Annotated in this window: 48 protein-coding genes (2 of these 48 running past the window's edge); 15 read left to right on the plus strand and 33 right to left on the minus strand. The window is 67.2% G+C overall.

Annotated elements, in window-relative coordinates; translation table 11 throughout:
- From AC1MDG_RS16995 to AC1MDG_RS17015, 5 genes are all read right to left on the minus strand, one after another.
- Positions 1–133, minus strand: the 5' portion of a protein-coding gene (locus AC1MDG_RS16995; protein WP_479805390.1) for an acetylxylan esterase. The gene continues 878 nt to the left of window position 1, outside the view; only the first 133 of its 1,011 coding nucleotides appear in the window; it begins with the start codon at positions 131–133; its stop codon lies off the left edge, out of view.
- Between the two features lie 82 nt (positions 134–215).
- A complete protein-coding gene (locus AC1MDG_RS17000; protein ID WP_479805392.1) occupies positions 216–1,715 on the minus strand; it encodes a rhamnulokinase in 1,500 nt (499 codons plus the stop codon).
- A complete protein-coding gene (locus AC1MDG_RS17005) occupies positions 1,712–3,763 on the minus strand; it encodes a bifunctional aldolase/short-chain dehydrogenase (protein WP_479805394.1) in 2,052 nt (683 codons plus the stop codon). Before AC1MDG_RS17005 ends, AC1MDG_RS17000 begins: the two co-directional genes overlap by 4 nt.
- A gap of 2 nt (positions 3,764–3,765) precedes the next feature.
- The gene (gene rhaI / locus AC1MDG_RS17010; RefSeq protein WP_479805395.1) at positions 3,766–4,932 is read right to left on the minus strand and encodes an L-rhamnose isomerase; all 1,167 of its coding nucleotides are present in this window, start codon (positions 4,930–4,932) and stop codon (positions 3,766–3,768) included.
- A gap of 85 nt (positions 4,933–5,017) precedes the next feature.
- On the minus strand, positions 5,018–5,404 hold the full coding sequence (locus tag AC1MDG_RS17015; protein ID WP_479805397.1) for an L-rhamnose mutarotase: 387 nt from the start codon (positions 5,402–5,404) through the stop codon (positions 5,018–5,020).
- Positions 5,405–5,628: 224 nt separating this feature from the next.
- Here AC1MDG_RS17015 and AC1MDG_RS17020 point away from each other — a divergent pair, with 224 nt between their 5' ends.
- A complete protein-coding gene (locus AC1MDG_RS17020) occupies positions 5,629–6,702 on the plus strand; it encodes a LacI family DNA-binding transcriptional regulator (RefSeq protein WP_479805399.1) in 1,074 nt (357 codons plus the stop codon).
- 4 nt (positions 6,703–6,706) lie between these two features.
- On the opposite strand, the gene AC1MDG_RS17025 is transcribed toward AC1MDG_RS17020, so the two are convergent.
- The 6 genes from AC1MDG_RS17025 to AC1MDG_RS17050 form a co-directional block, all read right to left on the minus strand.
- The gene (locus tag AC1MDG_RS17025) at positions 6,707–7,393 is read right to left on the minus strand and encodes a DUF1961 family protein (protein WP_479805400.1); all 687 of its coding nucleotides are present in this window, start codon (positions 7,391–7,393) and stop codon (positions 6,707–6,709) included.
- Positions 7,394–8,107: a rhamnogalacturonan acetylesterase gene (locus AC1MDG_RS17030; protein WP_479805402.1), complete on the minus strand. Its 714-nt coding sequence runs from the start codon at positions 8,105–8,107 to the stop codon at positions 7,394–7,396.
- Positions 8,108–8,154: 47 nt separating this feature from the next.
- Positions 8,155–9,027, minus strand: a complete 873-nt coding sequence (locus AC1MDG_RS17035) for a carbohydrate ABC transporter permease (protein WP_479805404.1) — start codon at positions 9,025–9,027, stop codon at positions 8,155–8,157.
- Positions 9,027–10,001 carry an ABC transporter permease gene (locus AC1MDG_RS17040; RefSeq protein ID WP_479805406.1) on the minus strand — a complete coding sequence of 325 codons (975 nt, stop codon included), beginning with the start codon at positions 9,999–10,001 and terminating at the stop codon, positions 9,027–9,029. Before AC1MDG_RS17040 ends, AC1MDG_RS17035 begins: the two co-directional genes overlap by 1 nt.
- On the minus strand, positions 9,998–11,527 hold the full coding sequence (locus tag AC1MDG_RS17045; RefSeq protein WP_479805408.1) for an extracellular solute-binding protein: 1,530 nt from the start codon (positions 11,525–11,527) through the stop codon (positions 9,998–10,000). Before AC1MDG_RS17045 ends, AC1MDG_RS17040 begins: the two co-directional genes overlap by 4 nt.
- A gap of 218 nt (positions 11,528–11,745) precedes the next feature.
- Positions 11,746–12,450, minus strand: coding sequence for a YesL family protein (locus AC1MDG_RS17050; protein ID WP_479805410.1), 705 nt, complete (start codon positions 12,448–12,450; stop codon positions 11,746–11,748).
- 308 nt (positions 12,451–12,758) lie between these two features.
- Between AC1MDG_RS17050 and AC1MDG_RS17055 the strand changes: the two genes are divergently transcribed.
- The 3 genes from AC1MDG_RS17055 (at position 12,759) to AC1MDG_RS17065 (ending at position 18,109) form a co-directional block, all read left to right on the plus strand.
- On the plus strand, positions 12,759–14,870 hold the full coding sequence (locus AC1MDG_RS17055; protein ID WP_479805412.1) for a DUF6807 family protein: 2,112 nt from the start codon (positions 12,759–12,761) through the stop codon (positions 14,868–14,870).
- Positions 14,867–16,093 (plus strand): glycoside hydrolase family 78 protein, encoded by a 1,227-nt coding sequence (locus AC1MDG_RS17060; RefSeq protein WP_479805414.1) that lies wholly within the window; start codon positions 14,867–14,869, stop codon positions 16,091–16,093. Before AC1MDG_RS17055 ends, AC1MDG_RS17060 begins: the two co-directional genes overlap by 4 nt.
- Positions 16,094–16,204: 111 nt before the next feature.
- Positions 16,205–18,109 (plus strand): family 78 glycoside hydrolase catalytic domain, encoded by a 1,905-nt coding sequence (locus tag AC1MDG_RS17065; protein ID WP_479805416.1) that lies wholly within the window; start codon positions 16,205–16,207, stop codon positions 18,107–18,109.
- 21 nt (positions 18,110–18,130) lie between these two features.
- Here AC1MDG_RS17065 and AC1MDG_RS17070 read toward each other — a convergent pair whose 3' ends face one another.
- From AC1MDG_RS17070 to AC1MDG_RS17100, 7 genes are all read right to left on the minus strand, one after another.
- Complete coding sequence (locus tag AC1MDG_RS17070; protein WP_479805418.1) at positions 18,131–18,358, minus strand: hypothetical protein; 228 nt, start codon at positions 18,356–18,358, stop codon at positions 18,131–18,133.
- A 49-nt stretch (positions 18,359–18,407) separates the two neighbouring features.
- Positions 18,408–18,929 (minus strand): ABC transporter substrate-binding protein, encoded by a 522-nt coding sequence (locus AC1MDG_RS17075; protein ID WP_479805420.1) that lies wholly within the window; start codon positions 18,927–18,929, stop codon positions 18,408–18,410.
- 128 nt (positions 18,930–19,057) lie between these two features.
- The gene (locus AC1MDG_RS17080) at positions 19,058–20,335 is read right to left on the minus strand and encodes an MFS transporter (RefSeq protein WP_479805422.1); all 1,278 of its coding nucleotides are present in this window, start codon (positions 20,333–20,335) and stop codon (positions 19,058–19,060) included.
- A gap of 60 nt (positions 20,336–20,395) precedes the next feature.
- Complete coding sequence (locus tag AC1MDG_RS17085) at positions 20,396–21,022, minus strand: Poxvirus protein I5 (protein WP_479805424.1); 627 nt, start codon at positions 21,020–21,022, stop codon at positions 20,396–20,398.
- Between the two features lie 19 nt (positions 21,023–21,041).
- Complete coding sequence (locus AC1MDG_RS17090; RefSeq protein WP_479805425.1) at positions 21,042–21,971, minus strand: carbohydrate ABC transporter permease; 930 nt, start codon at positions 21,969–21,971, stop codon at positions 21,042–21,044.
- Entirely contained in the window at positions 21,968–22,921 is a 954-nt protein-coding gene (locus tag AC1MDG_RS17095; protein WP_479805427.1) for a carbohydrate ABC transporter permease, read from the minus strand. Before AC1MDG_RS17095 ends, AC1MDG_RS17090 begins: the two co-directional genes overlap by 4 nt.
- Before the next feature lie 45 nt (positions 22,922–22,966).
- The gene (locus tag AC1MDG_RS17100; protein ID WP_479805429.1) at positions 22,967–24,250 is read right to left on the minus strand and encodes an ABC transporter substrate-binding protein; all 1,284 of its coding nucleotides are present in this window, start codon (positions 24,248–24,250) and stop codon (positions 22,967–22,969) included.
- A gap of 183 nt (positions 24,251–24,433) precedes the next feature.
- Between AC1MDG_RS17100 and AC1MDG_RS17105 the strand changes: the two genes are divergently transcribed.
- Positions 24,434–26,467: a beta-galactosidase gene (locus AC1MDG_RS17105; protein WP_479805431.1), complete on the plus strand. Its 2,034-nt coding sequence runs from the start codon at positions 24,434–24,436 to the stop codon at positions 26,465–26,467.
- A gap of 152 nt (positions 26,468–26,619) precedes the next feature.
- Here the strand turns inward: AC1MDG_RS17105 and AC1MDG_RS17110 are convergent, their stop codons facing one another.
- The 3 genes from AC1MDG_RS17110 to AC1MDG_RS17120 all read right to left on the minus strand — a co-directional run bounded on the left by AC1MDG_RS17110 (position 26,620) and on the right by AC1MDG_RS17120 (position 30,064).
- The gene (locus AC1MDG_RS17110; RefSeq protein ID WP_479805432.1) at positions 26,620–27,981 is read right to left on the minus strand and encodes an ABC transporter substrate-binding protein; all 1,362 of its coding nucleotides are present in this window, start codon (positions 27,979–27,981) and stop codon (positions 26,620–26,622) included.
- Between the two features lie 207 nt (positions 27,982–28,188).
- Complete coding sequence (locus tag AC1MDG_RS17115) at positions 28,189–29,130, minus strand: carbohydrate ABC transporter permease (RefSeq protein WP_479805434.1); 942 nt, start codon at positions 29,128–29,130, stop codon at positions 28,189–28,191.
- Positions 29,120–30,064, minus strand: coding sequence for a carbohydrate ABC transporter permease (locus tag AC1MDG_RS17120; RefSeq protein WP_479805436.1), 945 nt, complete (start codon positions 30,062–30,064; stop codon positions 29,120–29,122). The genes AC1MDG_RS17115 and AC1MDG_RS17120 overlap by 11 nt, the downstream gene beginning before the upstream one ends.
- A gap of 456 nt (positions 30,065–30,520) precedes the next feature.
- On the opposite strand from AC1MDG_RS17120, the gene AC1MDG_RS17125 reads away from it, so the two are divergent.
- The 4 genes from AC1MDG_RS17125 (at position 30,521) to AC1MDG_RS17140 (ending at position 37,641) form a co-directional block, all read left to right on the plus strand.
- Positions 30,521–31,696: an acetylxylan esterase gene (locus AC1MDG_RS17125; RefSeq protein ID WP_479805438.1), complete on the plus strand. Its 1,176-nt coding sequence runs from the start codon at positions 30,521–30,523 to the stop codon at positions 31,694–31,696.
- 10 nt (positions 31,697–31,706) lie between these two features.
- On the plus strand, positions 31,707–33,818 hold the full coding sequence (locus tag AC1MDG_RS17130; protein ID WP_479805439.1) for a DUF6807 family protein: 2,112 nt from the start codon (positions 31,707–31,709) through the stop codon (positions 33,816–33,818).
- Positions 33,815–34,930 (plus strand): M24 family metallopeptidase, encoded by a 1,116-nt coding sequence (locus tag AC1MDG_RS17135; RefSeq protein WP_479805441.1) that lies wholly within the window; start codon positions 33,815–33,817, stop codon positions 34,928–34,930. The genes AC1MDG_RS17130 and AC1MDG_RS17135 overlap by 4 nt, the downstream gene beginning before the upstream one ends.
- A 323-nt stretch (positions 34,931–35,253) precedes the next feature.
- On the plus strand, positions 35,254–37,641 hold the full coding sequence (locus AC1MDG_RS17140) for a SulP family inorganic anion transporter (protein WP_479805443.1): 2,388 nt from the start codon (positions 35,254–35,256) through the stop codon (positions 37,639–37,641).
- Between the two features lie 11 nt (positions 37,642–37,652).
- Here the strand turns inward: AC1MDG_RS17140 and AC1MDG_RS17145 are convergent, their stop codons facing one another.
- The 6 genes from AC1MDG_RS17145 to AC1MDG_RS17170 form a co-directional block, all read right to left on the minus strand.
- Positions 37,653–38,093, minus strand: a complete 441-nt coding sequence (locus tag AC1MDG_RS17145; protein WP_479805445.1) for a hypothetical protein — start codon at positions 38,091–38,093, stop codon at positions 37,653–37,655.
- Between the two features lie 114 nt (positions 38,094–38,207).
- Positions 38,208–39,677 carry an aldehyde dehydrogenase (NADP(+)) gene (locus AC1MDG_RS17150; RefSeq protein ID WP_479805447.1) on the minus strand — a complete coding sequence of 490 codons (1,470 nt, stop codon included), beginning with the start codon at positions 39,675–39,677 and terminating at the stop codon, positions 38,208–38,210.
- A complete protein-coding gene (locus tag AC1MDG_RS17155; RefSeq protein WP_479809128.1) occupies positions 39,674–40,771 on the minus strand; it encodes a mandelate racemase/muconate lactonizing enzyme family protein in 1,098 nt (365 codons plus the stop codon). The genes AC1MDG_RS17150 and AC1MDG_RS17155 overlap by 4 nt, the downstream gene beginning before the upstream one ends.
- 41 nt (positions 40,772–40,812) lie before the next feature.
- On the minus strand, positions 40,813–41,718 hold the full coding sequence (locus tag AC1MDG_RS17160; RefSeq protein ID WP_479805449.1) for a 5-dehydro-4-deoxyglucarate dehydratase: 906 nt from the start codon (positions 41,716–41,718) through the stop codon (positions 40,813–40,815).
- Positions 41,715–42,707: an NAD-dependent epimerase/dehydratase family protein gene (locus AC1MDG_RS17165; RefSeq protein ID WP_479805451.1), complete on the minus strand. Its 993-nt coding sequence runs from the start codon at positions 42,705–42,707 to the stop codon at positions 41,715–41,717. Before AC1MDG_RS17165 ends, AC1MDG_RS17160 begins: the two co-directional genes overlap by 4 nt.
- Before the next feature lie 30 nt (positions 42,708–42,737).
- A complete protein-coding gene (locus AC1MDG_RS17170; protein ID WP_479805453.1) occupies positions 42,738–44,246 on the minus strand; it encodes a Gfo/Idh/MocA family protein in 1,509 nt (502 codons plus the stop codon).
- Between the two features lie 202 nt (positions 44,247–44,448).
- Between AC1MDG_RS17170 and AC1MDG_RS17175 the strand changes: the two genes are divergently transcribed.
- A complete protein-coding gene (locus AC1MDG_RS17175) occupies positions 44,449–45,471 on the plus strand; it encodes a LacI family DNA-binding transcriptional regulator (protein WP_479805455.1) in 1,023 nt (340 codons plus the stop codon).
- A gap of 9 nt (positions 45,472–45,480) precedes the next feature.
- On the opposite strand, the gene AC1MDG_RS17180 is transcribed toward AC1MDG_RS17175, so the two are convergent.
- Positions 45,481–46,071 (minus strand): TetR/AcrR family transcriptional regulator, encoded by a 591-nt coding sequence (locus AC1MDG_RS17180; RefSeq protein ID WP_479805457.1) that lies wholly within the window; start codon positions 46,069–46,071, stop codon positions 45,481–45,483.
- A 225-nt stretch (positions 46,072–46,296) separates the two neighbouring features.
- On the opposite strand from AC1MDG_RS17180, the gene AC1MDG_RS17185 reads away from it, so the two are divergent.
- Complete coding sequence (locus AC1MDG_RS17185) at positions 46,297–48,795, plus strand: beta-glucosidase family protein (RefSeq protein ID WP_479805459.1); 2,499 nt, start codon at positions 46,297–46,299, stop codon at positions 48,793–48,795.
- A gap of 14 nt (positions 48,796–48,809) precedes the next feature.
- On the opposite strand, the gene AC1MDG_RS17190 is transcribed toward AC1MDG_RS17185, so the two are convergent.
- Positions 48,810–49,517, minus strand: a complete 708-nt coding sequence (locus AC1MDG_RS17190; protein WP_479805461.1) for a FadR/GntR family transcriptional regulator — start codon at positions 49,515–49,517, stop codon at positions 48,810–48,812.
- 132 nt (positions 49,518–49,649) lie between these two features.
- Here AC1MDG_RS17190 and AC1MDG_RS17195 point away from each other — a divergent pair, with 132 nt between their 5' ends.
- Positions 49,650–51,014 (plus strand): alpha-hydroxy acid oxidase, encoded by a 1,365-nt coding sequence (locus tag AC1MDG_RS17195; protein WP_479805463.1) that lies wholly within the window; start codon positions 49,650–49,652, stop codon positions 51,012–51,014.
- Between the two features lie 85 nt (positions 51,015–51,099).
- On the opposite strand, the gene AC1MDG_RS17200 is transcribed toward AC1MDG_RS17195, so the two are convergent.
- Positions 51,100–51,663 (minus strand): ArsR/SmtB family transcription factor, encoded by a 564-nt coding sequence (locus tag AC1MDG_RS17200; protein ID WP_479805465.1) that lies wholly within the window; start codon positions 51,661–51,663, stop codon positions 51,100–51,102.
- A gap of 29 nt (positions 51,664–51,692) precedes the next feature.
- Between AC1MDG_RS17200 and AC1MDG_RS17205 the strand changes: the two genes are divergently transcribed.
- A complete protein-coding gene (locus AC1MDG_RS17205) occupies positions 51,693–52,313 on the plus strand; it encodes a hypothetical protein (RefSeq protein ID WP_479805466.1) in 621 nt (206 codons plus the stop codon).
- A gap of 39 nt (positions 52,314–52,352) precedes the next feature.
- Here the strand turns inward: AC1MDG_RS17205 and AC1MDG_RS17210 are convergent, their stop codons facing one another.
- A complete protein-coding gene (locus tag AC1MDG_RS17210; protein WP_479805468.1) occupies positions 52,353–53,576 on the minus strand; it encodes an acetoin utilization protein AcuC in 1,224 nt (407 codons plus the stop codon).
- Positions 53,577–53,680: 104 nt separating this feature from the next.
- On the opposite strand from AC1MDG_RS17210, the gene AC1MDG_RS17215 reads away from it, so the two are divergent.
- Together AC1MDG_RS17215 and AC1MDG_RS17220 are read left to right on the plus strand one after the other, a co-directional pair.
- Positions 53,681–55,114 carry a TrkH family potassium uptake protein gene (locus AC1MDG_RS17215; protein WP_043483720.1) on the plus strand — a complete coding sequence of 478 codons (1,434 nt, stop codon included), beginning with the start codon at positions 53,681–53,683 and terminating at the stop codon, positions 55,112–55,114.
- 40 nt (positions 55,115–55,154) lie between these two features.
- Positions 55,155–55,793 carry a potassium channel family protein gene (locus AC1MDG_RS17220; protein ID WP_198011609.1) on the plus strand — a complete coding sequence of 213 codons (639 nt, stop codon included), beginning with the start codon at positions 55,155–55,157 and terminating at the stop codon, positions 55,791–55,793.
- Positions 55,794–55,828: 35 nt separating this feature from the next.
- Here AC1MDG_RS17220 and proC read toward each other — a convergent pair whose 3' ends face one another.
- Complete coding sequence (gene proC / locus AC1MDG_RS17225) at positions 55,829–56,662, minus strand: pyrroline-5-carboxylate reductase (RefSeq protein WP_479805470.1); 834 nt, start codon at positions 56,660–56,662, stop codon at positions 55,829–55,831.
- Between the two features lie 528 nt (positions 56,663–57,190).
- Positions 57,191–57,671, minus strand: the final stretch of a protein-coding gene (locus AC1MDG_RS17230) for an RNA polymerase sigma factor (protein WP_479805472.1). 836 nt of this gene lie beyond the right edge of the window; only the last 481 of its 1,317 coding nucleotides appear in the window; the start codon falls outside the window, past its right edge; the stop codon is at positions 57,191–57,193.

Raw genomic sequence — 57,671 nt, forward strand, 5'->3', positions numbered from 1 at the left:
CGAAGACTGCGTCCAGCGGGTGCTCCCGGGCTTCGCTGATGGTGCGGTCCCAGAAGGCGTCAAGATCCGCGGGAGCGGTGACGGCGGACGTGTAGTTTCGGAGCTGCTCAAGCGGGAGGTCGAAGAGGGGCATCGGGATTCCGGTTCTGTGAAGCGGGCTGATAGGTGCGTAGTGGTGATGGTGTCAGGCACGCGCGGCAGTTTCCAGCCGCCACTCAGACCAGCGCCGACTGGTAGCTTTCCAACGGCTGCGAGCCGCGAACCAGTGCCCTGAGTTCGCCGAGGCCTCCGGACACCGCGCCCGCCGCCCGGGCCTGGACCAGCACGTTGCCCAGGGCAGTTGCCTCGACGGGCCCGGCGATGACGCGTTTTCCGGTGGCGTCGGCGGTGAGCTGGCAGAGAAGCCGGTTTTGCGAGCCGCCGCCCACGATGTGCACCACATCGACGGGCACGTCTGCGAGGCGTTCGGCGTCGGCGATGGTCCGGGCATAGCCCGCGGCGAGGCTGTCCAGGATGCACCGGGTGATTGCAGCGGGGTTGTCGGTGAGGACGTCGCCGGTGTTGCGGACGGCGGCGCGGATACGTTCGGGCATGTTGTCCGGAGCGATGAAGTAGGGATCGTCGGCGTTGATCTGGGGTCCGCCGAACGGCAGCGCGGCGGCGTCGGCCAGCAGTTCGTCCAGTGCGGCCGTGTATCCCTGCTGCGCCCACGTCCGCTGGCATTCGCTGAGCAGCCAGAGTCCGCCGACGTTGCGGAGGTACCGGATGGTGCCGTCCACGCCGCGTTCGTTGGTGAAGTTCGCCTGCCGGCTCGCCTCGGTGAGCACCGGCTTCCGGAGTTCGACGCCCACCAGCGACCAGGTCCCCGAGGAGATGTAGGCGAAGTTCTCCGCCCCGGCAACGCCGGTTGTCCCGGCGGGGACCGCGGCGACGGCGGAGGCGGTGTCGTGTGAGCCGACGGCCACCACCGTCGTTGCCTGGGCCAGTCCCGTGCGCGCGGCGATGCCGGGCAGCAGGGTACCCACGGTTTCGCCGGGCTGGATCAGCGGCGGGAACAGGTTCTTCGGGAGCCCGAGGGCGGTGAGGAATTCGGTGGCCCACTCCCCCGCAACGGCGTCGAAGAGCCCGGTGGTGGAGGCGTTTGTGGCCTCGGTGCGGCGCTGCCCGGTGAGCAGGAACGCGACCAGGTCAGGGATGAGCAGGGCCTGCAGCCCGTCCAGGTCCGGTTCGCTGGCCAGCTGGTAGAGGGTGTTGAACTGCAGGAACTGCAGCCCGGTGGTGGCGTAGAGCCGGGCCGGGTTCAGTTTCTGGTGGACCCGGGCGACGGCGGCGCGGCTGCGGTCATCCCGGTAGCTGAAGGGCTGCGCAATGAGTTTCCCGGCAGCGTTGACCAGCCCGTAGTCCACCGCCCAGGTGTCGATTCCGATGCTGCTGATGGTCTCGCCCCGCTCCCCGGCGGCGCGGGCCGCGGCAGCGAGGCCGGTGAGCACCTCGGCAAAAAGTGCGTGGAAATCCCAGCGCAGGCCGCCGTCGAACTCCACCACGCCGTTGGGGAAACGGTGGACCGTTTCCAGCGTCGCCTTGCCTTCAGAACCGGCACTGCGGTCTGCAATGCGCCCCAGGATGACCCGCCCGGAGGAGGCACCGATATCGACTGCGGCGAACACCGCCCCGGCAGGTGCCGGGACAGTGTTCGCAGTTGGCACGGCGCTCATCGCAGGAAGGCTGCGGCCACACCGGCGTCCACGGGGATGTGGAGGCCGGTGGTGTGGGACAGTTCGGCGCTGGTGAGTACGGCGGCGGCGTTGGCCACGTGCTCCGGCAGGACCTCGCGTTTGAGCAGGGTGCGCTGGGCGTAGTACTTGCCCAGTTCCTGCTCGTCCACGCCGTAGACGGCGGCGCGCTTGGCGCCCCAGCCGCCGGCGAAGATGCCGGACCCGCGGACCACGCCGTCGGGGTTGATGCCGTTGACCCGGATGCCGTATTCGCCCAGTTCTGCCGCGAGGAGCCGGACCTGGTGGGCCTGGTCGGCCTTGGTGGCGGAGTACGCGATGTTGTTCGGGCCGGCGAACACGGAGTTCTTGGAGGAGATGTAGATGATGTCCCCGCCCATGTCCTGGTCGATCATGACCTTCGCCGCGGCCTTGGCCACCAGGAAGGAGCCCTTGGCCATGACGTTGTGCTGCAGGTCCCAGTCCTTCTCGGTGGTTTCCAGCAGCGGCTTGGAGATGGAGAGCCCGGCGTTGTTGACCACCAGGTCCAGCCCGCCGAATGCCAGTACCGCTTCCTGGATGGCCGCGGCGATCTGGGCTTCGTCCGTAACGTCCGCCTGCACGCCGATGGCCACGTCCGCGCCGCCCAGTTCCGCGGCAACGGCCTGGGCGTTCGCCAGGTTCAGGTCCGCGATGACCACGCAGGCGCCTTCCGCGGCGAGGCGCGTGGCGATGGCCTTGCCAATGCCCGACGCTGCGCCCGTCACCAGCGCGATGCGGGTGGCGTGGGACTTGGGCTCGGGCAGCCGGGCCAGCTTGGCTTCCTCCAGGGACCAGTATTCGATCCGGAACTTCTCGGATTCCTCGATCGGGGCGTAGGTGGAGATCGCCTCGGCGCCGCGCATCACGTTGATGGCGTTGAGGTAGAACTCACCGGCCACGCGTGCGGTCTGCTTGTTCGCTCCGAAGGAGAACATGCCCACGCCCGGCACCAGCACAATGGCCGGGTCCGCGCCGCGCAGCGCGGGGCTCTCCTGAGAAGCGTGGCGGTCGTAGTAGGCCTGGTAGTCCTCGCGGTAGTCGGCGTGGAGTTCCTGCAGCCGGGCGATGGAGTCCTCGACGGACGCGTCCGCCGGCAGGTCCAGGATCAGCGGCTTGACCTTGGTGCGCAGGAAGTGGTCCGGGCAGGACGTGCCCAGCGCGCCGAGCCTCGGGTGCTCGGCCGCCGCCAGGAAGTCAAGCACGACGGCGTCATCACTGAAGTGCCCCAGCTGCGGTTTGTCCGTGGACGCCAGGCCACGGATCACCGGCGCCAGCGCGGCAGCCTTGGCGCGGCGCTCGGCTTCGGGAAGAGCGCCGTAGCCGGGCAGCTTGGGACCGAAGGGTTCCGGGCGGCCGTTTTCGGCGATGAACTTTTCAGCCTGGTCGATGATCCACAGCGAGTTGGCCTCTGCCTCTTCGCTGGTGGCGCCCCAGGCCGTGATGCCGTGGCCGCCCAGGATGGTGCCGACGGCCTGCGGGTTGGCGTCCTTGATCGCGGCGATGTCCAGGCCCAGCTGGAAACCGGGGCGACGCCACGGAACCCACACCACCTTGTCACCGAAGATCTTGGTGGTCAGTGCCTCCCCGTCCACGGCCGTGGCAATCGCGATGCCGGAATCCGGGTGCAGGTGGTCCACGTGCGCGGCGTCCACGAGCCCGTGCATGGCGGTATCGATCGACGGTGCAGCGCCGCCCTTGCCGTGCAGGCAGTAATCAAATGCGGCCACCATTTCGTCTTCGCGGTCCACCCCGGGGTAGACATTCTTCAGTGCGTCGAGCCGGTCCAGGCGGAGCACGGCAAGGTTTTCCTTCTTCAGCGTGCCCAGGTCCCCGCCGGAGCCCTTCACCCAGAGGAGCTGGACGTCCTCTCCCGTGACGGGGTCCTTTTCAATGCCCTTTGCCGAGGTGTTGCCGCCGGCGAAGTTGGTGTTCCGCTTGTCCGCACCCAGTCGGTTGGAACGGGCAATTAGTTCTTCAACAGTTTTGTTAACAGTGTTTTGCATATTCATGCCTAGGCGCCCCATCCGGCTTGCTGGCCGCCGACGCGGTCCTCGTTGATCTGTTTCTGGTAGCCGCTGGCTTTGAAGGCGGCCATCGGGTCCGCGGGCAGGCCCCGGGATTCACGCCATTCGGCCAGGGCCGGGCGGACGTCGGTGTAGAAGGCGTCGTTGAAAACGGCGTTGGCGGCCAGGACATCGCCGTTCCGCTGGGCCTCGCCCAGGGCAGCGGTGTCCACCATGAGGGCACGCGCCGTCATTTCCTGGACGTTGAGCACCGAGCGGATCTGGCCGGGGATCTTCTCCTCCAGGTTGTGGCACTGGTCCAGCATGAGGGCTACGCCTGACTCCTTGCCGAAGCCGCCGCCGCGGATCACCTCGTACATGATGCGGAACAGCTGGAACGGATCCGCGGCACCGACGATCAGGTCGTCATCCGCGTAGAAGCGCGAGTTGAAGTCGAAGGACCCCAGCTTGCCCAGGCGCAGCAGCTGCATCACGATGAATTCGATGTTGGTGCCCGGGGCGTGGTGGCCGGTGTCGAGGCAGACGAATGCCTTCTCCCCCAGCGCAAGGGTCTGGGCGTAGGAGGTACCCCAGTCCGGAACGTCCGTGTGGTAGAAAGCGGGCTCGAAGAACTTGTACTCGAGGACCAGCCGCTGGTCCTCTCCAAGGCCTGCGTAGATTTCCTGCAGGGACTCCGCCAGGCGGTCCTGCCGGCCGCGGATGTCGTCCTGGCCCGGGTAGTTGGTGCCGTCAGCCAGCCAGATCTTCAGGTCCCGGGAGCCGGTGGCGTGCATGATGTCGATGCATTCCAGGTGGTGGTCGATCGCCCTGCGGCGGACCGATTCGTTGGAGGACGTCAGGGAACCGAATTTGTACTCGTCGTCCTGGAAGGTGTTCGAGTTGATGGTGCCAAGGCCCACGCCCAGGCCCGCCGCGTACTCCCGCAGGGCGGCGTAGTCGTCCACTTTGTCCCACGGAATATGCAGGGCAACGGTGGGTGCCAGGCCGGTGAGCTCGTGCACTTTCGCGGCGTCCGCCAGCTTCTCCTGCACCGTCCGCGGCGTGCCCGGCGTGCCGAACACCTTGAAACGGGTGCCCGAGTTGCCGTAGGCCCAGGAGGGTACTTCAATGGCAAGCTCCTCGAGCCTGCCCAGCGCCGTTGCTACGTCATTCATGTTGGTTTTCCGGTCTCTCGTAGTGCTTATGTCTGCTGTCCGCCGGCTCCCGCGTCGGCGGCATCTGTTCGGTGCGTCCCGCAAATCACTGATGTTCGTTGGCCAGTGACCGCGGCTCTGGCGCTTCCTGGTCCGCGGCATTGGCCGTTGCCAGCTGGTCTTCCAGGTTGAAGATTTCCTCGAGCGCCACAAATCCTGTGTCTGGGGGCTGCTCGGTGTCTTCGAAGAGCGTTGCCATTTCCGCCTGCCAGCGGGCGTTGACTTCGGTGAGCGCCATCCGCGCCCTGACGGCGTCGAAGTCGTCGCATTCCACGTAGCCAACCAGCAGCCCGTCCGCACCCAGGTAGAGGGAGTAGTTGTGCCAGCCTGCATCCTTCAGCGCACGGAGCATCTCCGGCCAGACGGCGGCGTGCCGGCGCCTGTACTCATCGATCAGTCCGGGCTGGACTAAGGAGCGAAAACACACCCTCATCTGCGACTCTCCTGAATTCCGATTCTTTGAATCGTTTCATTGTTACGATTCAAAGTACTCTTGAAGTCGAGTAGGTGTCAAGCAATTGTCAGTGGATGGAAAGCCCTTTATCCGGCCATATGCCGTTTCGCTCGTCACGGAACGCGGCCGGGCAAGGACAATTGACCCGGGGGGGTGATCCGGCGGTTGCCCACGCCGCCCCGCAAGAGAGAGCTTGGAGAAACATGTCACGGTCAGCCAGCATCAAGGATGTTGCCAACCATGCCCGCGTGGCGGTGGGCACGGTGTCCAATGTCCTGAACTACCCGGACAGGGTTTCCCAGCGGACCAAGGACCGTGTCCTGCAGGCCATCGACGAGCTCGGCTTCGTCCGCAACGACGCCGCCCGGCAGCTCCGGGCCGGGCACAGCCGCACCATCGGCCTGATTGTGCTGGACGTGGGCAACCCCTTCTTCACCTCCGTGGTCCGCGCCGCCGAGGACGCCGCCGCCCTGCAGGGAAGTGCGGTGCTGCTCGGGGACAGCGGGCACGATGCGGGCCGCGAGTCGAACTACATCGACCTCTTCCAGGAGCAGCGGGTCCAGGGCCTGCTGATCTCGCCGGTAGGCGATGTCACCGAACGCCTCGACCAGCTGCGTGAGCGCGGCGTGCCCACCGTGCTCGTGGACAGGCTGGCTGACGAGGCGAAGTACAGCTCCGTGTCCGTAGACGACGACGCCGGCGGTTACCTCGCGGCGCGGCACCTGCTGGACACCGGCCGCCGTCGGCTGGCTTTCGTGGGAGGCCCGACGTCGATACGCCAGGTGGCGGACCGCCTCCAGGGGGCGCAACGCGCCGTCGCCGAGGTTCCGGACGCGTCACTGGAAATACTGGATTCAGCCGGGCAGACGGTCCTGGCCGGCCGGGGCGTGGGCGACCAGCTGGTCCGCCGCGCCGCCGGGGAACTTCCGGACGGGGTGTTTTGCGCCAACGACCTGCTGGCCCTCGGCGTGATGCAGTCCCTCACCATGCTGCACACCCTGCGGATTCCGGAGGACATCGCCCTGATCGGCTACGACGACATCGACTTTGCCGTGTCCGCCGTGGTGCCGCTGTCCTCCATCCGGCAGCCCACGGAAGCGCTGGGCCGGACGGCCATCGAGCTGCTGGCGGAGGAACTGGATTCGGACAAGCCCAGGCACCGGGCCGTGATTTTCACCCCGGAACTGGTGGTGCGCCAAAGCACCGCCGGCCCCGAGGGTTCTTCGCCTGGACCTCGATCGGGCAGTTCCGAAGAAGCAGCCGCTACTGCGGGGTGAGGGGCTAGATCTTCTCGACCGTGAGGTTCCGGTAGGCGGCACGCAGCGGTGCCATCTGCCGGAAGCCGAGGTAGCCTCCGCCCAGCACCTTGTCCGAGGTGTCCGTCCACTCGAAAAGGGGCAGCCCGTTGATGGAGAACGCCACGCGCGGGCCGTCCTTCACGAGTTCCATGCTGTAGAAATCCCGGGCGTCGTCCGCGGGCGGCAGCGGGTCCGCGCCCTGGGCCACCAGTTCAAACCCGGCGCTCTTCCTGAGGTTGCAGGTCCGGAAGGCCCGCTCGGCGTCGTACTTGTGCCGGAAGTAGGAGACATGGAGGGCATCGATGTCCCCCGAGTGGTACTGCGGGTAGTAACCGGTGCGCGGCGCGAGGTCCGCCGAAAACAGGTCCCGGCCGGCGTGGCCGGTTGCCGCGAAGAACACCATGGCCAGGCCCGGTTCCGCGAGAGGCAGGAACTCCCAACTGATCCGGATGCCGTCCGGGAACTCCACGGGGCACCAGAACGTCCAGTGCGCGTGGTCCCCGAACTCGTCATCATTCAGGGCCCCGGACAGCTCGAGCGCGCCGTCGCGGGCGCCCAGGCTCAGGGGTCCTTCCGCCACCCAGCCGGACACGTCGGCCGGCCCGGCAAGCGGGTTGCCGTACAGCAGTTCCGTGCTGAACGTCTCTTGACTCAGCAGTGGCCCGCCCACCTAGCCCCTTCCCGCCGTCGCGAGCCCCGCCGTCGTGCCTTTCCGGGAGTCCGGCAGGGCATCCCCGCCGAATCCAAGCAGCGCAAGCCGGCCGGCAACCTCCTCAGCGACCAACGACGCACCGCGCCGGGAAAAATGCGTATTGTCCGCTAGCCCGTCCGGCCAGTGGGCGTGCTCGCCGGGACCGAAATGGCAGAACAGCGATTCCGACTCCGCAACACCCAGCTTCGTATACAGCGCGCGGGTCCAGGCGTTGAGGTCCACGACGGCGAGGTGGAGCTCGAGCGCGATCTCGCGGACCACTTCGGGATAGTCCTCCAGGCTTTCTTCCAAGCTGTCCTCGACGGTCCCGGCCAGGAAGTGCCGGCGCTCCACCGACGTGCAGAGCACCGGCACCGCACCGAGGGCCCGGACGTCCGCCACCATGCGGCGCAGGTTGGCTGCGTACCCGGTCCTGGCGGCAAGGTGAGGGCGTTTCTGGTCGTTGTGGCCGAACTGGATGAGCACCAGATCGCCCGGCCCGGCGGTTTCCAGGAGCTGCCCCCACAGCCCCTCCGCGCGGAAGGACTCCGTGCTGGCCCCGCCCTTGGCGAAGTTATGCACGGCAGCCCAGGTGTGGACGTGCGGGGGCAGCTGGGCGCCCCAGCCGCTCATGGGGTACTCGTGGGTGGGACAGTTGGCCACCGTGGAATCTCCGGCGAGCAGGATTTTCATGCTGTGCTTTCTGTTGGGACTTGCGGGAAACATGGCGTTCCAGGCAGCTAGCCCTTCACCGACCCGATGAGCATGCCCTTGGCGAAGTGCTTCTGCAGGAACGGGTAGAAGATCAGGATGGGCAGCGTGGCCACCACGATCACGGCGAACTTGATGCCCTGTTCCGGCGGGATGTAGTTCGGGTCAACGTTGCCGGTACCCAGGAGGTCGGACGAGGCGGTGACCTGGCGCAGGTACATCTGCAGGGTCCATTTGGAGTTGTCGCTCAGGTATAGCAGCGGCGACATGAAGTCGTTCCAGATGCCCACGGCGTAGAACAGCGCAAACGTGGCCAGCACCGGTTTGGACAGCGGCAGCAGGATCCGCCAGAGGATCCCGATTTCCGTGGCGCCATCCATCTTGGCGGACTCTTCCAGCTCGGCGGGGAGCTCCTGGAAGAAGTTCTTGATGATGATCAGGCTGAACGGGTTGATCGCAGCCGGCAGGATCAGCGCCCAGTAGCTGTTGAGCAGGCCGAGGTCCTTGATCAGCAGGAACGTGGGGATCATGCCGCCGGAGAACACCATGGCGAAGACCACCAGGGACAGGATCAGCTGGCGGCCGCGGAGGTTCCGCTTGGCCAGCGGGTAGGCCATGGTGACAGTCAGGATCAGCTGCACCACCGTTCCCACTGCGGTGACCAGCACCGTGGTGACCAGCGCGCGGATGAAGGCCGGGGTGGAGAAGATGTACTCGTAGGAGCCCAGGCTGAACTGCTCCGGCCAGACGAAGAAGGCACGGCGGGTAATTTCCGCTTCGGTGGCGAAGGAGCCGGCGAACACGTAAATGAAGGGCAGCAGCGTCAGGACGCCGATCAGCACCAGGAAGACGTAGTTGGCGGCGTCAAAGATCCGGCCGCCGCGGGTGTTATGGATCTTCATTAGAACAGTCCGCTCTGGTTGAATCGCTTGGCCAGGGCATTGGTGCCGAAGATCAGCACGATGCCCACCAGGGACTTGAACAGGCCTACGGCGGTGCTGTAGCTGTACGCACCCTGGGTGATGCCCACGAAGTAGACGTAGGTGTCAAAGACGTCGGCCACGCTGCGGTTAAGGGCGTTGGTCATCAGGTAGATCTGTTCGAATCCGGTGTTCAGCATCTGCCCTATAGCCAGGATGAGCATCACGATGATGGTGGACCGGATGCCCGGAAGCGTAACGTGCCAGACCCGGCGGAACCTGCCGGCGCCGTCGATGATGGCGGCCTCGTACTGGTCCTGGTCCACGGTGGCCAGCGCGGCCAGGAAGATGATGGTTCCCCAGCCGGTGTTCTTCCAGATCTCCTGCAGCACAATGAGCGGCCGGAACCAGGCGGGGTCGGACAGGAAGTCGATGTTGGTGCCCAGGACGGAGTTGATGAACAGGAACAGCGGCCCGAAATCAAGGGCGAACAGCAGGAAGCTCAGCGACGCCACGATGGTCCAGGACAGGAAGTGCGGGATGTACACGAGCGTCTGGACCGTGCGCTTCAGGATGGACAGCCGGACCTCATTCAGCAGCAGCGCCAGGACGATGGTCAGCGGGAAGGCGATCCCCAGGTTGAGGAACGCGAGGATCAGGGTATTGCCCAGCAGCCGGCCGAAATCCGGGTTGGAGAAGAAGTCCTCGAAGTGCTGGAAGCCCACCCACGGGCTGGCGTTGACGCCCAGGAACGGGACGTAATCCTTGAAGGCAATGCTGACGCCGTACATGGGGGCGTACCGGAACACCGCAAAGTAGATGACGCCCGGCAGCAGCAGTAGATAGAGCCACTTGTAGTGGGCGAAGTGGACGGCGAAGCGGCGACGCCGCCCCGGGGCAGGCGCTGGTGTCGGCGCCTGCTCCGGGGTTTTGACGTCAACGGTGGACGTTGTCACTTGCTGTCCTGCCACAGCTTGTTGATCTCTTCCTGGACCTTGTCGCCGCCGCTGGTCTTCCACAGCTTGATGGCATCCTTCAGGCCCTGCTCATCGATCTGGCCGGCCAGGTACTTGATCCGGGCGTCGGCCACGATGTTGTCCAGCTGCGCGCCCTTGGCAACATAGGTGGGCGAAACGAAAGCCGCGGCCGGGTTGTAGACGGCGCTCTTCAGGTCCCGGGCCATGACCTCAACCCGCTTGTCGAAGACTTTCTGCTCATATTCCGAGGCCTGCTTGACGGGGTAGAAATTGTTGCCGGTGACGTTTGTGCCAAGCTGCGCGTAGCTCTTGATGTCCGTGGACACGGCCTTGCCTTCAGGGGTTTCGGGCTTGATGGTGGCGGCCTTGCCGTCCTCCACGGTGAAGTTCACGCCCTCGATGCCGTTGTTCAGGAGTGTGGCCACGTCCTTGCCGTTCATCGTGTTCAGGAATTCCAGGACGTTCTTCAGCTCAGCCTCGGTGCGGACGCTGGTCTTGGGGACGGCCAGGAACCCGGAGTAGCCATCCGTCGGGTGGGCGTGGAGTTCGCCGTCCGGGCCCTTGAGGTTGCCCACGAAGCCCACCTTGTTCTGGAAGTCGTTCGGGTTGGCCTGCTTGAACAGGTTGATCAGCACGCTGACCCGGGAATCGACGTCCACAATGATGCCGCCCTTGCCGTTGAAGAACGGCTCGTTCCACTTGGTGCCGTCGAAAGTGGCGAAGTCCGGGTTGATGAGCTTCTCGTCCACCATCTTCTTGACGAAGCGGTTGGCTTCCAGGAACTCCTCGGTTTCGAAGCTCGGAACCAGCTTGCCGTCCTTTTCGGTCCAGCGGTTACCGGCGCCGTACCACTCCTCGATGATGTCGTAGGGGCTGTTGGAGCCCAGAGCGCCCCACTTGGGAATGGTGATGCCCCAGGTGTCGTTCTGGCCGTTGCCGTCCGGGTCCTGCTCGGTGAAGGCCTTGGCCACCGTGTACAGGTCCTCCGTGGTTTCCGGTGCCTTCAGTCCCAGCTTGTCCAGCCAGTCCTGGCGGAACATCACGGCCGCGCGCATCGGTCCGCGTGCACGGAAGACGCCGTAGACCTTGCCGTTGACGCTGGCGTTGTTCTGCACTTCCGGGAAGGTGGTTTTCAGGTTGGGGTACTGATCCAGCTTGTCGGTGAGGTCCCAGAAGGCGCCGGCCTCGGCGTTCTTGACAAAGCCGGGCGACTTGCCCTGCACCACCATGACCTGGGGGATCTCGGAGGAGGCCAGCGTGATGTTCATCTTGTCTTCGTAGGAGGCGTTGGGCGCCCACGTGATATTCACGTCCTTGCCGGTGAGCTCCTCAAGCTTCTTCTGCACGGCGCCGTCGGCGGACGGCGGCTGCGCCTCCAGGAACGGCGCCATGATGCTGATCTTCGAGGAATCCGCAGCCGGCGCTTCACCCCCGCTGCAAGCCGTGAGGGTCAGTGCGGCGGCGGTCACGACGGCGGCCGCCAGGCTGAGTTTTCTACGGATCATAGTGTTTTCCTTTTCCACTTCTTCGGGGTTTGGTTCCGGGTTTCGGGGTGAGTTGCAGGTCAGTTGGTGCAGGTCAGCTGGCGGGGAGGGCAGCGCCGCAATATTGATACGTTTCATTCATGCCCGCAGCCACGGCGCAGCCGGTAACGGCGGACCCTTCCGGCAGGCGTGCTGGCGGGAAGGGCCCTTCAGCTGGCATGTCGGGGGCATCCGATGCCTCAGGCAACGGGGGCTCCAACGGCTACAGCCGGGGTTCCTTGGGTGGCGCCTGCCGCGTGGCCGACGGCGGCGGCCTCCACTGCGTCCCCGGTTACGGATTCATCGTTGGCGGCGAAGAACCGGTCGCACAGCCAGCCGGTCACGTAGAGCCACGCTCCGACACTGAAGAACGGGATAAGCCCGGGCATTGCGCGGCTGGCGAAGAGCACGGCGGCGGTCACGAAGAGCAGGATTGCCGTGCCCGCGAGGTGCCGGAGGGCAAACCGCGAGGACATCAGGAGGTACTGCGAGAGAGGAAGGTCGTAGCGGGCAAACATCGGAAAGACGTGGCAGGCCACCGCCACCAGGAAGATCGCGGCCACAAACACGCCGGCAGCCATCAGCTGCGACAGCAGGTCTCCGGAGCGGGAGAAGTAGTTCCAGTTCAGGGCCAGGGCCGCGCCGGCCAGCAGGACCGGCAGCGCCAGGGCGTTGCCGCGGCCGAAGTTGCGGCCGTATTCCCTGGCGAACGAGCGGAGCAGCGGAGCGGCCTCGCCCCGGACCCGGCGGCGCACCAGGATCTGCGCCGCCGCCGTGGCGGGGCCCACTCCGAGGACGCCCAGTCCGGCAAGCGAGAACACCACCCACAGCAGGTTCAGGCATGCAATCCACAGCAGGGTGTCGAAGAATGAATATGCCTTGGCGCTAAAACTTCCAGCCAGCACAGCTAGCCCCCTTCGGATCTCCATCGTTGCAGAAACGGGGGCCATAGTGGTCCACGTCACGTTAGTAAGCGGTTTCTCGAAAATCTAGACGCTTTTGAAGCGGTGGTCAAGACGAATTTTGAATCGTTACATAATGAACCGGCTCGGGTTAGACTGTTGGCGATAGCAATATGGAAAGCGCTTACCACAAGCTTCAGCGGACCGCCCCGGCCTACTCTGATAGCGGCGGACAGGGGTACCTGCCCCCGCGGATTCCCGCACCGACATCGTCGTCAGACACCCCGTCCCGGGGACAGAAGAGGAGAGCCATGGGCACCGTGTCCGCGCCCGTCCCGGAAGAACGCGAAATCCCCGCAGCGGAAGGCGGAATGATCTCCGCCGCGGCCAGGGTGGCCCTGGTGGGGGTCCACGGTTTCGGAACCCACCACCTCCGCAACCTGGAAAGGCTCCAGCAGGCCGGGGCCGTTACGCTCGTGGCTGTTGCCGACCCGAATCCGCCGGCGGACGGCGTCCTCCCTCCCGACACCGCAGTGTTCGGCACCCTCGACGACCTACTGGCTGCAACGCCGGGGCTGGACCTCGTTATTGTGGCCACGCCCATTCAGACCCACGCACCCCTGGCGCTCACCGCCCTCCCCCATGCCGACCTGTACCTGGAAAAGCCCCCGGTGGCTTCCCTGGCCGACTTCAACCGGCTGCAGGATGCCGCCGCGACGGCTGGGCGGAGTGTCCAGGTGGGCTTCCAGAGCCTCGGTTCGCATGCACTGCGGGCCATCGAGGACCTGCTGGCCGGCGGGGAAATCGGCACCCTCCTGGGCATCTCGGCCACCGGCCGCTGGGTACGGGACCGCGCGTACTACAAGCGGTCGCGCTGGGCCGGGAAGCGCAGCCTGGACGGCGTCGACGTCGTGGACGGCGTGGCCACGAACCCGCTGGCGCACGCCATCGCCACCGCCTTGAGGATCGCCGGCGCGCGGACCGTGGACGATCTCGCCTCCGTGGAAACGGATCTCTACCGCGCCAACGACATCGAATCGGACGACACCTCCGTCATCCGTGTCCGCACCGCCTCCGGCCTTCCCATCACCTGCGCGCTGACCCTTTGCGCCACGGAATCGGTGGAACCATATGTCACCCTGCAGGGCAGCGAAGGCACCGCGGTGTTCCACTACACCGAAGACCGCCTCAGCATCAGCACTGCCGCCAGCGAACGCCACGACGTGTTTGGCCGGGACGACCTCACCGAGAACCTTCTGGACCATTTGCGGCACCGCGGCCCGCAGGGTCAGCCTGGCCGCACGAAGCTGATCAGCTCCCTCGCGGACAGCGGCGCATTCATGCGCGTGCTGGAAGCCATCCGCACCGCCGAAGCCCCGGCCCTCATCGCCGGGCAGCACCTGGAGTGGGTGGGCGACGGCGACTCAGCCCACGCCGTGATCGTCGGCATCGAAGACGCCCTGGAACGCGCGACGGCGGCGCACGCCACCTTCAGCGAACTGGGCCTGCCCTGGGCCCGGCCCGCGGCCGGCGTGGCGGACGCCTTGTCACTTTCCGTGCAGGACGCCGGGCACGACGGCGACACAGCAGCCGCCGCGCGCAGCAGCGCCCCCGCACTGGCCACCCTGCGGAACGGCTCCGGCATCGGGGCCCGGCTCTCGCCCCGCCCCTACCTGCATCCGGTGCGGTCGCTCGGCGGCGTCACGGTCACCGACCACTTTCCGGCGGACCACCCGTGGCACCTCGGCGCCGGCATCGGCATGCAGGATGTGAACGGTACGAACTTCTGGGGCGGCAAGACCTACACCCGCGCCTCCGGACGATACGAGGAACGCCCGGACCACGGGCGGATCGAGCAGTTGTCCGCACAAGCGGAACCCTGGTTGCCGGACGGCGACTCCCTCCGCCAGGAACTCAGCTGGCAGGCACCGGACGGCAGCGAGCTGCTCCGCGAGCGCCGCACCACCGGTGCCAGCCGGGTGGATGCCCGCACCTGGCGGCTGGACCTGACAACGGAACTTACCGCCGTCGTCGACGCTTCGCTGGGCGGCCCCGGCTCCAACGGTGCCGCCGGAAGCGGCTACGGAGGGTTCTTCTGGCGGCTGCCTGAGTGTTCCGCGGCGGATGTCTTTATCGCCGGCCGGCAGGGCGAGGCAGCCGTCCATGGCTCCGTGTCGCCCTGGCTGGCCTGGACGGGGAACTTCCCGGAGGGCACGGCCAGCCTGGTGTTCGCCGCCCCTACGGAAGCGCCGGACCCCTGGTTCGTCCGGCTGTCCGGCTACCCCGGCGTGGGCTCGGCCCTCGCCTGGGACCGACCGGTGATCCTCGCCGCGGGACAATCCGTCCGGCGTTCCTTCACCGTGTGGATCGCCGACGGCACGCTAGGCGCGGCCGAAGCTGCAGCATTGGCTGGCCACCGGTGACGGGCCGGCTCACCGCCGTCGCCTTCCTCACCGACGGGCTTGAAACCTGCCTGACGGCGTCACAACGCCCGCACCTCGGCTGGGAACTGGCGGCCGCGGCGGGAAGCGATCCGGCCGCCTGCTATCAAAGCGCCTACGAACTGCGGCTCAGCAATGCGGCCGGCGCACTCCTGTGGAATTCGGGCATCGTGGTTTCCGAAGAACAGCACTTTGTCCCCTACGGAGGCCCGGAGCTCGCGCCCGACGCCGACTACCACTGGACCGTCCGCGTGCGCGACGCCGCCGGGGCGCCCGGGCCGTGGTCCGCGCCGCAGGGCTTCAGCACGGGACTCGGCACGCCGGACTGGAACGCCGTATGGATCCGCAGGCGGCCCGGCGGCCGCGCCCCGCTGGAGATCCTTGACGGCGCACTCCGGGTGGCCGGTTCGCCGTATCTCCCGCTCCCCTGCCCGCCGGTGCGGGACGTCAGGGTCGAAGCACGCCTCCGCCCCGCGATGGGCTGGGCAGGCCTGCTCCTGCGCTCCACCGGCCCCGGCACCGGACTGCTGCTGGAGCTGAACACGGCCGGGACTGTGGTTCTCCGCCGTGCCGCCCGGTGGGAAATCCCAGCCGCCGCGGTGCCCGCAACCGAAGTACTGGCCAGCGCCCAACTGGAGCGCCAGGTGCAGGCCGGCCAGGAACGGCTGCCCGGTAAGGACCTGGTCCCCGGCACGTGGCAGGACCTGGCAGTCACCGATAACGGCCGCACCATCACTGTGACGCTGGACGGAGTGGAGCTCTTCACCGCGGACGAGCCCGCCCCCGCCGGATTCCGGGGAAACCTTGCCCTCCACCAGGGCCCGCGGAGCCAGGCCGAGTACGGGTCGCTCCTTGTCACCGAGGACAGCACCGGAACCCCGGGCGGCACGGTGCTGGTTGACCACCGGTTCGACGCCGGCACGGACCATGCAGGTGCCTGCCTCGGCGAGTGGACCCGGACCACCGCACACCGCCATCCCGACGAGTGGACGCTGGCCCGCACCGGCGTGGTTCTCACCGGCAGGGTGGTGCGCGCCAGGCTGTTTGCCGCCGCCAGCCACCAGGCCGTATTCCGAATCAACGGCAAGGAATGCCTCGAGACGTCCTCCTTCGGCTACCCCGGCGAGGGGTATTACGTCGCCGCCGAAGTCACCGCCCTGCTGCAGGGCGGAGCCGAGGCGGACCTCTCCGCCCGGGTCCATTAGTACGGTCCGGGCCAGGGCAGGGCCGCCGGCGTTCCCGGACTTCTGGCCCAGCTGCATGTCGACTACGACGACGGCCGCCGCGAGGTTTTCGGCACCGGACCCGGCTGGCAGGTGGCCGAAGGCCCCTACCGGCAGTCCGGGTACCGGAACGACGAAGGCGATCCGGTGGAACACCTGGATGCCGGCCTCACTGCCACGTGGGAGCCGGCCGCTTCGCTGGGCAGGCACCCGGCCAGCGACTTTCCCGCCCTACTCCCCCGGCGCACTTTCCTGGCCCGTACCCCCGCCTCCGCGGCCCGGTTGCTGACCGCCCCGGACGGCACGGTGGTGGCCGACTTCGGGCGCGTGCTGCCTGCCCGGCCGGTGGTGGACTTCCTCGACGGCCAGGCAGGCCGCACCGTGACGATCCGCGCCGGCTACACCCTGGATCCGGACGGCCGGGTTGACCGCAGCAAGTCCGCCAGCCAGAACACGGACATGTCCTTCCCCTACACGCAGGCCGCCGGACCGCAGCGGTACGAAGCCGCCGTCCACCTGGGATTCCGGTACCTCGAAGTACCCGGGATCCCGGCGGAGGAAATCGCCGCGGTGGGCGGCGTCGTCGTACATTTCGAACATCATGAAAGCGGTCAGCGGGAGGGCAGCTTCGGCAGTTCCGATCCGGCGCTTGACGCCGTGTTCACGCTGCTGCGGGACTCCGCCCTGTACGGCGCGCAGGAACAGTTCGTGGACACCCCCACCCGCGAAAAGGGGCAGTTCCTGGGCGACGCCGTCAATATCTCCTACGCCACCATGGCGCTGTTCGGTGAGCGCAACCTGACGGCCCAGGCCCTGCGCGAGTTTGCGTCGTCGGCCACGAGGTACTGGTCCGAGGGCGACGACCACGGCCGCTACAACGCGGTGTACCCCAACGGCGACGGCAAGCGCGACATCCCGGACTTCTCCCTGATGATGCCCGAATGGGTGGCGGACTACCACCGGAACAGCGGCGATACGGCCCTCGTGGAGGAACTGCTTCCGGCCCTCCGCGACACGGCCGGTTACGTCCAGCGGCACATCCCGGCCGACGGCCCGACGGCGGGACTCGTCACCCGCCTCGGCGGCGGCTCCGGCCCGTACCTCCACGGAATCGTGGACTGGCCGGCGCCAGGGCGGTGCGGCTATGACATGGAGTGCGCCGCCAAAACCACGGTGAACGCGCAGGCCGTGTCTGTCCTGGATTCAGTTGCCGGGTTGTGCGAGCTGACCGGGCGGACACTTGAGGCCGCCCGGTACCGCGCGCAGTCGGCTGAACTGGCGTCCGCCATCAACGCCCGCCTGCGCGTGGACGGCCTAATGGTGGACGGGCTGCACGGGGACGGATCGCCCAGCGGCCACGCCTCCCAGCACGCCACGTCCTTCCCGCTCTCGCTCGGGATCACCCCGGAGGAGTTCGTCCGGCAGGACGGCCGGCGCCTGGCCGGGATGGGGATGCGCCAGGGCCCCATGACGGTGCACCGCCTGGTGCGGGCGCTGCTCGCTGCGGGGATGGCGGACGGGGTGCTGGACCTGCTGACCAACCCCGCCCAGCCCGGCTGGGCGCGGCTGCTGGAATCCGGGGCCAGCTTCACGTGGGAGGCCTGGGAACTGGACGAGGACACCGACTACAGCCAGTCGCATGCGTGGTCCGCTTCCGTGGTCCGGGAAATCCTTTCCCACCTGCTCGGCATCCGGGTGGGCGCAGGAGGTGCGGACGTCCGGATCGAGCCGCCGGTCTGCCGGCTGGAGCATGCCCGGGGAAGCGTTCCGCTGCAGCGCGGCAAGGTATCGGCCGACTGGCGCCGTACCACCGGCGGGATGGAATTGAGCTGCACTGTTCCAGCCGGAGTCCGTGCGGCGGTGGTGCTGCCCGCGGGCCGCTACACGATGGAATGCCCGACGCCGGCCGCAGCCGTCGTCGAACCCTCCACCGGTGCGGGGGCCGGGCCCGTCACGTTCCGGATCCACCCGGGGACCTGGCACTTCCGGCCCGAATAGCCGGTCCGCAATATCCGGGCGCTAGCCCAGTGCGCTCTTGAGCTCCTCCATCGACTTCTTCGCGGCTTCCTCCGGGCTCACCCTGCCGAAGTGGACCCCGGTGGTGAATCGGGTCAGGATCTCCGAGGCCGGGCTGGACCCTGCCGGCGGCACAACGGGAGCGTCGCCCACCTCATCCGCAATGTCATTGATGAAGGCGGCCGTGGCGGCGTCGGCCGCGCTCAGCTTGGGCGTGATGGCGTCGCGCACCTCGGTACTGCCGGGGATGCCGCGGTCAGCCAGCGCAATCCCGCCGGCCTCAACGCCGTTCGCCAGGAAGTCGATGAACTGTTGCGCTTCCTTCGGGTGCTTGGTGCGCGAACTGGCGGACCTTGCTCTTGGCCGTGATGTCCGCAGCCGTCTTCTCGTAGTCCTGCCAGGTCCAGGACTGGTCATCCGGCAGGGCCACCCCGCTGGCCGAAACCAGCGCGGGGTTGGCCAGTACCACCAGCGCATTCATTCCGGCCGTCACGGCAAATTGCCCTTCCGGGGTCTTGCCGGCGTCGGCCGCAGCCTTGTCGAATTTGGACAGGTCCACGTCCTTCAGGTCCAGCAGCGCCCCGCGCTTGGCGTACTCACCCAGGTACTGGAGGTCCATCTGGATGACGTCCGGAGCCTGCTGCGAGGCAACCTGGGTGGCGAGCTTGTCCCAGTAGCCGGACCACTCCCCGTATTCACCCTTGATCTTGATGTTCGGATTCTTGGCCTCGAACGCGTCAATGAGCTTCTGGGTCATCTTGTGCCGGACATCCGAGCCCCACCAGGTGAACCGCAGCGTCACCGGGCCGGCGTCAAGGAGTGGCCTGCCTTTTGCCGTCTTTGGCCGGAATAGCCTGCGCTTAGCGGCCATTACAGGCAAAAGGCGGCCGGAAACCACGCCCGCCGCCGCACTCAGGCAGCCGCGGGCCCTTAGGCAGCCGAGGCCCGCCGTCGGGCGTTCAGCCACAGCAGCAGTCCGATGACTGCGGCGGACAGCATGCCGAGCGCGCCGGTCACCACCAGCCCGGTCCTGACGCCGAACTCTTCAGTGAGCCACCCTGCCAGCAGTCCGCCGAGGGCATGCCCGCCCAGCAGCAGCGGCAGGTAGAGGGCCAGGACGCGGCCGCGGACCTCCGCGCCGGCCTCCAGCTGGACGGTGGTGGCTGCACTGGTCAGGAAGAGCAGCGTCATGACGCCCACCAGCACCAGCATGGCCACGAACAGCTCCTGCGTGGGCATGAGCGCGGCTACGAGCTGGGTCAGCCCGAACAGCCCGGCACTCACCACGATCCCCCGCCGGCCCAGGGTCCGCAGCCGCGCCGCCAGCAGCGCGCCGGCAAGGGCGCCCGCCGCGCTGAACGTGTTGAAGATCCCGAATCCTGCGGCGCCGCTGTGCCAGACGTCTTCGGCGAACGCCGCGAGCACCACCGGCCCGTTCATGCCAAAGGCACCGAGGAGCCCGGCCAGCAGCATGACCAGCAGCAGGGACGGCCGGCGTCGGACATAGCGGAAGCCCGCTAGCACCTGCCCGCGGCCCCGGAGAGGCGGTGCGCCGGGATAAAGCTGGGACGTCCGGATCGCGGTGATCAGGCCCAGCACCGCCAGGCACACCACCGCGTTCGCGGCGAAGGCCGCGGCGGAGCCAGCCTTGGCGATCAGCAGGCCGCCGAGGGCGGGTCCCACCATCGCGCCGAGCTGGCCGATCGCGTTGTTCAGCCCGATCGCGGGACGCAGTGCGGCGTCCCCCACCACCTCGTTCACGAACACCTGGCGGGCGGGACCATCGACGGCGGATGTGATGCCAAGGGCCACGCAGCAGGCGTACACGGCCCAGACAGTGATGCCGCCGCCGGCGTCAAGGACCGCGAGGGCCAGCGCCAGCAGGGCGGTGATGGACTGGCAGATCAGCAGGATGCGGCGCTTCGGGAACAGGTCCACCAGGATGCCGCTGAGCGGGCCCACCACCAGCATGGGCAGGAACTGCAGCGCAACGGCCACGCCCACGGCGGCGGGACTGCCCGTCAGCTGCAGGACCAGCCAGTCCTGGGCGAGGCGCTGCATCCACACGCCGGTGCTGCCGGCGAGCTGGATGGCAACGAAGAGTCGGTAGTTGCGCTGCGCCAGCGGGTGGTACCAGCGCAACGGCCGTTCTGAGGACTGTCCGGGGCCTAGGAGGGACTCAGCGGACTGGGTGCGGTCGGAAGACACGTCGGGCTCAACTCGGTAGTGAAGTGGACCTGCTGGGACGGTGTTGCGGCGGGGGTGGTGCTAGGCGCGCGCCGAGCGCATCTTGACGCCGGCCGAGGCCAGGATCAGGGTGCCGGGCACCACAACGAAGAGGGCGGCCAGCATCCAGACGAACACAACGGCGGCAAAGAGGGCGGCGGCCAGCAGGAGGGAACCGGTCCAGTCGCGGAGCGAAAGCGTCTTGGCGGCATCGAGGGCCGCGGCCCAGGCACTGCGTGGAGCCGGGCTGCCAGCGGCGTCAGACCATGCAGCAGCGGTGCGCAGGAGCAGGATGGCGCCGGCCGCTGCGAGCACGAGGGTGGCGGGAAGAACCACTTCCCGGCCGGGCAGCTGCCCCACCGTCGCGAGCAGGAGGTTCAGGACAATCACGACGGCGGCTGCCGCCGTTGCGATTCCCAGCTTCCAGCTGCCCGGCAGGGCCGAGCGGAACGTGCCCCAGAGGGCACGGAGCGAGTCATCCCTGCCGGAGAGGTGGCGCTCAAGGTGGGCGATCCCCGCGGCATAGGCAGCCGGGATGGTCACCAGCGGAATGGACAGCACCAGCACCAGCACTCCGGCCAGCAGGGTCTCGGAAAACAGGGCGAAGCGGTTTACCGGGATCCGGTCGTCGTGGCCTGAGGCGGGTGTGGTGCTGTCCATGATGCTCATTTTCTGTCTCAGTCTTCCGTCAGCCCTTGAGGCCCTGGGTGGAGACGCCTTCAACAATGTAGCGCTGGAAGACGAGGAAGAAGATCAGCACCGGCAGCAGGGCCAGGACGGACATGGCGATCATCGCGCCGTAGTCCGAACTCTGGGTCTGGTCCACGAAGAGGCGCAGGGCCAGCGGCAGCGGGTACTTCTCCGGGGTGTTCAGGTACAGCAGCGGGCCCAGGAAGTCATTCCAGCTCCAGATGAAGGAGAAGATGGACGTCGAAATCAGCGCCGGTTTCATCAGCGGGAGCATGATCGAGGTGAAGATCCGCACGTGGCCGGCGCCGTCGATGCGTGCTGCCTCGTCCAGTTCGGCCGGGAGGTTGCGCATGAACTGGACCATCAGGAACACGAAGAACGCGTCCGCGGCCAGGAACTTTCCGATCAGCAGCGGGATGTAGGTGTCCACGAGGCCCAGCTGCTGGAAGATGATGTACTGCGGGATGATCACCACGTGGAACGGCAGCAGCAGGGTGGCGATCATCATGCCGAAGAGCGCGCTGCGGCCCGGGAACTTGATCCGTGCGAAGGCATAGGCCGAAACGCTGGCCGACAGGATGGTGCCCACCACGGCGCCGATGGCCAGGACCAGCGAGTTGGTGAAGAACTGCAGGGTGGATACCCCGCCGATCCCCTCCATGGCGGTGGTGAAGTTGTCGAAGCTGAAGTTGCTGGACCACAGGGAGGTGTTGGTGCCGCCGATTTCGGCGTTCGGCTTGAACGAGGAGGCCACCATCCAGAGCGCCGGGTAGAGTACGACGGCGGTGAGGGCGAGCGCCACGATGTGGAAGATGACGCTCTTGGCCCGCTTGGCCCCCACGGACTCGGATTTGGGGTTGTACTCGGGTGCCGGAACGGGTGCCGTGCCGCCGGCTTTCGGCTGGGTGGGTGTTGCCATGGTTGTCATTTCGAATCACCGCTGTAGTGGACCCAGGACTTGGAGGTTTTGAAGAAGATGAGGGTGATGATGCCCACCACGACCACCAGGAGCCAGGCCATCGCCGAGGCGTAGCCCATCCGGAAGTCGCTGAAGCCCCGCAGGTAGAGGTAGAGGGTGTAGAAGAGGGTGGAGCCGGCCGGGCCGCCTTCACCGTTGGAGATGATGTAGGCGGAGGCGAAGATCTGGAACGCGTGGATGGTTTCCATCAGCAGGTTGAAGAAGATCACCGGGGAAAGCATGGGCCAGGTGATGTTGAAGAACTTCCGGACCGGACCGGCACCGTCCATGGAGGCGGCTTCGTACAGGTCCGCCGGGATCTGCTTGAGGCCGGCGAGGAAGATCACCATCGGGGCACCGAACTGCCAGACGGTCAGCAGGATCATCATGGGCATGGTCATGGACGGGTTGCCCACCCAGCCGCCCAGGTTGATGCCGAAGAAGGACAGGCCCTGGTCCACCGGGCCGGAGTCACCGAACATCGCCTTCCAGACGATGGCGATGGACACGGACGCGCCGATCAGGGACGGGGCGTAGAAGGCGGAGCGGTAGAACCCCTGGCCCTTGCGCTTGCTGTTGAGCAGCATGGCGACGGCCAGTGCGGCGGCGAGCTTCAGCGGGGTACCGAAGACCACGTAGGACAGGGTCACGCCCACCGACTGCAGGAACCGTTCGTCCTGGAACAGGGTGGTGTAGTTGTCCAGCCCGATCCATTTGGGTGGTTCGAAGAGGTTGTAGTTGGTGAAGGACAGGTAGAGCGAGGAGATCATCGGGCCCACGGTGAGGGCGATGAATCCCAGCAGCCAGGGCAGCAGGAAGGTGTAGCCGGCGCGGGCATCCGCCCCCCGCTGCCGCGATTTGCGCGGCAGCGGGGGCGTGGACGACGACGAACGCCTGCTCAGGGTTGGGCTTTGGGTCACGAGTTCATTCCGTCAGTTGTGAATGCCGGGCAGACCATACGCTGCTCAGGCGTTCTGCTTGATGAGGTCTTCGGCTTCCTTGAACCAGGCGTCGGCCGCGGAGTCAACGGTCAGCTTGCCGAAGTTGAGGTCCGAGCTGATCCGCTTGAACGAAGCCTCCAGGGTGCCGAAACCGACGATGGGCGGCTCGGGAGCATCCTTGAGGTACTTCTCAATTGACTTCTCGTAGTCCACCACGATCTTGTCAGTGCCTTCGAAGGTGGTGCCGTCACGCTGGGTCTTCGAGGCGGGAACGCCGCGGGAGGTCTTGAAGATCTGGCCCACCTCGGGGTCGTTGATCATGAAGTCGATGAAGCGTGCGGAGGCGTCCTTGAACTTGGTCTTGGCGCTGGCAACCATCAGCATCGACGGCTTGAGGAAGAGGCCCAGGTTGTCCGGATCGTCGGAGGGAACGGGAACGATCTTCAGTTCCTTGGCGCCGCTGTCAGCGAGGTAGCCGGCCATGAAGTTGTCCCAGGTGTTTTCCGCGACGGTCACGTTGGAGCCGAACGGGGATTTCGGGGCCAGCTGGGTGGCCCGCTCCTCGGAGACCAGGGCTGGCGTCCCGCGCAGGTCCGACGCCATGTTCCACCAGGTCTTCAGGTCGTCCTTGCTGAAGCCCAGCTTGCCGTCCTCGGTGAAGGCTTCGATGTTCTTCTGGCGGAGCCAGATGTTGAACTGCCACCAGATGCCAGTGAAGTCCGTGGACCCGAAGATGGTGCCGTTGCCCTTGGCGCCGACCTCCTTGAGCCAGGACTTGTATTCGTCATAGGTCCAGCTGCCGTCGGGCTCGGAGACCCCGAGGGACTTGAGCTTGGCGGGATCGTAGTAAACGGCAAAAGCGTTGGTGCTGGTGGGGATGCCGTAGGTCTTGCCCTTGATCTGGCCGGACGGCAGCAGCGACTTATCGAAGCCCGAGGTGTCAATCTTCACGGTGCCCAGGTCAAGAAGCTGGTTCCGCTGGCCGTAGTCACGCAGGTAGGAGAGGTCCCACTGCATCACGTCAGGCAGGCCGCCGCCGGCAGCTTCGGTGGCGCGCTTCTGCCAGTAGCCGGCAAAGTCGGTGAAGTTGCCGTTGACCTTGATATCCGGGTTCTTGGACTCGAACAGTGCGATGGCCTTGCGGGTGCGGGTGGCGCGGTCATCGTTGCCCCACCAGGTGTAGTTGATGGTGACCGGGTTCGCCGCCGAACCCGTCTGGGCGGGGGCCGGGGAGCCACAAGCCGCCAGCGCAGCCGCAGATGCGGTGCCCAGCGCCACGGTGGTGAGGAAATTCCTTCTGCTGATCATTAGAGCCTCCTTGCTCGGTTGTGTAAGCGCGATTCCCTGTGATTCTCTGCGACGAGAGCAGTGACGTGGCTTACACGTGCTTTCTGAAACGATACAATATCCTCATTCGCAGATTTGGGCAAGCGTTTTCCAAACATCAGCTTTCATGCCACGATCGTGTACCAGCATCGACGAAGGAGTCCCATGTCATCCCAGGAAAAATCCACTCCACCAGCGGTGTGGGGCAGCCTTGAAGGCATCGCTTACGGGGGCGACTACAACCCCGAACAGTGGCCGGTCAGCACCCGGCTGGAAGACCTCGGACTCATGAAGGAAGCCGGTGTCACCTTCCTCAGCGTAGGCATCTTTTCCTGGGGCCTGCTGGAACCGTCCGAGGGCAACTACGACTTTGGCTGGCTGGATGACGTCCTGGACAACCTGGCGGCGGCAGGCATCAAGGTGGCCCTGGCCACCGCCACCGCTGCTCCCCCGGCATGGCTCGTGCGCAAACACCCGGAAATCCTCCCCGTCACGGCTGACGGAACCGTGCTGGGACCGGGATCCCGGCGGCACTACACGCCGTCGTCGGCCGTCTACCGGCGGTACGCAACCGGCATCACCCGGGTGCTGGCAGAGCGGTACAAGGACCACCCGGCACTGGCGCTTTGGCATGTGGACAACGAACTCGGCTGCCATGTTTCGGAGTTTTACGGGGACGAGGACGCGGCCGCCTTCCGCCGCTGGCTTGAGCGTCGGTACGGGAGCGTCGAAGCCCTCAACGCGGCATGGGGAACGGCCTTCTGGTCCCAGCATTACGCCTCGTTCGAGGAGGTCCTGCCGCCTGCGGTGGCGCCGTCCACGCTGAATCCGGGCCAGCAGCTGGACTTCCAACGCTTCAATTCCTGGGCCCTGATGGACTACTACCGGTCGCTGCTGGAGGTGCTGCGGGAAGTGACTCCGGGAGTGCCCGCCACCACCAACCTCATGGTTTCCAGCGCCACCAAGTCCATGGACTACTTCGACTGGGCCAAGGACCTGGACGTCATCGCCAACGACCACTACCTCGTGGCCGCCGATCCGGAGCGTCAGATCGAGCTCGCCTTCAGCGCGGACCTCACCCGCGGCGTTGCCGGCGGTGACCCCTGGATCCTGATGGAACATTCGACGTCGGCAGTGAACTGGCAGCCCCGCAACCAGCCCAAGATGCCCGGCGAAATGCTGCGCAACTCCCTCGCTCACGTGGCCCGCGGAGCGGATGCCGTGATGTTCTTCCAGTGGCGGCAGAGCTTCGCCGGCTCGGAGAAATTCCACTCCGCCATGGTGCCGCACGGCGGGCGCGAGACGCGGGTCTTCCAGGAGGTGGTGGGGCTCGGCTCCGCGCTGCAGAAGCTGGCGTCCGTCCGGGGATCCCGGGTGGAGGCGCGCGTGGCCATCGTGTTCGACTACGAGGCATGGTGGGCCAGCGAACTCGACTCCCACCCCAGCCAGGACGTGAAGTACCTGGACCTGATGCGCGCCTTCCACCGGAGCCTGTTCCTGCGCAGAATTTCGACGGATTTTGTGCACCCTGCGGCCTCGCTCGAGGGGTACGACCTGGTCCTGGTGTGCACCCTGTACAACGTGACCGACTCCGCGGCCGCGAACATCGCCTCGGCTGCCCGCGCCGGCGCAACAGTCCTGGTCAGCTATTTCAGCGGCATCGTCGACGAACAGGACCACGTCCGGCTCGGCGGCTACCCTGGTGCGTTCCGCGACCTGCTGGGGGTCAGGGTGGAGGAATTCCACCCGCTGCTGGCCGGGTCCACGGTCAAACTCAGCGACGGCGGAGCGGGGACGGTGTGGAGCGAGCATGTGCACCTGGCCGGAGCCGCGGGGGCTCCCGGGGCCGAGCCGGTGCAGACATTCACCGACTACCCGCTGGAGGGCGTTCCCGCCCTGACGCGGCGCTCCGTCGGAACCGGCTCGGCCTGGTACCTCGCAACCTTCCCGGACCGGGACGGCATCGAGGCACTGGTGGACCGGCTGCTCGCCGACTCGGAAGTTTCCGCAGTGGCCGAAGCGGACCAGGGAGTCGAATTGACGCGGCGACGCTCCGGCGACGGCACCAGCTTCGTCTTCGCCATCAACCACTCACGCGCCGACGCCTCCGTGCGCGTGGCAGGGGCTGAGCTGCTATCCGGAGAGCAGTTCACCGGCACAGTTCCGGCAGGCGGCGTGGCGGTGATCGCGGAGGACTGACCTTGCACCGAGATGGCATTTGGCGGCAGTGCGGGCGCCCGGCATTGCCGCCAAATGCCATCTGGGGGCGGCGACAAACGTGCCCCCATCCGAATCACTAGGATCAGATAGGGGCACGTCTGTAAGGAACTGCGGCGGAGCTGACGCTCATGCTAGCTGCTGATGGCTGATTTCATTTCATCGACTGCCTTCTTGCCGGCTTCCTCAGTGGACAGCCGGTTGAAGAGAACCTCCGAGGTGTAGCGCTTGACGATCTCCTGGATGGCACCCGCACCCTTCGGCGGCGGCGCCGGGGCCTCGCCGAGTTCGCCCTTGATCTGGTCAATGAACTTGACCACCTTGATGTCGGCGGGGGTCAGCTTGGGTTCGATTGCTGCCCGGACGTCGGAGTTGGGGTAAACGCCGCGGTCGGCAAGGAGTGTTTCGCCGGCCTTGGTGTTGTTGGCCAGGAAGTTGATGAATTTGGCGGTTTCCTCCGGGTGCTTGGTGCGCGAAGAGGCTGACCAGAACTGCGAGGCCTTGTACCAAAGCTTGGCGTCCGCGGAGGTGCCGGTCTTGGACGGGAACCGCAGGATCTGAAGCTCTCCGCCGGCGGCCTTCTCCAGCGCCGGAAGCTGGTTGGACCACCAGAACGCGAGCCCGTTCTTGCCGGTCGCCAGGCCGCTCTGGTCCAGCGGTGCCGCCTCGGCCTCAACCACCTCTGACGCCGAAGGGACGGCCTTCTTTTCGCTGAGTTCCTTCAGGAACGCCCACCATTCGGCGATGTCGCCCGGCTCGAAGCCCAGCTTCCCGTCACTGGTGTACAGCGATTTGCCGTTCTGCCGAAGCCACACGCCGAGCGAAGCTTCGTCCGTGCCGTAGGCCGCAGCGCCGTACGTGCCCTTCGGGGACTTCGCGGTGACCTCGGCCGCGATGCGCTCGAAATCTTCCCACGTCCACTTGCTGTCGTCGGGAAGTTCAACGCCGGCAGCCTTGAAGACGGCCGGGTTGGCCAGGATGGTTGCCGCGTTGATGCCGGCGGCAATGCCCGTCAGTCCGTCCTCGCTCTTCCCGGCGTTGAGGGCGGCTTCGTCAAACTTCGACGTGTCAATGTCGTACTTGGACAGGTCCAGCAGGGCGCCGCGGCTGGAGTACTCCGTGATGTATTTTTCGTCCATCTGGATGATGTCCGGGGCGTCGTTCGCAGCAACCTGCGTGGCGAGCTTGTCCCAGTATCCGCTCCAGTCGCCGAACTCCGGCTTGATCTTGATGTTCGGGTTCTCGGCTTCGAAGGCGGCGATCGCGGCCTGCGTCAGCTGCGCCCGCTTGTCCCCTCCCCACCAGGAGAAACGGAGTTCAACCTTGCCGTCGGCACTTTGCGGGGCGGCTCCCCCGCCGCAGGCGCTAAGGGCCAGGACGACGGCGGCAGCTGCGGCAACTGCGCCGGTCCGGCGGAGCCTGCGCCCGGCCCGGGCGGATGTGGCCTCAGCTGCGCCACGACGGGCGGCTGAGGCAGGGCGGGAAAATAGCGGCACTGGATTCTCCGATCTTCTTTGATCTTGATGTTGATGTTGAAACAGTGGGGTTCGAAAAGTCATCGAGAAAACGTTTTCTCTCACTGAGAATACAAGCAAGATACTTGTAATACAAGATGGTAGCCTGCTGATTTTGCGGCCGTCCAACGAAAGGGGTGGACGGGGACGAACGCCCCTCCACCCCGTTCAAAGCTGAACCTGCAGGATTTACTTGATGCCCGTCGTCGCGATTCCCTTGATCAGGAAGCGCTGCCCGAACAGGAACACCAGGAACACCGGCAGCAGGGACACGATGGACATCGCGAAGAGCGACCCCCAGCTCGTGGCGGACTGCGAGTCCACGAAGGCCCGCAACGCCACCGGAACAGTGAACATGTCCGGATCAGTGAGGTAGATGAGCGCCCCGAAGAAGTCGTTCCACGTCCAGATGAACGTGAAGATGGTGGTGGTGGCCAGGGCCGGCACCATCAGCGGCAGGATGACCCGCAGGAAGATGCGGGGGTGCCCGGCGCCGTCGATCCTGGCGGCCTCATCCAGCTCCTTGGGAATGCCCCGGATGAACTGCACCATGAGGAACACGAAGAACGCATCCGTCGCCAGGAGCTTGGGCACAATCAGCGGCCAGAAGGTGTTGACCCAGCCGATCTGCGAGAACAGGATGTACTGCGGAACGATGATCACGTGGAACGGCAGCATGATGGTCAGGAGCATGATGCCGAAGAACAGCTTCTTGCCGGTGAACTGCAGCCGGGCGAAGGCGTAGGCCGCCATGGAGCAGGAGATCAGGTTTCCCAGGATGGACCCCAGGACCACGATCGCCGAGTTGAGCATGTAGTGGCCGAACGGGTGGGTCAGGGCAGACCAGCCATCGGTGTAGTTGCCCATTTCCAGGCTGTTCAGCCACAGTCCGGGCTCGCGGAAGATCAGTTCGTTGGGCCGCAGCGAGGACACAACCATCCACAGGAGCGGGTAGATCATCAGGCCGCCGGCAACGACCAGGATGGCGTGCTTCATCAGCGCCTTGCTGCGCTGCGCCCGGCTGAACGCCAGGGTCCCCCTGGACTCGCGCACCTTGGGCTTGCGGTTCGTAGGCTTGCCGGCGCCGGGCGTCTTGTCCGGAGCGGGCAGCGTCTCAAGCTTAGTCGTCATAGAAAACCCAATACTTAGAAGCGATGAAGTTGATGGCGGTGAACACGCCGATGATGACCAGCAGGAACCAGGCCATGGCCGAGGCGTAGCCCATGTCGAACTGGCCGAAGCCCTTCTGGTAGAGGTACAGCGTGAAGAACATGGTCGAGTCGGACGGGCCGCCATTGCCGCCGGAGACGATGAACGCCTGGGTGAACGACTGGAACGAGCCGATGATCTGGAGCACCAGGTTGAAGAAGATGATGGGGCTGAGCATCGGCATGGTGATCCGCCGGAACTGCTGCAGCGTACTTGCACCGTCCACCTTGGCCGCCTCGTAGTACATGACCGGGATCTGCCGCAGGCCGGCCAGGAAGATGATCATGGGAGCGCCGAACGTCCAGACGTGCAGCAGGATGATCGAGCCCAGGGCCGTGCTGGGATCCGAGATCCAGCCGGGCCCCTGGATGCCGAACATGGCCAGGACCTGGTTCACCAGGCCCGTGGTGCCGAAGATCTGCTTCCACAGGATGGCAACAGCAACTGAGCCGCCCAGCAGGGACGGCAGGTAGAACACCGAACGATAGAACGGCAGCCCGCGCAGCCCCTTGTCAAGGACCAGCGCGATCAACAGCGCGACGGCCAGCTGGAGCGGTACGCCAACGAAGACGTAGGTGAACGTTACCCGCAGCGAATTGTGCAGCCGGGCGTCGCTGAGCATGCGGGTGAAGTTGTCCAGGCCGGTCCATTCCGGCGGCTGGAGCAGGTTGTAATCCGTGAAGGACAGGTACAGGGACACCAGCATGGGGCCGATGGTGATGGCCACGAGCCCCACCAGCCATGGCAGCAGGAAAATGTAGGCGGCCTTGTTGTCGCGGCCGTTAGCCTTCTTCTCCTCTGCGGTGGCTTTGCCCTTGCGGCGGGAGATTGAGCTGAGTTCGCTAATGGCGCTCACTGCATCGACTCCGTCCGGAACAGCGGGCGCGCTTCCACCGGCAAGCCTGCCGGGCGCGCAGCCCTGGGAATGTGTTTAGCGGCCATGTGGTCTCCTTTGGTCATCGTGGCCCTCCACGTCTTGGTGATCGTCGGCGCGATCAGGTCATGCACCGTTCTGGTGGCCGATCCGGCCGTACTGCAGGATTCCCCGCAACAGCCTCTTCCGGCACCTTGCGACGGTGCTGAATAACTGCGGCTTTGTACCAAAGTAAACGGTTTCTTGACTCCTGTATAGCCCTTTGTTAGTTTTTGAGAAAACGTTTTCTGTTGCGCCGGTCACTCAACCGTCGTAGCAACAACTGAGGGGCAGGACAATGAAGTTAGCTCTCAAGAAGTTTGTCATGGGTGTTGCCGGCGCGACGGCGGCACCGGCGTTGGTACTGACCGGTTGCGGCAACGAACAGTAGGCAGGCCAGTGAACGAAACCATCCCGCCCGTCCGGCCCAGCGCGATCGCCGGCTACGAGGATTGGCCCGGCTGGGTCCGGCAGCACCCCCGGTACCAGGCTTCCGGGCCTGCCGCACAGGAACTTTCCAACGCCCTCGGTGTGCCGGGTCCGTCCGTCCCCGAGGACCTGCAGGTCCTCTGGGAGGAAACGCACGACGGCGTCACCACCTCCCAGCTCAGCTGGCAGCTGGGCTTCGGCCCCCGGACGACGGGCTGGCTGGTCCGCCCGGCAGGAAGCAGCAAGCCCCTGCCCGGCGTCCTTGCCCTGCACTGCCACGGCGGGAACAAGTTCGGCGGGGCGGACCGGCTCGTGGAACTTCCCCACACCCACCCCTCCGCTGCGGCGGCCCGCGCGGGGCATTATGACGGGCACGCGCTGGCGACGGACGTGGCGCGCCAAGGCTTCGCGGTCCTGGCGCATGACACGTTCGGCTGGGGCAGCCGCCGCTTCGACCTGGCGGATCCGCCGTGGCGGACGGCCTCGGGGTTGGACGCACACAAGGCGCAGTGGCGGGAGGACGGCGTCGAGCCCTCCGAAGCGGACCTCTACAATGCCGCCGCCGGCTTCCACGAGGATACGGTGGCCAAGGCGGCCGGACTGCTTGGCACCAGCCTCGCCGGAATGGTGGCGCACGACGACCTCGCCGCCCTGGAAGTTCTGGCCGCCCTGCCGGAGGTCAGCCAGGACCGGCTGGGCTGCATCGGGTTCTCCGGCGGCGGCGGCCGTTCGCTGACTCTGGCCGCCTTGAGCCCCCGGATCCGGACCTACGTGGTGACCTGCATGATGACCACCTTCCAGTCCCTGCTGCCCGCCTACCTGGACGCACATTCCTGGCTGCTGCAGACCCCGGGGCTCTGGAAGCTCGGTGACTGGCCGGAGCTGACCACCAGGTCCGGTGCCGGCAGTTTCCTGGTCCAGTACGCCTTGGCGGACCCGCTCTTTCCAGAGGCCGGCATGCGGGACGCCCACGGCAAACTGGAGTCCCTGCATCCCCGGGGCGCCTACACCGGAAGTTTCTGGCCCGGCGGCCACGTTTTCACCGCCCGGATGCAGCATGAAGCAACCAGTTTCCTGGCGGCAGCCCTGGACGCCCGGGGCAGCGACCGCAGGCCCCTCCCCGCCTTTCAACCCCTTAGCCATTGAGGACCACTTCATGACTCAGCAATCCGTCGCCGCGGATTTCGGCAGCCGCACGGCTGCTGGCTCCGCAGACCCGGCCGCCCGCCCGCGCATAGCCCTGGTGGGCGTGCACGGATTCGGTGAGCGGCACCTGGCCAACCTCGTGCGGCTCGAGGAAGCCGGCGCCCTGGAACTGGTGGCAGTGGCTGACCCCACTCCCCCCGCCCCCGGGAGACTCGCTGACACTGTGGCCGTTTTCCAGGACCTGGAACAGCTGCTGGGCTCCGGTCCGGCCCCTGACGTGGTCATCCTGGCCACACCCATCCAGACGCACGCGCCGCTGGCCCTTGCCGCGATCGCCGCCGGGGCCGATGTCTACGTGGAGAAGCCGCCCATGGCCTCCCTGGCCCAGTTCGACGCGGTGCTTGCCGCGGCCCAGGCGGCCGGCCGGCTGGTCCAGGTGGGCTTCCAGAGCCTGGGCTCCCACGCCCTGCCGGCGCTGGACTGGCTCGTGGCGTCCGGGGAAATCGGCGAGGTCCGCGGAGTGAGCGCGGTCGGCACGTGGGTGCGCACCAAGGGCTATTTCAAGCGATCACGCTGGGCAGGCAAACGCAGCCTGGACGGCACGGATGTGGTGGACGGCGTAGCCACCAATGCTTTGGCGCATGCGGTGGCCACCGGGCTGAAGATCGCGGGTGCGGAATTGGCCGGCGACGTCCTGTCCGTGGAGACGGACCTGTACCGCGCCCACGCGACCGAAAGCGACGACACCTCGGTGGTCCGGGTCCGTACCTCCGGCGGCACCGTCCTCCTCTGCGCCCTGACCCTGTGCGCCGACGAACAGACCGCGCCGACCGTCACTGTCCACGGCACCCTGGGCCGGGCAGACTTCTTCTACACCGAGGACCGGCTGGCCGTGACGACGCCCGACGGCGAGCGCACCGAAACATTCGGCCGTACGGATCTGCTGGAAGACCTCCTGGCCGCCCGCCGCTCCCCTGGCAGCGCCCAGCAGCTGCTCAGCCCGCTGGCCGGGAACGGCGCCTTTATGAAGGTGCTGGAGGCTATCCGGACGGCGGAGCAGCCCCGCGCGATCGGCGCGGCGCATGTGGTCTGGGAAGGCGAGGGCGATGACGCCCACCCCGTGGTCCGCGGAATCCGCCAGCTGGTGCGCCGGGCCGCCGCGGCGCAGGCCACCTTCGCGGAGCTCGGCGCGCCCTGGGCCCGCGAGCTGCCTGCAGACGAGCCGCGGCCCGCATTCACGGTGAACGGGAAAGCAGTGGCGAGGCTCGCGGACGGCAGCCGGATAACACCCACGTCATCGCCGCGCCCCTACCTCCATCCGGTCAGCACCCTGGCCGGCACCGTGGTGACCGATCATCTCCCCGAGGACCACGTGTGGCACCTCGGAGCGGGGGTTGCCATCCAGGACGTGGACGGCGTCAATTTCTGGGGCGGCCGCACCTATACCCGCGACGCCGGGGCCTACGTCTGGCGGAAGGACCACGGACGGATCGTCACCCTCGGGGTGGAAAGCGGCGTCCACGGAGGCTCGCGGACCGAAACCCTGAGCTGGCTGGCACCGGACAACTCCACGGGACCCGCGGTTCCCCTCCTCAGCGAACGCCGGACGTGGAGCTGGGCCGCCGTCGACTCCTCCACGTGGCAGCTCACGCTGGATTTCACACTGACGCCCTCCGGACCGGACCCGGTCGCGCTCGGCAGCCCGGGCTCGAACGGCCGCACGCAGGGCGGCTACGGGGGCTTCCTCTGGCGCCTTCCCGCCGTCGACGGTGCAAGGGTGTGGACAGCCTCCGGGGAAGGGGAAGACGCCGTCCACGGCGCTGTCCCCTCCGCTGCGGCGCCGTGGCTGGCGTGGGCGGGCACCTTCCGGAAGGGAGAGCCCGACGGCGGACCGGCCACGCTCGTCTTCCTGCCCCGGCCGGAGCCGGAGCAGCCCCGCGATCCCTGGTTTGTCCGCATGTCGGGGTACCCCGGCGTCGGGCTGTCCCTGGCGTGGGAGCAGCCGGCAACAGCCAGCCATGCCACCCCGCTGCACCGCACCGTCACCGTCCTGGTGGCCGACGGCCTCCTGTCCACCAGCGATATCGAACAGCTCATCACTACTTTGGGGGAATCCACGTGAACACCGCTACGCAACAGGCACAGCAGAACGCCGCATCCGCAACAGCCGCCCCCGGGAACCCGGCCGACCGGGCAGTCAAACGGCGCCGAGTCCTGGATATCCTGGACGCTGCGGGCCGGGACTCGCTCCTCCTCACCACCAACACGGCGCTGACCTGGTACCTGGACGGGAGCCGCGTCCACATCAGCCTGGCCGGCGACCCCGTCGCGGCCATGCTGGTTGACCGCGACGGCGACCACCTGGTCACGTACAACAACGAGGCCGCCCGGATCGCCGCGGAGGAGCTGCCCGACGGCGTCGCCCTCCACACCGTGCCCTGGCACGGGCAGTTGCATGCCGCCGCAGCCATGCTCGCCGCCGGCGGCAAGCCGCTCGCAGAGGCTGACGTCGCCGCAGAGCTGAGGACCGCACGCCAGCAGTTCCTGCCCGGCGAGAGCGCCCGGTACGCCCGGCTGTGCGCTGACGCGGCCGCCGCGATGACCGACGTCCTCGCCGATGCCACCCCGGAAACCACCGAGTTCGCTGTGGCTTCAGCCCTGGCCGCGCGGGTCGTGGCGATGGGCGCCGAGCCGCTGGTTCTCCTGTGCAACGGTTCCGCACGCAGCGCGTTCCGCCACCCGCTTCCCACCCGCGCGCCGATCGGCCGGCGGGCCATGGCAGTGGTGTGCGCACGGCGCAACGGGCTGGTGGCCAACGTGACCCGCTGGGTGCGGTTCGACGCCGGGACCACGGAAGAGCTCGACGCCGAAAGCCGCATTGCGGCAGTAGAGGCGGACATCTTTGACGCCACTGTTCCGGGGGCGCGGCTTGGCGGCATCTTCGCGGAAATCCAGGAAGCCTACTTCCGGCACGGGTTCGGTGCGGACCAGTGGACCCTCCACCACCAGGGCGGTCCGGCCGGATATGCCGGCCGCGATCCCCGGGCGACTCCCGGTACCGACGACGCTGTGGTCCCTCACCAGACCTTCACCTGGAATCCCTCCGGTCCGGGAGTCAAGATCGAGGACACGGTGCAGCTCACCGACTCGGGGATCACCGTCCTCAGCGTGGACCCGCGCTGGCCGGCCGCCGTGGTGAACGGCCTCCGGCGGCCGCTGACCCTGGAGCTGTGAGCGCGCAACATGACGTCACTGGTATAGACCGGCAGGCACTTTCGGGAAGGAACCGCCGGAATTTTTTCGCCCCGAAGGCCGATGAAATCCCCCATCGAGTGGATTTGACTTGAAAACCTAGCCTGATTCGGTGGGGCCGGGCCAGCTCCCTGCAGCGGGGAAACGGGCGGTTCCCCCGGCCTCCGCGGCGGGAATGTTGAGCTTCCGTTACGCGGCGGGAGCGGTTCCTGGGCGTGTTCTTTGTCACGATCGGGTCCCTTGCGGGTTGAACGGGAGCGTCAATAGCGTGGCACGGGACCGCGAAGCACCAGCGAAGGACTGCAATGCCACCAGCACCCGCCAAGACGGACCCGCCCGCACCGACAGGCCAGAACCGGACAGAACAGGATCCCGCCACAGCCCGGGGAGGTTCGCCTGACCAACCCGGTACCCGGAGCCTCCGGAGTTTCCTCACAACCGGTCTCCGTTGGGACCTGCCCGCATCGCTGGTGGTGTTCCTGGTGGCCGTCCCGCTGTCGCTGGGCATCGCGGCTGCCTCGGGCGCCCCGGTCATGGCCGGCCTGATTGCCGCCGCCGTGGGCGGGATCGTTGCCGGCAGCCTGGGCGGCTCACCGCTGCAGGTCAGCGGACCCGCCGCCGGCCTGACGGTCATCGTTGCCGGCCTGATCGAACAGTTCGGCTGGCCCGTCACCTGCGCCATCACCGCGGCGGCCGGCGTGCTCCAGGCGATGCTGGGCCTGGCGCGGGTGGGCCGCGTCGCGCTGGCCATTGCGCCGGTGGTGGTTCATGCCATGCTCGCCGGCATCGGCATCACCATCGTGCTGCAGCAGCTGCACGTGATGCTCGGCGCAGAGTCGGCAAGTGAAGCCTGGGAGAACATCATGGCCATGCCGGGGAGCTTCATCGCCGCCGACATCGCCGCCGCGGCACTGGGCGCGGTGGTCATCGCCCTGCTGCTCGGCTGGAAGCACCTCCCCGCCGCTGTACGCGGGGTTCCCGGGCCCCTCGTCGCAGTCATCGCAGCCACCGTCCTCTCCCTGCCCTTCAACGTGGACCGGATCACCTTCGATGGCTCCCTGCTCGGCGCGCTGGCCCTTCCCGAACTGCCCGACGGTAACTGGACAGCCGTCGTCATGGGCGTGGTGACCATCGCGCTGATCGCCAGTGTGGAATCCCTGCTCTCCGCCGTGGCCGTGGACAAGATGCACCACGGCCGGCGAACGGACTTCAACCGCGAGCTCCTGGGGCAGGGTGCCGCCAATGTGACCTCCGGGATGCTGGGAGGCCTGCCCGTCACCGGGGTGATCGTCCGGAGTGCCACCAACATTGAGGCCGGCGCCCGGACGCGGAAGTCCGCGATACTCCACGGCGTCTGGGTGCTGGTCTTCTCGCTGCTGCTGGCAGGCCTGATCCAGCTGATTCCCCAGGCTGTCCTCGCAGGCCTGCTGATCGTCATCGGCTCCCGTCTGGTCCGGGCGGCCGACATCAGGACCGCACGGCGGACCGGCGACCTGACCGTCTACGGTGTGACCCTGTTCTGCGTGGTGTTCGTCAACCTGCTCGCGGGAGTTTTGACCGGCCTGGTCCTTGCCGTTGCACTGGTTCTCTGGCGGGTGGCAAGGGCCAGCATCCACGCGGAACCGGCCGGCACCGGCGACGGCGACGGGAACCGCTGGCGGGTGGTGATCGACGGCTCCTGCAGTTTCCTCTCCCTCCCGCGCCTGAGCGCCGTGCTGGCCTCGGTTCCTGCCGGTGCGCACGTCACGGTAGAGCTGGAGGTGGACTTCCTGGACCATCCCGTCCACGACACCCTTGATGCCTGGCGCAGCAGGCACGTGGGCAACGGCGGCACCGTGGTCATCGAGGAAAGCGGCACAGCCACGCTCCACGATGCGCAGGCCGGCCCGCCGAGCCGCGGCAGTTCACGCTCCGCCCTTCGGAGCGGATTCGCCCCCTGGCGCAGCTGGCAGCGGCGGATGCTTGCCGGGCACGCGGCATCCGGGACGGCTGTTGCAGGAACGGAAGTTTCGGCGTCTGAGGTTGCAGGCACCGGGGTTCCGGGGCCGCTGCGTTCCGTGCTGACCGGCGTGGACAACTACCACCGGCGCAACGCGCACCTGGTGCGTCCCCATGTCCAGGAGCTGTCCTCGTTCCAGGATCCGGGCACGCTGTTCGTGGCCTGCTCGGACTCCCGCCTGGTGCCCAACCTGATCACCAGCAGCGGCCCGGGCGACCTCTTCACCGTCCGGAATGTGGGCAATGTGGTGGGAGACGATGGCCGGGACGCTTCCATCGAGGCAGCGTTGGAGTTTGCCCTCAACGAACTGTCGGTGGAGTCCATCGTTGTCTGCGGGCATTCGGGCTGCGGTGCCATGACCGCGCTGTGGGCTGATCCGGACGGCACCGCCGAGCGTGGGGCCATCGACGTCTGGCTCGACCACGCACGGCCAAGCCTGGCCGCCTTCCGCGAGGGGCACCCGGTGCAGGCCGCGGCAGCCGAGGCAGGTTACGGTGCCGTGGACCAGTTGGCCATGGTGAACGTTGCCGTGCAGCTGGACAGGCTCCGGCGCCACTCCCGCCTGCAGGAACCGCTCGAGTCCGGGCGCATCCATGTTGCGGGGTTGTTTTATGACATCTCCACGGCACGGGTCCTGCGGATCACGCCGGACAGCATCAGCCACCTCGACCCTGCCGCGGCAGTCACCCGCTAAGCCGGCCTGCCTCAGGCATTGGAGAACCACACGACGTGCGGTTCCCGCCGGGCTGCGCGCGGAGCGGCGAGCCGCTCCGCGCGGGCCACCTTGTCCACGCGGGGCACCTTGTCCACGCGGGCAGATTCGAGCCTCGCGGCCGCAGGCTTGGCAGGTTCTGGTCTGGCGGCCGCAGGCTTGGCGGGTTCAGGTCTGGCCGGTTTAGCAGTCACCGGCTCAGTCCTCGCGGCAACAGCACCCGTTTTTCCCACCCTGACTATTTCCAGGGCTTCCACGTCCAACAGCTTGCGCGCCCCCGTCCGCGAATCCACGATCCAGAACAGGTCCGCAGACGGGATCGTTTCCGTAACCAGACCACGGTGGAACAACCGCCCTTTGTGCCAGGCTTCGATTTCTTCCCCGGCCGACAACTCCGAGCTTGTGCGGACGATGGTCTTGCCGCCTGTATCCACGATGAGCCCCTCCCCTGGTGCTACTCCTGGGAACAGCATCCCCCGGCAAGATTGCAGCAACGTTTCCGGAGGGTGATTTTCCTGTGTCACTTGCGCCCCAACCGGCCCATGCGGCTAAGGCAGCACCAGCACGCCGTCCACACGCCGCGGTATTCCCAGCGGGTTGGCTTCCCGCAGGGCGGGATGCAGGACTGCTTCGGGGGCGTCCTGGTAGGCCACGGGGCGCTGGAAGCGGCGCACCGCCGTCGCCCCCACCGACGTGAACAGCGAGGTGGTGGCCGGGTACGGCCCGCCGTGCTGCTGGGCCCAGTTCACCGCGACACCGGTGGGCCAGCCGTCGAACAGCACGCGGCCGGCGAGCCCGGACAGCTGCTCCACCAGCCCGGAAACGTCCTCGCCCGGCTGCGCGTGAACGGTGGCGGTCAGGCTGCCGGGCACCATCGCGAGCGCCTCAGTCAGCTCATCGTTGCCGGAGTATTCGATCAGCAGCGTGGTGGGGCCGAAGCACTCCTCCAGCAGGTCCTCCGGGCGCTCCAGCACGCTGGCTGCGGTGGTCCTGAAGATCACCGGTGCCGCGCCGTCCGCTGCGGCATCCTGGTCAACCGAGCCGCTGACCACCTGTACGGCGCCCCGGCCGGACCCATCCGTCAGTGAAGCCACCGCCCGGAGTCCGTCCGGGTAGGCGTCGGCGATGCGCTCCGTCAGCATCGGGGCCGCGCCCTTGTCCTTGGCGGCTTCCGCCAGCAGCCCCGGGAAGTCGGTTCCTGCGGGGATGAACACGACTCCGGGCTTGGTGCAGAACTGGCCGGCGCCGAGAGTGAAGGAACCCGCGAGGCCTGCAGCGAGCTCGCCGGCGCGGGCCTTGAGCGCCCCGGCCGTGACCACCACGGGGTTCAGGCTGCCAAGTTCACCGTAGAAGGGGATGGGTTCGGGCCGGGAGACCGCGAGGTCGAACAACGCCCGGCCGCCGGGAATGGACCCGGTGAAACCCACGGCCTTGATGGCGGGATCCTGCACCAGCGCGGTGCCGGCGTCCCGTCCGCTGACCAGCGCAAACAGGCCGTCGGGAGCACCGGCCGCGGCCAGTGCGTCCGTGACGATTTCCGCCGTCCGCTCGGAGAGCCTGAGGTGGCCGGAGTGCGCCTTCACAATGACGGAACAGCCGACGGCGAGCGCCGATGCGGTGTCGCCCCCCGCCACCGAGAACGCAAACGGGAAGTTCGACGCCGAGAAGACAGCCACCGGGCCGATCGGCTTCAGCAGCCGCCGCAGGTCGGGCCGGGGCGGAGTGGCCGAAGGGTCGGCGTGGTCGATGACCGCTTCAAGGTAGGAGCCTTCGGTGATCACCGTGGCGAAGAGCCGGAGCTGCCCCGAGGTGCGGGCCACCTCGCCGGTGAGCCGCGCGGCACCCAGCCGGGTCTCCGCATCGGCAAGGGCCACCAGTTCCGTCACGTTGGCGTCCAGCGCATCGGCGACGGCGTTCAGCCAGGCTGCCCGTTCGACGTCGGGCGCTGCCGCGGCGGCTTTGGCCGCCCGGGTGGCGGATGCCGTCAGGGCGGTGAGTTCGAGGGTTGCTGTTGTCACAGTGAATTCCTGTTCTGGTTGTCAGCGGATGGTCCGGAGAAGGCGAACCCCAGCCCGGGCCGGCCCGTGAGGGTGAGCCGGCTGTTGCCGACCTGCACGGGTGAGGGTTCGTCCAGCACGCCAAGCTGTTCGAAGGAGGCGTCCTCGACGTCCTCCACCAGGGTGGGCTCGGCCATGGTCAGCGCGAGCTGGCCGGAGAGTTCCGGCAGCAGGTGCGGCATGACCCTGATGCTGTGGGTGCGGGCGAGTTCCACGATGCGGCGGAACGGGGTAATGCCGCCCACCCGGATGATGTTGGGCTGGATGATGTCCACCGCTCCCGCCTCGATGAAATCGCGGAAGCGGTAGATGTTGTGCAGGTTCTCGCCCAGCGCGATGGGTACCGGCGAGTGCTGGCGCAGCCTGCGGTAGGCCCACAGGTCATCCGCCCGGAGGGGTTCTTCCAGCCATTCAAGGCCGAACTCCCCCAGCACGTCCAGGGCGCGGAATGTCGCGGGCAGGTCCCACCGCTGGTTGGCGTCGATCATGAGCTTCCGGTCCGGGCCCAGCACCTTCCGGACAGCGGCCACGCGTTCGGCGTCTTCCCGGATGTCCGGCTTGCCCACCTTGATCTTGACCGCGTTGTGCCCGGCAGCCACCCAGCGTTCCACCTGCGCCACGAGCTCCCCGAGGGAGTAGTGCAGGTTCACGCCGGAACCGTACACCTCCACGGAATCCTGGCGCTGGCCCAGCAGCCCGGTGACCGAGGTTCCGGCCCGGCGCGCCTGCAGGTCCCACAGGGCAAGGTCGGCACCGGCCATGGCGATGGTGGTCAGACCCCCGCCGCCGGCTTCGTGCAGCCTCTTCCACAGCTGGTCCCACACAGCCTCGGGGTTCGCTTCGAGCCCGGTGATGAAAGGCGCGACGTCGAAATCCAGGAGGGCCTTGACCGCCTGCGGGCCGATGGTGGGGGTCCAGGAGAACCCGTGCCCGGTGCCGCCGTCGTCCGTCCGGACTTCGGTGACGATCACATGGTTTTCCGGTGCCTCCGCACCCCAGCTGCGCAGGAGCGGAACCGTCAGGAGGCGGCTCGACAGCCCGGTGATCCGGGGCATGGTCCGCACTGCCGTTTCCACTTCTTCCACGGCGGCAACCATTAGTGGCCGGCCAGCTCGTAGCCCTTGGCCAGGATGGACTTGAGCTGGACGAGCTGTTCCTCGGTGGGGTCAACCAGCGGAGCACGCACCGGACCAACCGGCAGGCCACCCAGGCGCAGCCCGGCCTTGATCAGCGAGACGCCGAAACCCGGGGTCTGGTCGCGGAGCCGGACCAGCGGGGCGTAGAAGCCTTCCAGCAGCGCGTGCCGCCGGTCCTCGTCCCCGGAGGTGTAGGCGTCGTAGTAGGCCTTGGCGATTTCCGGTGCCATGGCGAACGCGGCCGAGGAATAGAGCGGGATGCCCAGGCCGCGGTAGGCGCCCTGGGTCAGTTCCGCGGTGAGGAGGCCGTTGAAGAGCAGGAAGTCCTCGCGTCCGCTGGCGTTGATGGCGCTGACGATCTCCTGGGCCAGGCCAACATCGCCCAGCCCGTCCTTGAAACCGATCACCTTGGGGTTGGCGGCCAGACGGGTCATGGAGGCGGCTGTGTACTTGGCGTTTCCGCGGTGGTAGACGATCACCGGCAGGCTGCTGGCCGCGGCTACCGCTTCGATGTAGGCCACCAGGCCGTCGGTGGGGCCGGTCACGAGGTACGGCGGGAGGACAAGCAGGGCGTCCGCTCCCGCTTCCTCGGCGACGCGGGCGGCCTCGAGCGCATGGCCCAGGGGCCCGCCGGCACCGGCAACCACCGGCACCTGGCCCGCTACGGCTTCGACGGCGGCGGTCACCACGGTGCGCACCTCGTCAATGCTCAGCGCGTGGAACTCGCCGGTGCCGCAGGCCGGGAACACGCCGCCCGGCCCATACGGCAGGCGGGAGGTGATGTGCTCCTTGAGGATGTCCACATCCACGGTCCCTTCCGGTGTGAAGGGTGTGACGGGGAAGAACAGTACGCCGTCGAATTTCATGGGGTCTCCTTGGATCCTGTGCCGGCCGTGACCAGCACGGCAGGTGTCTCGTCGTTGAGGGATGGTCTGCTGGGGGATGGGGCGGTGAGCGGTGGTGCAAGTTCGGTCCGCCAGCTGCGTTTGGGTTCCCAGCCGAGCAGCTCACGGGCCTTGGCGATCGAAAATGCCGGGCTGGTGCCCGTGAGTCCGGCGGCAAGCTCCGAACTGCCGGGAAGGAACCGGGGCATCACGTCGGCAAGCGGTGCGGTGGCCAGTGCGTCGGCGGCTCCCACGAAGAAGGTCTGGCCGTTGGGGATGGTGTCCATCCTGGCCAGCAGCAGGTCCAGGAAGGCCGCCACGTCTCGCGCATCCACGTAGTTGAAGAGTGCCGGCGCGGACAAGGCGGGATCGTCCAGCCGTTCGCGGACGGTGTGACCCTGCTGGGTGGGCGCGCCCGCCCACTCCTCGGGCGAGATCACGTAGCAGGGCCGGAAGGCCGCGTAGCGGATGGCATCCCCCTGGGCTGCGGCGAACATCTGCACGGTCTGTTCGGCGATGAGTTTGGACAGCGCATAGGCGTTCCAGGGCCGCGGGGTGGTCTGCTCGTCCACCGGGAAGCTCTCCGGCAGCCAGCCCGCCGGTGAACCGTAGCCCAGCACTGTGGGGCTGCTTGCCGTGACGATCTTGCCGATGCGCAGTTCCGTTGCCGCGCTGATGACGGCGTACGCCAGCCTCGTGTTGGTGCTGAAGATGACGTCTTCCGGCGCGCTGAACGGTACGGCGATCGCCGCAAGGTGGACGACGGCGTCGGGCTCGGTTTCGCGCAGGAGGCGCTCCGCCTCCCCCGGCGCCAGGAGGTCGGCAGTGCGCTGCTCGACGCCGTCGGGCAGCTGGGCGGCGGGAACGGCGTCGCGGTCAACGGAGATGACATGGTGGCCTGCGCCGGCGAGGCCGGCAACGACGCTGCGCCCCAGCCGGCCGGAGCCGCCGGTGACAAAAATCCTGCTCATGGTGATGGGATCCTTACTCGGTCTGGGGGCTCAGGTCACGGGGTTCCGGCGAAGGTCGGCGCCGAGCCCCAGGTCCGCGGTGCGGACCGGAAGCCCGGACTCCAGGGACGCATTGCCCGCGATGCCGACCGACACGGAGCGAAGCCCGTCCAGGTAGCCGGAGGGCCGTCCCAGGGGGTCTTCGCCGGGGCCGTTGAAGAGATCGGACAGGAGGAGTTCGTCGCCGCCGCCGTGGCCGCCTTCGCCATTGACGATGGGGACTTCGTAGGCTGGCTCCCAGTGCCGCTGGACCACCAGGCGTTCGCCGTTGCGGCGCACAGCGTCCTCTTCCTCGACGGGCGTCGCGGACGGGTCAACCACGGTCTTCTTGTCGGTGCTGTGCAGGACGGCTGCGCGTTCAACCACTTCAAGTTCCGCCCGGCCTTCGGTGCCGTTGACTGCCACGCGGTAGCCTTCCCAGGGGCTGTGGGCGTTCAGCGAGTAGCTGAGGACGGGGCCGCCCTGGTAGTCCACCACCAGCGCCAGGTTGTCCTCGATGGTGATGCCGGCCGTGAAGACGTCCTGGTCGCGGCGGTAGCCGTCGAAGTGTTCGTTGTCCAGGAAGAGCGCCTTGAGGCGTTCGTCTTCGCGCAGGTCCAGTGCGAAGGGGTCCTTTTCGGCGCCGCCTGTTCCGGCGGCGGAAGCACCGGCGTCGGGCGTTCCCCGCTCCGGACGCGGGCCGAGGCCGCGTTCGGCGGCGTTCTTGTCGCCGTAGAACTTCAGGCCGCCCGAGGCGAAAACGCGCTCCGGGACGTCGTCGATCCACCAGTTGACCAGGTCGAAGTGGTGGGACGCCTTGTGGATCAGCAGGCCGCCGGAGTTCTTCTTTTCGCGGTGCCAGCGGCGGAAGTAGTCAGCGCCGTGGACGGTGTCCAGGACCCAGCTGAAGTCGATGGACGTGACCTTGCCGATCACGCCGCTCTGGATGATTTCCTTCAGCGCGCTGTTGCGCGGCGAGTAGCGGTAGTTGAAGGTGACCACAACATTCCGGCCAGTTTCTTCGACGGCCCTGGTGATCCGGCGGCAGCCTTCTGCATCGATGGTCAGCGGCTTTTCCACCACGACGTCGGCACCGGCTTCCAGTCCTTCCACGATGTAGTCGGCGTGGGTGTAGTCGGGTGTGGTCACCACAACGCGGTCAATGTCGTTGTCCCGGATGAAGGCGGTCAGATCGGCGGGATCGAAGGCAGCAACCGGGCCGGGAGCGCCGAGTTCCTGGATGAGCTTCTGGTAGAACTCCACGCGGCCGGGGTTGACGTCGGAGAAGGCCACCAGTTCGGCGGTGTCCGAGTGCTTGCCGAAGATCGCGCGGATGTACATCTCCGAACGGCCGCCCGTGCCGATCAGGACGATCCGCGCTTTACGGACCGGGCTAGCGGCGGCGCTTGCGTCTGCCGCCCCGGCGGGGCGGACAGCGCTGGCGGGGGCGGAAGCGGCGACAGTTGTGTCATCGGCGGCGACGGTGCCGCCCGGATTGACGGTGTTGGCTGTGGTGCCCATTGCGGTGTAACCCTTTCGGAAGGCAGGAATCCGGCCGCTTGACGGCCGGTGGTGGTGCGGTGAGAATGATGAGAAAGCGTTTTCTCAGAACGTTATAAGCTTTGTATCAAGACTCTGGCGGTCACGTCAACCATCGCCCCGAACGGGAATGCCCGTAGCGGAAGACGGCGAAGGAGTCGGAGAAGCCCGGAAAGGGGCCACTTTGGGCAGGAGAGCCACCACCCGGCGAATCGGCATTGCCGACGTCGCCCTCAAAGCCGGCGTTTCGCACGCGACCGTATCGCGCGTCATGAACGGCAACTTCACTGTTGACCCCGCCATCGCCGCGCGCGTCCGGGCCGCAGCCACGGAACTGAACTACCAGCCGAACCCGGTGGGCCGCAGCCTGGCGCTGGGAAAGACGGACACCATCGGCATTGTGGTGCCGGACCTCTCCAACCCCACCTTCCAGGCCATCCTCCGCGGCCTCAGCATGGCCGCCGCACAGGATGGCTACCGGGTTCTGATCGCCGACTCCTCCGAAGTGTCCAGCGAGGAAGCCATCCTTGCCGGCGAGGCCCGCCGGCGCTGCGACGGACTGGTGCTCTGTGCACCGCGCATGGGCGACGCCGAACTGGAAGAGCTCGCGCCGTCACTCCAGCCCATGGTGCTGATCAACCGCACCACCGTGGACACGCACACGCCCAGCCTGATGGTGGACTACGGCCAGGGCATCCAGGAACTGGCCGAACACCTCGTGGACCTGGGCCACACACGCCTCGCCTTCCTGGCCGGACCGGCCCGGAGTGCGTCGAACGGCCTGCGCCTCGCGGGCCTGGAAAAGTTCACGACGGCCCACCCGGAGATTGATCTCATGATGCTCGACGGCGGCTCCACCTTCGAGGCGGGGCACCAGTCGGTGGACGCGGTCGTTGCCAGCGGCGCCACCGGCATCCTGGCCTTCAACGACCTCGTGGCCATGGGCCTCCTGAGCGGGCTCCACGAGCGCGGCGTCAGGGTCCCGGAGGACATTTCCGTCACCGGCTTCGACGACATCCCCTTTGCCCGCTACACCACCCCCACCCTCACGACGGCGGCGGTTCCCATCACCGAGCTGGGCCAGCAGGCGTGGCACCGGATGCGGGACCTGATCCGGCATGTCCCCTCCGACGCGGTGGCCGAAGGACCAACGGTGTTCCAGCCGCGGCTCGAAGTCCGCGGCAGCACGGGTGCGGCGAAGGGCTAGGCTTCCGGCCTAGGCCGCGGGCGGCGCAAGCAGCACGTCGACCAGCTGTGTCAGGCCGTCCGCCATGTCAACGTTTTTGTCGTAGAGCCACTGCAGCTGGAGGCCGTCAAAGGTGGCCACCACCAGCCGCGCCAGCTTTTGCGCGGGCACATCCCGGCGCACTTCGCCGGCCTCCTGGCGGCGGCCAATGTCCTCGGCCAGCTCCTCCACCAGCATGGCGTAGCGTTCCTGGAAGTACGGGTGTGAATCGTGCGCCGGGTCATTCGCCGTGGCCGAAGCCACCGCATAAAGCGTGGTGAGCCCGGGCTCCTTCCGGTTGCGTTCGGCAACAGGTACCAGCAGCCGCAGGCCCACTTCCTCGTGTTCACCGGCGGCCAGGCTCCGCCGGTCCCGCTCGGCGAGCACCGCCGTCAGCAATTCTTGCTTGCCTCGAAAGTAATGGAACAGGGTGGCTTCCTTCACCCCCACCAGCTCGGCTACGCGTTTGAGCGCCGTGCCCTCGAAGCCTTCCGTGGCAAAAACATCCGTGGCCGTCTGGATTATCTGTTCGCGGCGTTCCGCTCCCTTTGCGTACTGGCCGCGTGGCTTCGACGTTGACATTGAGTCAGTGTATTTCACGTCTTTCCACAAAAATCTAGTCAGACTTTGTTTTTGTCGCTACCATCATTGTCAGGACCCAACGGAGGGTCACTTTTCGTCAGGAGGCAATGTGGCCGTCAAGACCATTCCCCAGGATTCCCCGGCTTCTCCGGCCAGCGGAACTTCGCTCAGCAGCACTTCAACCAGCACCACTCCTATAGCCGCGGCGCCAAAGGAGTCAAGTAAATGAACCCCGCACTCTCACCGGCCGTGCTGGCCCCGGCGTCGGATTCCCCGGACGCCGAAGCCCGGATCCGCGAACTCGCCCAAAGCCTCACTCTGGAACAGCAGGTCCGGCTGCTGACCGGAGCGGACGTCTGGGCCACCCACTCCATCCCCGAAATCGGACTAAGCCGCGTGGTCCTGTCGGACGGGCCGTCCGGCGTCCGCGGCGAAGACTTCGATGAGCGCCACGACTCCGTCTCCCTGCCGTCGTCGTCCGCCCTGTCCGCCACCTGGAGCGTCGAAACGGCACGCCGTTACGGCCAGGTCCTGGGCCAGGAGGCGCGCCGCAAGGGCGTGCACGCGGTCCTCGGCCCCACCATCAACCTGCACCGCTCCCCCCTGGGCGGCCGCCACTTCGAATGCATGAGCGAGGACCCGCGCCTGACGGCAACCATGGCCGCCGGGTATGTTGCCGGCGTGCAGTCCATGGGTGTCGGCGCCACGCCCAAGCACTACCTGGCCAACGAGGCCGAGACCGACCGCTTCACCGCGGACTCCGTGGTTGACGAGCGTCCGCTGCGCGAGCTGTACCTGGCAGCCTTCGAGGACGCCATCACCGAGGCCCGCGCGTGGCTGGTGATGAGCTCCTACAACTCCATCAACGGCACCACGGCGAGCGAAAACAAGCTGCTCGAAACCCCGCTGTCCACGGAATGGGGATTCGACGGCGTGGTGGTGTCGGACTGGACGGGCGTCCGGTCCGTCGAAGCCGCAAACGCGCACCAGGACCTGGAAATGCCGGGGCCCGTGGGCCACTGGGGCCCCAAGCTGCTGGCCGCCGTCGAGGACGGCCGGGTCAGCCGGGACGCCATCCTGGAAAAGGTCACCCGCATCCTGCGGCTGGCGGCCCGCGTGGGTTCCCTCGAGGGATTCACGCCCGCCGTGACGGAATTTCCCGCCCCGCTGAACGGCGCCGCCGTCGCCCGTGAAGTGGCTGTCCGCGGAGCCGTGCTGGTCCGCAATGAAGGCGGCATCCTGCCGCTGGACGCCACGAAGCTCGGCAGCGTAGCGGTGATCGGCCACAACGCCGAGGAGGCGCGCACCCAGGGCGGCGGCAGCGCCACAGTGATGCCCAAGTACACCGTCTCGCCGCTGCAGGGGCTGCGGAAGGCACTGCCCGACGATGTCGACGTCACCTATGTGCGCGGCGCCAAGGTGGCCGAGGGACTGCAGGCGTTCCCCCGCGCCTCGCTCCGCAACCCGGTGTCCGGCGTGCCCGGAACGCGGGTCACGTTCCTTGCCGGGGACGGCTCGGAGATTTCCGGCGAAGACCGTCTTGCCTCGCACCTGATCTGGTTCGGCATCGGAATTCCCGACGGCGCGGCCTCCATCCGCATGGAAGCGGACTGGACCGCCGACACAGCGGGCGTCCACCACCTCGGCGTCGGGACAGTGGGCCAAATCCGGCTCGCCCTTGACGGCGACGAGGTGTTCAACGGCGAGATCGAGGATGACACGGACGTCCTGGGCGCCGCGCTGTTCGATCCGCCCAAGACCGTCCACGCCATCGAAACCACGGTTGGCCAGAGCGTGCGGATCGAAGCCGAATTCCAGCTGCCGAAGCAGCAGGTGATCCCGTTCACCGCCATCCTGCTGGGTGAGGAAACCGTGGTTGCGGATCCGCAGGCGGAAACCGACGCCGCCGTCGAAGCTGCCCGGGCAGCCGACGTGGCGGTGGTGGTGGTCGGCACCAACGCGGCCATCGAGTCCGAAGGTTTCGACCGCAAGGACCTGGACCTGCCCGGTTTCCAGAACCAGCTGGTGGAGGCCGTGGCCGCGGTGAACCCTCGCACCGTGGTGGTGGTGAACTCGGGCTCGCCCGTCCTCATGCCGTGGCTGGACAAGGTGGGCGCCGTCCTGCTCGGCTGGTTCGGCGGCCAGGAATTCGGCACCGCCATCGCCGACATCCTGCTGGGCACCGAGGAACCGGGCGGGCGCCTACCCACCACCTGGCCCGCCGCGCTGGAGGATGTCCCCGTACTCAACACCACGCCGGTTGACGGCAAGGTGGCCTACTCCGAGGGCATCCATGTGGGCTACCGGGCCTGGCTCAAGCAGCAGGCCGCAGGCGGAGCCGCCCCTGCCCTCCCCTTCGGCTTCGGCCTGGGCTACACCACGTTCGAGCTGGGCACCGCGCACGCGCCGCAGTCGGTTCCGGCCGGCCAGGACGTTGTGGTGCACGTTCCGGTTCGGAACACCGGCGCGCGCACGGGCCGCGAAGTGGTCCAGGTGTACCTTGACCGCGCGGAGTCCGCCGTGGAGCGCCCGGTCCGCTGGCTTGCCGGCTACGCCGGGACGCACCTGGCACCGGCCGGAACGGACAGCGTAGAAGTGCGGATTCCGGCGAAGGCCTTCGGGCATTACGACGGCGGCTGGCAGTTCGAGCAGGGCACGTTCCGCCTGCTGGTGGGCCGCCACGCGGCCGACGATTTCCAGGTGCTGGGGATCGAACTGCGCTGAGCCACCTCTCCGGGTTACTGCCGGGCCGGGTCCGAATCCTTCGGATCCAGCCCGGCTTCTTTGTAGTACCCCTCGATGTGGGCTGCCACAAGACCGGCTGCTCTGCCGCCGTCGTGGTTTTTGATGGCCGCCAGGATTTCGCGGTGTTCGGCGCGGAGCCGGGCGGCGGTGGCCTCCCAGTCGGGAAGGTTTGCGGTGAGTTTGCCGGCGTAGCTTTGGATCGCTTCCCGCAGGGAGCCCATCATGGCGCTGACCACGGCGTTGCCGGCGGCTTCGGCGAGGGCCAGGTGGAAGCGTACGTCGAGGGCCAGGAATTCGTCGGTATCGTGGCACGCCTCCATCTTTTCCATCAGCCCGGCGGCCTCTGCCAGCGCCGGGGAGTCGGTGCGGGCCCGGGCAACGGCCCAGGATTCAAGCAGGACGCGCGTCTGCACAATGTCCGCCACAGGCAGGTGCGAGGTGGCCACATGCAGGCGCAGCGCCGAACCGAGCGCGGCCGTCGGGTCCGCGATGACCACCGTGCCGGCGTCCGGACCGGAGCCCACCCCGGCACGGACAACACCCATGGCCTCCAGCACCCGGATCGCTTCACGGACCGAGGTGCGCGACACCTGCAGCTGTTCGGCCAGCATCCGCTCCGCCGGCAGGCGGCCGCCCAGGGCCAGTTCGCCGCTGGAGAGCTGGCTCTCGATCCACTGCAGGACCAATTGATGGGTACGCATGGGCCAATGGTACTTGATGTGGTTGGACCACATCCTCTAGAGTGTGGTTAGACCACAGAGCCGCCCGTCTAGAGCGACCCGTCCAAAGCCACCCGTCCAGAGCCACACAAGCCCGATGCCCCGGAGGCAGCAATGACGCACACCATCCAGCCCAGCAACCCCGAGGCCACCCCGGCCCCCGACACAACGGATGTGCCGGCCACGGCCGCCGGCGCCGCGCCCGTCGCGACCCTGACCGGGGCCGTAAACCGGGCCGCCGCTGCCATCCCCGCCGCGCTCAAGCGCCGCGTGCCCAAGTACTCCGACCTGGCGCCGCTGATGCAGTTCAAGAAGCCGGAGTTCAGCCGTGCCGCGAAGCTGCAGCGCGCCAGCACCATCTGGGAACTGCGGGACATGGCCAAGCGCCGCACCCCGCAGGCGCCCTTCGACTACACCGACGGCGCCGCCGAAGCCGAGATCACGCTGCGCCGTGCCCGTGAGGCCTTCCTGGACATCGAGTTCCGGCCGGGCATCCTCCGGAACGTCTCCAGCATCGACCTGAGCACCGGCATCCTGGGCAAGCCCTCCCGCCTGCCTGTCGGCATCGCGCCCACCGGCTTCACCCGGATGATGCAGTCCGAAGGCGAGTACGCCGGGTCCCAGGCCGCTGAAGCCGCCGGCATTCCCTACACGCTCTCCACCATGGGCACCGCGTCCATCGAGGACGTTGCCGAGGCCGCGCCCAACGGGCGGAACTGGTTCCAGCTGTACCTGTGGACGGACCGCGACCGCTCCCTCGAACTCATCGAGCGCGCCGCCAAGGCAGGCAACGACACCCTGATGGTCACCGTGGACACCGCCGTCGCCGGTGCCCGCCTCCGCGACGTCCGCAACGGCATGACCATTCCGCCGGCACTGACCATCAAGACCGTGCTGGATGCGTCCTACCGCCCGGCCTGGTGGTTCAATTTCCTCACCCACGAGCCGCTGACGTTTGCGTCGCTCTCGCGGTACACCGGCACCGTGGCGGACCTGATCAACTCCATGTTCGACCCCACCCTGACGTTCGAGGACCTGGACTGGCTGCGCGAAACCTGGAAGGGCAAGCTGGTGGTCAAGGGCATCCAGACCGTGGAGGACGCCCGCAAGGTGGTGGACCACGGCGCCGACGGCGTGGTGCTCTCCAACCACGGCGGACGCCAGCTGGATCGTGCGCCCATCCCGTTCCACCTGCTGCCCGGCGTCAAGGAAGCCTTGACCAAGGACAACTCCGACGCAGCCATCATCCTGGACACCGGCATCATGAGCGGCGCCGACATCATTGCGGCGCTGGCCCAGGGCGCCGACTTCACCCTGATCGGCCGCGCGTACTTGTACGGCCTCATGGCCGGCGGCCGGGCCGGCGTGGACCGCGCCCTCCAGATCCTTGAAAAGGACATGACCCGCACCATGGCCCTGCTGGGCGTCAGCAAGCTCTCCGAGCTCACCCCGGACCACGTCCGGATCCTCGGCAGGTAACCGGCACGCCCTCCCAACTAGGTAGCAGCAGATGTCGTTTTGAGCGCCCAGAACGACACCTGTTGCTACCTAGTTGGGTGTGTGGCTACTTCTTGCGGCCGAACTTTGGCAGGTTGGCGATGAGGTCCGCAGCCTTGGTGGCAGCCCGGCCCACGGTGCGGCCGATCTGCTGCGGGACGGAGTCATCCCCCGCCGTGGCTACCGGAATCGCCACGGCAGGGCTCAGCTGCCCGCCTTCCGAGGCGCCCGGCACCGCTGCCGCAGCCGGCCGGGCGGCACCCGCAGCGGCGGCCAGCGGCGACGGCACGGCGCCTGCGGTTTCCGCCACCTGCACCGGTTTTTCCTCCAGGATCTGCGCTGCCGGTGAGCTGACGACGGCGGCCCGCGGCCCGACGTCGAACGTCTCCAGCCAGCTGGCGACGCCGGCAAGCGGTTTGGGGTTCAGCGCGTAGTAGCGCTTCTGGCCCTGGGCGCGCATGCTGACAAGATCGGCCTCGCGGAGCACTTTCAAATGTTTAGAGATGGTGGGCTGGCTGGCGTCCAGTTCCTCGACCAGCTCCCCCACTGCCTTGTCCCCCGAGCGGAGGGATACCAGAATGTCACGCCGGGTTGCCTCAGCAATGACGGCAAATACGTCGTCTGTCACCATGTGATCCACCCTAGCGACATATACGCCGGATGGCATCCACTATTTCCTCCCGTGCACAACGGCCATTGCCCCGCACCGGCGGCGGTGCTACAACGGACTCACGGTTGCCCCGGGCTGTCCGGCTGCGGCCGCTCAAACGTGAGGGGTGGGTGGCCATGGATTTCCTGCGCCAGCAGCTGTTCAACATCATCGCTTTTGTGTTTTTGGGCCTGTTCGTGGCGGTCTGGGGATCCGTGCTGATGCGCGTCGGGTTCTGGGTGCCGGACGGCAGGACGGTCGCGCCGCCCCTCAACGGAGCCCTGGTTACCGCGGCGGGCGTGCTGGCCACGTCCCTGAGCTCCCTGACCGCCTCGGCCCTGGGGTTCACCATTGCCGAGGTCCGGCGCGACGAGGAAGCCCGCCGTGACCTGAAACCCGGCCAAGCGGGCGCCACCGCTGCCTTCAACCCGGCCGAGGTCACGGCCCGGCTCTCCGGGCGGATTGTGGCCGCGGTGGTGGTCTACCTCACGATGGGGCTGCTGGTCCTGCTGCTCTGGCTGGTCAAGGGAACGGCGTCAACGGACCTCATCGGCGCCTTCGCACTGTCGCTGCTGGGCTGGCTGATCGGCGCCGCCGGGGTGGTGTTCCAGACGGAGAAGCCGCTCACGTAGTCGAACCGCCCGGACGGGGGCTGCCAGCCGAACCAGGGGCTAATCGAACCAGGGGTCCAGGCCGTAGAGCGGAAACACTTCCTTGCGCGTGGCCATCACCGTGCGGTCCACCTCGTCGTTGGGGTCGAAACCGACCTCCCAGGAGCGCCACCACAGATCGACGTCGTCCCCCATGAATTCAGGCGCCGGCACACCGTAAAGGGCCCCGTACTTGTCCTTGACGTACTGCCGCCAGTCCTCGGGAACGGGCGTCCGGAGCGGCACCGGCCTGCCGGCCGCGACGGCAATCAGGTGGCTCCAGGACCGCGGCACCACGGTGATCACGTTGTAGCCGCCTCCGCCGGTGGCTATCCACCGGTTGCCGCAGTAACGCGCTGCGAGATTCCCGACGGCGGTGGCCGCTTCACGCTGGCCGTCCACGCTGATGTTGAGGTGCGTGAGGGGATCCAGCCGGTGCGAGTCGCAGCCGTGCTGGCTCACAATCACTTCGGGTTCGAAGGCCCCGATCAGCTGCGGAACCACGGCATGGAAGGCCCGCAGCCAGCCGGCGTCGCCCGTTCCCGCCGGAAGGGCAACATTGACGGCGCTGCCCTGGGCGTTGGGGCCGCCGATCTCGTTGGCGAAGCCCGTCCCGGGGAACAGTGTCAGTCCGGTCTCGTGCAGGGAAATGGTGAGGACCCGCGGATCGTCCCAGAAGATGCTCTGCGTTCCGTCGCCGTGGTGGGCGTCGACGTCGATATATGCCACACGCTGCACGCCGCCGTCGAGCAGCTTCTGGATGGCCAGGGCAGCATCGTTGTAGATGCAAAAGCCGCTGGCCCGCTCCTTGGCGGCGTGGTGCATGCCGCCGCCGAAGTTGACCGCCCGGACCGCGCTGCCGTCCAGGATCGCGCGGGCCGCCATCAGTGAACCGCCGGCAAGGCGGGCACTGGCCTCATGCATGCCGGCGAATGCGGGGTCGTCCTCTGTGCCCAGGCCCCGCTGCAGGTCGGGGACGTCCGGGTTGAGGCTGACGCGCCGGACCGCCGCCACGAATTCGGGGCTGTGGACGGTGCACAGTTCGTCGTCGCCGGCCACTTCCGGGGCGGCCACGGTGACGTGCGCCAGGTCCAGCAGGCCCAGGCTGCGGGACAGCCGGGCGGTGAGCTCCATGCGCTCGGGTGCCATCGGGTGCCCGTGGCCGAAGTTATAGGCGGTCATGGCCATGTCCCACACCACCATCGTTGGCAGTGCGGATTGAGCGAGTCCGGGCAGGAATGTCATCAAGGACAGGCTACCTGAGCCGGGCAACATCATTTCCCGGTCATGGTGCGGAATATAGTGGTTTACTACTGAAGGAAGCAGTTTCAACCGAGGAAAAGCCGCACATGACGCAAAGCCAGCCGAGGTCCAAGAGCCCGGCTAACTGGCACCCCGGCATGCCGGAGCGTGAGGGCCTGTGGATCTTCACGGGTATCCGCGACTTTATCGACAACATCGCCAACACGTCGCCGGCGCGGCTGGCGCTGACAGCGTTCGGTGTTGTCATCCTTTTGTTCACGGGGCTGCTGTCCATGCCGGCGTCGTCCGCCACCGGCGACTTCACGCCGCTGCACCAGGCCCTGTTCACTGCGGTGTCCGCCGTCTGCGTCACGGGCCTCACCGTGGTGTCCACCGCCGTGCACTGGTCCTTTTTCGGCCAGCTGGTGATCCTGGTCGGTATTTTCGTCGGCGGCCTGGGCACTCTGACCCTGGCCTCGCTGCTTGCGCTTATGGTCAGCAAGAAGCTCGGCGTGCGCGGCAAGCTCATTGCCCAGGAAGCCATGAACAACGCAGGGCGCCTTGGCGAAGTGGGCACCCTGCTGCGGATCGTCATCACCACGTCGGTGATCATCGAAGGCTGCCTTGCACTGGCCCTCGTTCCCCGCTTCCTGTTGCTGGGCGAAAGCTTCGGCCAGTCGGTGTGGCACGGCGTCTTCTACGCGATCTCGGCTTTCAACAACGCCGGTTTCACGCCGCACTCGGACGGCATCGTCCCGTATGAGACGGACCTGTGGATCCTTGTCCCGCTGATGCTCGGCGTCTTCCTGGGCAGCCTTGGCTTTCCGGTGGTGATGGTGCTGCAGCAGAACGGGCTGAACTGGAAGAAGTGGAACCTCCACACCAAGCTGACCATCCAGGTGTCCTTCATCCTCCTGGCGGCCGGAACAGTGTTGTGGGGTCTGATGGAGTGGGAAAACATGCGGACCATCGGTTCCATGGACGTCGGCGACAAGATCGCGCATTCTCTCTTCGCCTCCGTGATGACCCGGTCCGGCGGCTTCAACCTGGTGGACCAGAACCACATGGAATCCACCACCATGCTCCTCACTGACGCCCTCATGTTCGCGGGCGGCGGTTCAGCCTCCACTGCCGGCGGCATCAAGGTGACCACCATCGCCGTCATGTTCCTGGCCATCGCGGCGGAGGCCCGCGGCGACGCGGATGTGAAAGTCTACGGCCGCACCATTCCACAGGGAACCATGCGGGTGGCCATCTCGGTGATCGTCGCAGGCGCAACCCTGGTGTCCGTATCGGCCTTTATGCTCCTGCACATCAGCGGCGCGCCCCTGGACCGGGTGCTGTTCGAGACCATTTCCGCCTTCGCCACCGTGGGCCTCAGCACCAACCTCAGTGCCGAACTGCCGCCGTCGGGCGTTTATGTCCTGACCGCGCTGATGTTCGCCGGCCGCGTGGGAACCGTGACCCTTGCCGCTGCCCTGGCACTGCGCCAGCGCAGCCAGCTGTACCACTACCCGGAAGAGAGGCCCATCATTGGCTAATCCCTCAGGCGCCGTCAACCGCCCCGCCCACAATGCCCCCGTGCTGGTGATCGGGCTCGGCCGTTTCGGCTCGTCCACCGCCGAGCAGCTGGTCAAGCAGGGCCGCGAGGTCCTGGCGATCGAACGCGACCGCAACCTGGTGCAGAAATGGGCCCCCGTGCTCACGCACGTCGTCGAAGCCGATGCCACCAACATCGACGCGCTCCGGCAGCTCGGGGCGCAGGAGTTCAGCTCCGCCGTCGTGGGAGTGGGCACCTCGATCGAATCGTCGGTGCTGATCACCGTGAACCTGGTGGACCTCGGCATCGAGCACCTCTGGGTCAAGGCGATCACGCCCTCGCACGGCAAAATCCTGACAAGGATCGGCGCCAACCACGTAATCTACCCCGAGGCCGACGCCGGGGTCCGGGCCGCACACCTGGTCTCCGGCCGCATGCTGGACTTCATCGAGTTCGACGACGACTTCGCGATCGTCAAGATGTACCCGCCCAGGGAAACTGTGGGCTTCACCCTGGACGAGTCCAAAGTCCGGTCCAAGTACGGCGTGACCATTGTCGGCGTGAAGTCGCCGGGCGAAGACTTCACCTATGCCCGGCCGGAAACCAAGGTTTCCTCCCGGGACATGCTGATCGTGTCCGGCCACGTGGACCTGCTGGAACGGTTCGCCGCCCGCCCCTAACCGGGCGGGCCGCTACCCAGCGGGCCGTAAGGCTCTTAGCCCAGTTGCTTCGTGATTTCGGCGGCGCGGGCCGCCGCGGCGCGGGCGCCGTCGGCGATGATCGCGGGCAGACCCCGTTCATCGAACGTGGCAATGGCCCGTTCGGTGGTGCCGTTCGGGCTGGTCACGGCCTTGCGCAGGGCGGTGGGGTCCGCTCCGGGTTCGGCCAGCATCAGGCCGCCTCCGGCGACCGTTTCCCGTGCCAGCAGCAGCGACAACTCGGGATCCAGACCGAGCTCGACGCCGGCGGCAGCCATCGCCTCCGCCAGGTAGAACACGTACGCCGGACCGGATCCACTGATGGCGGACAGCGCATCCACCTGTTCCTCGGGCACCTCCACCACGGTCCCGGCACCCTTGAGGATGTCCTTGGCCAACTGCAGCTGTTCGGCCGAGCAGTTCGTTCCCGGCGAGACGGACACGACGCCGCGGCCCAGCTTGGCGGGCGTGTTCGGCATGGTGCGGATCACCGGCTGGCCGGCCGGCAGTGCGGCTTCCAGCTGCGCGATTGACACCGCGGCGGCAACGCTGATGACGATGGTTTTCGGGGACAGCGAATCGCTGATTTCCCGCGCGAGGTCTGCAATACCTACGGGCTTGACGCCGAGAATCACGACGTCGGATCCGGTGGCCGCCTGCTTGTTGTTTTCCGGCTCCTCTTCTCCGGCGATGGCCGTGATGCCGGGGTGGCGCTGGGCAAGTTCTGCAGCACGCTCCGCGCGACGGACAGTGGCCACGACGTCCGCCGGGTCCGTTCCGGCCTCCAGCATGCCGCTCATGACGGCCTCGTTCATGGATCCACAGCCAAGGAATGCGATTCGGTTGCTCATTGGTCCATCATTGCAGTTCGGCGCGCGTTGTCGCATCCGGCGGCCGCCGTGCCAGCGCGCAACGCGCCCTCCAGCGGAGCCGTGCCGGCGGACAGGGAACAGCCCCGGCCCCATTCACAGCTGGCTCACATGTTCGCTGCAGCTTCCTCACAAGCTCGGCCCCTAACGTAGTTATTACCTCATTGAGGGTGCGAGTGATGAGGCAAGCATGGGGATGTTTGCCCGGCACCGGTGGTCTGCAGCAGGTTTCCCCCATTTTCCTGCGAGGCCGCCGGTGCTTTCTCTTTTAAGTCGCCGCCAGCTTAAGTCCCCGCCGGGGCACGTATTGCCAGCCAACGCACAGGGAAATTCCCCGAAACACCCATAGTCCGTCTGTAGCTTGGAAAGTGCCTCACAGGTGCGAGTGATGACAGCCGGTTCTTCGGAACCGGCGCGGCGCCGGGCGGCTGCGGAAGGGTTCCCCCAATTCCTTCGGCAGGACCGCCCGGCGTTTTCTCGTTAACTCGCTTTTCTCGTTAACTCGGCCGGCTAGTCCGCCGCGGGCAGCTCAAGCAGCCGGCCTTCCAGGAACCGGCGCTCAGCCGCGTTGCCTGCCAGCCCAAGGGCCTCCCGGTATTCCTCCCGGGCTTCCGGATAGCGGCCCAGGCGCCGGAGCAGATCAGCGCGCACGGAGTGGAACACCCCGTAGCCTCCCAACTCAAGTTCGTCCACCAGGCTGAGGGCTGCCCCGGGGCCGTGCACCTCGGCAACGGCCACCGCCCGGTTGAGCGCAACCACTGGCCCGGGCGACGCCTGCAGGAGCTGGTCGTACAGCCGCAGGATCTGTTCCCAGTCCGTTTCTGTGGCCGACGGGGAATCGCTGTGGACCGCGTTGATGGCGGCCTGGAGCTGGTACGGTCCTGGCCGGTTCCGGCGAAGGCACTGGCGCACAATGGACTGGCCCTCCAGGATCAGGTCCGTGTCCCAGAGCTGTCTGTCCTGGTCCGCCAACAGCACCAGGCCGCCGTCG

It is taken from the genome of Arthrobacter sp. AIWTK1 (assembly GCF_056680535.1).

Coding starts and splice junctions, on each gene's coding strand:
- AC1MDG_RS17000 (WP_479805392.1), bottom strand. CDS start 1,715: ATGAGCGCCGTGCCAACTGCGAACACTGTCCCGGCACCTGCCGGGGCG.
- AC1MDG_RS17005 (WP_479805394.1), bottom strand. CDS start 3,763: ATGAATATGCAAAACACTGTTAACAAAACTGTTGAAGAACTAATTGCC.
- rhaI (WP_479805395.1), bottom strand. CDS start 4,932: ATGAATGACGTAGCAACGGCGCTGGGCAGGCTCGAGGAGCTTGCCATT.
- AC1MDG_RS17015 (WP_479805397.1), bottom strand. CDS start 5,404: ATGAGGGTGTGTTTTCGCTCCTTAGTCCAGCCCGGACTGATCGATGAG.
- AC1MDG_RS17020 (WP_479805399.1), top strand. CDS start 5,629: ATGTCACGGTCAGCCAGCATCAAGGATGTTGCCAACCATGCCCGCGTG.
- AC1MDG_RS17030 (WP_479805402.1), bottom strand. CDS start 8,107: ATGAAAATCCTGCTCGCCGGAGATTCCACGGTGGCCAACTGTCCCACC.
- AC1MDG_RS17035 (WP_479805404.1), bottom strand. CDS start 9,027: ATGAAGATCCATAACACCCGCGGCGGCCGGATCTTTGACGCCGCCAAC.
- AC1MDG_RS17045 (WP_479805408.1), bottom strand. CDS start 11,527: ATGATCCGTAGAAAACTCAGCCTGGCGGCCGCCGTCGTGACCGCCGCC.
- AC1MDG_RS17055 (WP_479805412.1), top strand. CDS start 12,759: ATGGGCACCGTGTCCGCGCCCGTCCCGGAAGAACGCGAAATCCCCGCA.
- AC1MDG_RS17085 (WP_479805424.1), bottom strand. CDS start 21,022: ATGAGCATCATGGACAGCACCACACCCGCCTCAGGCCACGACGACCGG.
- AC1MDG_RS17090 (WP_479805425.1), bottom strand. CDS start 21,971: ATGACAACCATGGCAACACCCACCCAGCCGAAAGCCGGCGGCACGGCA.
- AC1MDG_RS17100 (WP_479805429.1), bottom strand. CDS start 24,250: ATGATCAGCAGAAGGAATTTCCTCACCACCGTGGCGCTGGGCACCGCA.
- AC1MDG_RS17105 (WP_479805431.1), top strand. CDS start 24,434: ATGTCATCCCAGGAAAAATCCACTCCACCAGCGGTGTGGGGCAGCCTT.
- AC1MDG_RS17115 (WP_479805434.1), bottom strand. CDS start 29,130: ATGACGACTAAGCTTGAGACGCTGCCCGCTCCGGACAAGACGCCCGGC.
- AC1MDG_RS17130 (WP_479805439.1), top strand. CDS start 31,707: ATGACTCAGCAATCCGTCGCCGCGGATTTCGGCAGCCGCACGGCTGCT.
- AC1MDG_RS17140 (WP_479805443.1), top strand. CDS start 35,254: ATGCCACCAGCACCCGCCAAGACGGACCCGCCCGCACCGACAGGCCAG.
- AC1MDG_RS17155 (WP_479809128.1), bottom strand. CDS start 40,771: ATGCCCCGGATCACCGGGCTGTCGAGCCGCCTCCTGACGGTTCCGCTC.
- AC1MDG_RS17160 (WP_479805449.1), bottom strand. CDS start 41,718: ATGAAATTCGACGGCGTACTGTTCTTCCCCGTCACACCCTTCACACCG.
- AC1MDG_RS17165 (WP_479805451.1), bottom strand. CDS start 42,707: ATGAGCAGGATTTTTGTCACCGGCGGCTCCGGCCGGCTGGGGCGCAGC.
- AC1MDG_RS17170 (WP_479805453.1), bottom strand. CDS start 44,246: ATGGGCACCACAGCCAACACCGTCAATCCGGGCGGCACCGTCGCCGCC.
- AC1MDG_RS17180 (WP_479805457.1), bottom strand. CDS start 46,071: ATGTCAACGTCGAAGCCACGCGGCCAGTACGCAAAGGGAGCGGAACGC.
- AC1MDG_RS17185 (WP_479805459.1), top strand. CDS start 46,297: ATGAACCCCGCACTCTCACCGGCCGTGCTGGCCCCGGCGTCGGATTCC.
- AC1MDG_RS17190 (WP_479805461.1), bottom strand. CDS start 49,517: ATGCGTACCCATCAATTGGTCCTGCAGTGGATCGAGAGCCAGCTCTCC.
- AC1MDG_RS17195 (WP_479805463.1), top strand. CDS start 49,650: ATGACGCACACCATCCAGCCCAGCAACCCCGAGGCCACCCCGGCCCCC.
- AC1MDG_RS17200 (WP_479805465.1), bottom strand. CDS start 51,663: ATGGTGACAGACGACGTATTTGCCGTCATTGCTGAGGCAACCCGGCGT.
- AC1MDG_RS17205 (WP_479805466.1), top strand. CDS start 51,693: ATGGCATCCACTATTTCCTCCCGTGCACAACGGCCATTGCCCCGCACC.
- AC1MDG_RS17210 (WP_479805468.1), bottom strand. CDS start 53,576: ATGACATTCCTGCCCGGACTCGCTCAATCCGCACTGCCAACGATGGTG.
- AC1MDG_RS17215 (WP_043483720.1), top strand. CDS start 53,681: ATGACGCAAAGCCAGCCGAGGTCCAAGAGCCCGGCTAACTGGCACCCC.
- proC (WP_479805470.1), bottom strand. CDS start 56,662: ATGAGCAACCGAATCGCATTCCTTGGCTGTGGATCCATGAACGAGGCC.